The organism is Pseudoxanthomonas sp. GW835-FHT14C01, assembly GCF_058793715.1.
In genome coordinates this window covers 1,226,104-1,281,380 of the sequence record NZ_JBXAGB010000001.1, presented here as the reverse complement: position 1 = coordinate 1,281,380, position 55,277 = coordinate 1,226,104, and the positions used below count along the sequence as shown (strand labels likewise).

The 55,277-nt window shown below is 67.1% G+C and carries 54 protein-coding genes and 2 pseudogenes (2 of these 56 only partly in view); 32 read left to right on the top strand and 24 right to left on the bottom strand.

Features of this window, described 5'->3' with window-relative positions:
• The 3 genes in view from AC1Q5B_RS05635 to hemF are tightly spaced (at most 10 nt apart) and all read left to right on the top strand, a layout consistent with a single transcriptional unit that may run on beyond the window.
• Positions 1-594: the 3' end of a S9 family peptidase gene (locus tag AC1Q5B_RS05635; RefSeq protein ID WP_492630951.1), read on the top strand. 1,773 nt of this gene lie to the left of the window's left edge; 594 of the gene's 2,367 nt are visible here — the last part of the coding sequence; the start codon falls outside the window, past its left edge; it ends in the stop codon at positions 592-594.
• A 4-nt stretch (positions 595-598) separates the two neighbouring features.
• Positions 599-1,168, top strand: coding sequence for a hypothetical protein (locus tag AC1Q5B_RS05630; RefSeq protein ID WP_492630735.1), 570 nt, complete (start codon positions 599-601; stop codon positions 1,166-1,168).
• Between the two features lie 10 nt (positions 1,169-1,178).
• Positions 1,179-2,108: an oxygen-dependent coproporphyrinogen oxidase gene (hemF, locus tag AC1Q5B_RS05625; protein ID WP_492630734.1), complete on the top strand. Its 930-nt coding sequence runs from the start codon at positions 1,179-1,181 to the stop codon at positions 2,106-2,108.
• Between the two features lie 56 nt (positions 2,109-2,164).
• On the opposite strand, the gene AC1Q5B_RS05620 is transcribed toward hemF, so the two are convergent.
• A complete protein-coding gene (locus AC1Q5B_RS05620; RefSeq protein WP_492630733.1) occupies positions 2,165-2,677 on the bottom strand; it encodes a DUF421 domain-containing protein in 513 nt (170 codons plus the stop codon).
• Positions 2,678-3,041: 364 nt separating this feature from the next.
• A complete protein-coding gene (gene polA, locus AC1Q5B_RS05615) occupies positions 3,042-5,807 on the bottom strand; it encodes a DNA polymerase I (RefSeq protein WP_492630732.1) in 2,766 nt (921 codons plus the stop codon).
• A 98-nt stretch (positions 5,808-5,905) separates the two neighbouring features.
• On the opposite strand from polA, the gene AC1Q5B_RS05610 reads away from it, so the two are divergent.
• A complete protein-coding gene (locus tag AC1Q5B_RS05610; RefSeq protein ID WP_492630731.1) occupies positions 5,906-6,214 on the top strand; it encodes a DUF2782 domain-containing protein in 309 nt (102 codons plus the stop codon).
• 10 nt (positions 6,215-6,224) lie between these two features.
• On the opposite strand, the gene AC1Q5B_RS05605 is transcribed toward AC1Q5B_RS05610, so the two are convergent.
• The 4 genes from AC1Q5B_RS05605 to AC1Q5B_RS05590 all read right to left on the bottom strand — a co-directional run bounded on the left by AC1Q5B_RS05605 (position 6,225) and on the right by AC1Q5B_RS05590 (position 10,143).
• Complete coding sequence (locus AC1Q5B_RS05605; protein WP_492630730.1) at positions 6,225-6,671, bottom strand: universal stress protein; 447 nt, start codon at positions 6,669-6,671, stop codon at positions 6,225-6,227.
• Positions 6,672-6,751: 80 nt separating this feature from the next.
• A complete protein-coding gene (gene uvrD / locus AC1Q5B_RS05600) occupies positions 6,752-8,953 on the bottom strand; it encodes a DNA helicase II (protein WP_492630729.1) in 2,202 nt (733 codons plus the stop codon).
• A 49-nt stretch (positions 8,954-9,002) separates the two neighbouring features.
• Positions 9,003-9,506: a GNAT family N-acetyltransferase gene (locus AC1Q5B_RS05595; protein ID WP_492630728.1), complete on the bottom strand. Its 504-nt coding sequence runs from the start codon at positions 9,504-9,506 to the stop codon at positions 9,003-9,005.
• A gap of 7 nt (positions 9,507-9,513) precedes the next feature.
• Complete coding sequence (locus tag AC1Q5B_RS05590; RefSeq protein WP_492630727.1) at positions 9,514-10,143, bottom strand: TIGR00645 family protein; 630 nt, start codon at positions 10,141-10,143, stop codon at positions 9,514-9,516.
• A gap of 107 nt (positions 10,144-10,250) precedes the next feature.
• On the opposite strand from AC1Q5B_RS05590, the gene AC1Q5B_RS05585 reads away from it, so the two are divergent.
• From AC1Q5B_RS05585 to AC1Q5B_RS05575, 3 genes are all read left to right on the top strand, one after another.
• The gene (locus tag AC1Q5B_RS05585) at positions 10,251-10,967 is read left to right on the top strand and encodes a glutathione binding-like protein (RefSeq protein WP_492630726.1); all 717 of its coding nucleotides are present in this window, start codon (positions 10,251-10,253) and stop codon (positions 10,965-10,967) included.
• A gap of 65 nt (positions 10,968-11,032) precedes the next feature.
• Positions 11,033-13,258 (top strand): S9 family peptidase, encoded by a 2,226-nt coding sequence (locus AC1Q5B_RS05580; RefSeq protein WP_492630725.1) that lies wholly within the window; start codon positions 11,033-11,035, stop codon positions 13,256-13,258.
• A gap of 28 nt (positions 13,259-13,286) precedes the next feature.
• Positions 13,287-13,721 (top strand): cytochrome c oxidase assembly factor Coa1 family protein, encoded by a 435-nt coding sequence (locus AC1Q5B_RS05575; RefSeq protein WP_492630724.1) that lies wholly within the window; start codon positions 13,287-13,289, stop codon positions 13,719-13,721.
• Positions 13,722-13,782: 61 nt separating this feature from the next.
• Here AC1Q5B_RS05575 and AC1Q5B_RS05570 read toward each other — a convergent pair whose 3' ends face one another.
• Positions 13,783-14,244: a hypothetical protein gene (locus AC1Q5B_RS05570; protein ID WP_492630723.1), complete on the bottom strand. Its 462-nt coding sequence runs from the start codon at positions 14,242-14,244 to the stop codon at positions 13,783-13,785.
• Positions 14,245-14,376: 132 nt separating this feature from the next.
• Between AC1Q5B_RS05570 and AC1Q5B_RS05565 the strand changes: the two genes are divergently transcribed.
• The 4 genes from AC1Q5B_RS05565 (at position 14,377) to AC1Q5B_RS05550 (ending at position 17,262) form a co-directional block, all read left to right on the top strand.
• Positions 14,377-15,396, top strand: coding sequence for a chorismate transformation FkbO/Hyg5 family protein (locus tag AC1Q5B_RS05565; protein ID WP_492630722.1), 1,020 nt, complete (start codon positions 14,377-14,379; stop codon positions 15,394-15,396).
• 70 nt (positions 15,397-15,466) lie between these two features.
• The gene (locus AC1Q5B_RS05560) at positions 15,467-15,715 is read left to right on the top strand and encodes a hypothetical protein (protein WP_492630721.1); all 249 of its coding nucleotides are present in this window, start codon (positions 15,467-15,469) and stop codon (positions 15,713-15,715) included.
• 97 nt (positions 15,716-15,812) lie between these two features.
• Positions 15,813-16,802 (top strand): porphobilinogen synthase, encoded by a 990-nt coding sequence (gene hemB / locus AC1Q5B_RS05555; RefSeq protein ID WP_492630720.1) that lies wholly within the window; start codon positions 15,813-15,815, stop codon positions 16,800-16,802.
• Between the two features lies 1 nt (position 16,803).
• Positions 16,804-17,262, top strand: coding sequence for a GNAT family N-acetyltransferase (locus AC1Q5B_RS05550; RefSeq protein WP_492630719.1), 459 nt, complete (start codon positions 16,804-16,806; stop codon positions 17,260-17,262).
• 62 nt (positions 17,263-17,324) lie between these two features.
• Here AC1Q5B_RS05550 and AC1Q5B_RS05545 read toward each other — a convergent pair whose 3' ends face one another.
• The gene (locus AC1Q5B_RS05545; protein ID WP_492630718.1) at positions 17,325-18,065 is read right to left on the bottom strand and encodes a putative outer membrane beta-barrel protein; all 741 of its coding nucleotides are present in this window, start codon (positions 18,063-18,065) and stop codon (positions 17,325-17,327) included.
• Positions 18,066-18,430: 365 nt separating this feature from the next.
• Between AC1Q5B_RS05545 and aroE the strand changes: the two genes are divergently transcribed.
• Positions 18,431-19,279 (top strand): shikimate dehydrogenase, encoded by an 849-nt coding sequence (gene aroE, locus AC1Q5B_RS05540; RefSeq protein WP_492630717.1) that lies wholly within the window; start codon positions 18,431-18,433, stop codon positions 19,277-19,279.
• A gap of 102 nt (positions 19,280-19,381) precedes the next feature.
• Positions 19,382-19,732: a hypothetical protein gene (locus tag AC1Q5B_RS05535; protein WP_492630716.1), complete on the top strand. Its 351-nt coding sequence runs from the start codon at positions 19,382-19,384 to the stop codon at positions 19,730-19,732.
• 4 nt (positions 19,733-19,736) lie between these two features.
• Here the strand turns inward: AC1Q5B_RS05535 and AC1Q5B_RS05530 are convergent, their stop codons facing one another.
• The 6 genes from AC1Q5B_RS05530 to AC1Q5B_RS05505 all read right to left on the bottom strand — a co-directional run bounded on the left by AC1Q5B_RS05530 (position 19,737) and on the right by AC1Q5B_RS05505 (position 26,701).
• Complete coding sequence (locus AC1Q5B_RS05530; RefSeq protein ID WP_492630715.1) at positions 19,737-21,035, bottom strand: DUF58 domain-containing protein; 1,299 nt, start codon at positions 21,033-21,035, stop codon at positions 19,737-19,739.
• Between the two features lie 235 nt (positions 21,036-21,270).
• Positions 21,271-22,272 carry an AAA family ATPase gene (locus AC1Q5B_RS05525; protein WP_492630714.1) on the bottom strand — a complete coding sequence of 334 codons (1,002 nt, stop codon included), beginning with the start codon at positions 22,270-22,272 and terminating at the stop codon, positions 21,271-21,273.
• The gene (locus AC1Q5B_RS05520) at positions 22,269-23,468 is read right to left on the bottom strand and encodes a DUF4350 domain-containing protein (RefSeq protein ID WP_492630713.1); all 1,200 of its coding nucleotides are present in this window, start codon (positions 23,466-23,468) and stop codon (positions 22,269-22,271) included. The genes AC1Q5B_RS05525 and AC1Q5B_RS05520 overlap by 4 nt, the downstream gene beginning before the upstream one ends.
• Complete coding sequence (locus AC1Q5B_RS05515) at positions 23,465-25,036, bottom strand: DUF4129 domain-containing protein (protein WP_492630712.1); 1,572 nt, start codon at positions 25,034-25,036, stop codon at positions 23,465-23,467. The genes AC1Q5B_RS05520 and AC1Q5B_RS05515 overlap by 4 nt, the downstream gene beginning before the upstream one ends.
• Positions 25,026-26,024 carry a stage II sporulation protein M gene (locus AC1Q5B_RS05510; protein ID WP_492630711.1) on the bottom strand — a complete coding sequence of 333 codons (999 nt, stop codon included), beginning with the start codon at positions 26,022-26,024 and terminating at the stop codon, positions 25,026-25,028. Before AC1Q5B_RS05510 ends, AC1Q5B_RS05515 begins: the two co-directional genes overlap by 11 nt.
• The gene (locus AC1Q5B_RS05505) at positions 26,021-26,701 is read right to left on the bottom strand and encodes an RDD family protein (RefSeq protein WP_492630710.1); all 681 of its coding nucleotides are present in this window, start codon (positions 26,699-26,701) and stop codon (positions 26,021-26,023) included. The genes AC1Q5B_RS05510 and AC1Q5B_RS05505 overlap by 4 nt, the downstream gene beginning before the upstream one ends.
• Before the next feature lie 168 nt (positions 26,702-26,869).
• On the opposite strand from AC1Q5B_RS05505, the gene AC1Q5B_RS05500 reads away from it, so the two are divergent.
• Positions 26,870-27,154 carry a YkgJ family cysteine cluster protein gene (locus AC1Q5B_RS05500; RefSeq protein WP_492630709.1) on the top strand — a complete coding sequence of 95 codons (285 nt, stop codon included), beginning with the start codon at positions 26,870-26,872 and terminating at the stop codon, positions 27,152-27,154.
• Between the two features lie 10 nt (positions 27,155-27,164).
• A complete protein-coding gene (locus AC1Q5B_RS05495) occupies positions 27,165-27,800 on the top strand; it encodes a Pr6Pr family membrane protein (RefSeq protein WP_492630708.1) in 636 nt (211 codons plus the stop codon).
• Between the two features lie 7 nt (positions 27,801-27,807).
• Here AC1Q5B_RS05495 and AC1Q5B_RS05490 read toward each other — a convergent pair whose 3' ends face one another.
• Positions 27,808-28,185 (bottom strand): VOC family protein, encoded by a 378-nt coding sequence (locus AC1Q5B_RS05490; RefSeq protein ID WP_492630707.1) that lies wholly within the window; start codon positions 28,183-28,185, stop codon positions 27,808-27,810.
• A 38-nt stretch (positions 28,186-28,223) separates the two neighbouring features.
• Positions 28,224-28,784, bottom strand: coding sequence for a gamma carbonic anhydrase family protein (locus AC1Q5B_RS05485; protein WP_492630706.1), 561 nt, complete (start codon positions 28,782-28,784; stop codon positions 28,224-28,226).
• A gap of 49 nt (positions 28,785-28,833) precedes the next feature.
• Here AC1Q5B_RS05485 and AC1Q5B_RS05480 point away from each other — a divergent pair, with 49 nt between their 5' ends.
• The 4 genes from AC1Q5B_RS05480 (at position 28,834) to AC1Q5B_RS05465 (ending at position 33,993) form a co-directional block, all read left to right on the top strand.
• The gene (locus tag AC1Q5B_RS05480) at positions 28,834-30,360 is read left to right on the top strand and encodes a coniferyl aldehyde dehydrogenase (RefSeq protein WP_492630705.1); all 1,527 of its coding nucleotides are present in this window, start codon (positions 28,834-28,836) and stop codon (positions 30,358-30,360) included.
• Positions 30,361-30,371: 11 nt separating this feature from the next.
• Positions 30,372-30,863: a hypothetical protein gene (locus AC1Q5B_RS05475; RefSeq protein WP_492630704.1), complete on the top strand. Its 492-nt coding sequence runs from the start codon at positions 30,372-30,374 to the stop codon at positions 30,861-30,863.
• A gap of 73 nt (positions 30,864-30,936) precedes the next feature.
• Positions 30,937-32,487 carry an MFS transporter gene (locus AC1Q5B_RS05470; protein WP_492630703.1) on the top strand — a complete coding sequence of 517 codons (1,551 nt, stop codon included), beginning with the start codon at positions 30,937-30,939 and terminating at the stop codon, positions 32,485-32,487.
• A gap of 216 nt (positions 32,488-32,703) precedes the next feature.
• A complete protein-coding gene (locus AC1Q5B_RS05465) occupies positions 32,704-33,993 on the top strand; it encodes a tyrosine-type recombinase/integrase (RefSeq protein ID WP_492630702.1) in 1,290 nt (429 codons plus the stop codon).
• 130 nt (positions 33,994-34,123) lie between these two features.
• On the opposite strand, the gene AC1Q5B_RS05460 is transcribed toward AC1Q5B_RS05465, so the two are convergent.
• Positions 34,124-35,671, bottom strand: a complete 1,548-nt coding sequence (locus AC1Q5B_RS05460) for an LA2681 family HEPN domain-containing protein (RefSeq protein ID WP_492630701.1) — start codon at positions 35,669-35,671, stop codon at positions 34,124-34,126.
• Positions 35,672-35,793: 122 nt separating this feature from the next.
• Between AC1Q5B_RS05460 and AC1Q5B_RS05455 the strand changes: the two genes are divergently transcribed.
• A complete protein-coding gene (locus tag AC1Q5B_RS05455; RefSeq protein ID WP_492630700.1) occupies positions 35,794-36,465 on the top strand; it encodes a hypothetical protein in 672 nt (223 codons plus the stop codon).
• Between the two features lie 100 nt (positions 36,466-36,565).
• On the opposite strand, the gene AC1Q5B_RS05450 is transcribed toward AC1Q5B_RS05455, so the two are convergent.
• From AC1Q5B_RS05450 to AC1Q5B_RS05425, 6 genes and pseudogenes are all read right to left on the bottom strand, one after another.
• Positions 36,566-36,760, bottom strand: coding sequence for a helix-turn-helix transcriptional regulator (locus AC1Q5B_RS05450; RefSeq protein ID WP_492630699.1), 195 nt, complete (start codon positions 36,758-36,760; stop codon positions 36,566-36,568).
• Positions 36,761-36,797: 37 nt separating this feature from the next.
• Positions 36,798-37,277 (bottom strand): annotated as a pseudogene (locus AC1Q5B_RS05445) (TraB/TrbI/VirB10 family type IV secretion system protein); the annotation flags it as partial.
• Between the two features lie 247 nt (positions 37,278-37,524).
• Positions 37,525-38,955, bottom strand: a complete 1,431-nt coding sequence (locus AC1Q5B_RS05440) for a UvrD-helicase domain-containing protein (RefSeq protein ID WP_492630698.1) — start codon at positions 38,953-38,955, stop codon at positions 37,525-37,527.
• Positions 38,948-40,651: an ATP-dependent nuclease gene (locus tag AC1Q5B_RS05435; protein WP_492630697.1), complete on the bottom strand. Its 1,704-nt coding sequence runs from the start codon at positions 40,649-40,651 to the stop codon at positions 38,948-38,950. The genes AC1Q5B_RS05440 and AC1Q5B_RS05435 overlap by 8 nt, the downstream gene beginning before the upstream one ends.
• Positions 40,652-40,683: 32 nt before the next feature.
• A complete protein-coding gene (locus tag AC1Q5B_RS05430) occupies positions 40,684-41,556 on the bottom strand; it encodes a hypothetical protein (protein ID WP_492630696.1) in 873 nt (290 codons plus the stop codon).
• Positions 41,541-42,629 (bottom strand): type IV toxin-antitoxin system AbiEi family antitoxin, encoded by a 1,089-nt coding sequence (locus AC1Q5B_RS05425; RefSeq protein WP_492630695.1) that lies wholly within the window; start codon positions 42,627-42,629, stop codon positions 41,541-41,543. The genes AC1Q5B_RS05430 and AC1Q5B_RS05425 overlap by 16 nt, the downstream gene beginning before the upstream one ends.
• A gap of 203 nt (positions 42,630-42,832) precedes the next feature.
• Between AC1Q5B_RS05425 and xth the strand changes: the two genes are divergently transcribed.
• The gene (xth, locus tag AC1Q5B_RS05420; protein WP_492630694.1) at positions 42,833-43,603 is read left to right on the top strand and encodes an exodeoxyribonuclease III; all 771 of its coding nucleotides are present in this window, start codon (positions 42,833-42,835) and stop codon (positions 43,601-43,603) included.
• 115 nt (positions 43,604-43,718) lie between these two features.
• Here the strand turns inward: xth and AC1Q5B_RS05415 are convergent, their stop codons facing one another.
• The gene (locus AC1Q5B_RS05415; protein ID WP_162338966.1) at positions 43,719-43,976 is read right to left on the bottom strand and encodes a GlsB/YeaQ/YmgE family stress response membrane protein; all 258 of its coding nucleotides are present in this window, start codon (positions 43,974-43,976) and stop codon (positions 43,719-43,721) included.
• Between the two features lie 174 nt (positions 43,977-44,150).
• Between AC1Q5B_RS05415 and AC1Q5B_RS05410 the strand changes: the two genes are divergently transcribed.
• The 11 genes and pseudogenes from AC1Q5B_RS05410 to AC1Q5B_RS05360 form a co-directional block, all read left to right on the top strand.
• The gene (locus AC1Q5B_RS05410) at positions 44,151-44,780 is read left to right on the top strand and encodes a 4'-phosphopantetheinyl transferase family protein (RefSeq protein WP_492630693.1); all 630 of its coding nucleotides are present in this window, start codon (positions 44,151-44,153) and stop codon (positions 44,778-44,780) included.
• On the top strand, positions 44,777-45,442 hold the full coding sequence (gene rsmG / locus AC1Q5B_RS05405; RefSeq protein WP_492630692.1) for a 16S rRNA (guanine(527)-N(7))-methyltransferase RsmG: 666 nt from the start codon (positions 44,777-44,779) through the stop codon (positions 45,440-45,442). Before AC1Q5B_RS05410 ends, rsmG begins: the two co-directional genes overlap by 4 nt.
• Before the next feature lie 163 nt (positions 45,443-45,605).
• Positions 45,606-46,403 (top strand): ParA family protein, encoded by a 798-nt coding sequence (locus AC1Q5B_RS05400; RefSeq protein ID WP_492630691.1) that lies wholly within the window; start codon positions 45,606-45,608, stop codon positions 46,401-46,403.
• Positions 46,403-47,299 (top strand): ParB/RepB/Spo0J family partition protein, encoded by an 897-nt coding sequence (locus AC1Q5B_RS05395; protein ID WP_492630690.1) that lies wholly within the window; start codon positions 46,403-46,405, stop codon positions 47,297-47,299. Before AC1Q5B_RS05400 ends, AC1Q5B_RS05395 begins: the two co-directional genes overlap by 1 nt.
• Positions 47,300-47,477: 178 nt before the next feature.
• Entirely contained in the window at positions 47,478-49,247 is a 1,770-nt protein-coding gene (locus AC1Q5B_RS05390; protein WP_492630689.1) for a DUF885 domain-containing protein, read from the top strand.
• A 328-nt stretch (positions 49,248-49,575) separates the two neighbouring features.
• Positions 49,576-49,812: a 50S ribosomal protein L28 gene (gene rpmB, locus AC1Q5B_RS05385; protein ID WP_093489741.1), complete on the top strand. Its 237-nt coding sequence runs from the start codon at positions 49,576-49,578 to the stop codon at positions 49,810-49,812.
• A gap of 13 nt (positions 49,813-49,825) precedes the next feature.
• A complete protein-coding gene (rpmG, locus tag AC1Q5B_RS05380) occupies positions 49,826-49,990 on the top strand; it encodes a 50S ribosomal protein L33 (protein ID WP_027070918.1) in 165 nt (54 codons plus the stop codon).
• Between the two features lie 299 nt (positions 49,991-50,289).
• Positions 50,290-50,433, top strand: coding sequence for a hypothetical protein (locus AC1Q5B_RS05375; protein WP_492630688.1), 144 nt, complete (start codon positions 50,290-50,292; stop codon positions 50,431-50,433).
• A gap of 86 nt (positions 50,434-50,519) precedes the next feature.
• Positions 50,520-51,929 (top strand): cardiolipin synthase, encoded by a 1,410-nt coding sequence (cls, locus tag AC1Q5B_RS05370; protein WP_492630687.1) that lies wholly within the window; start codon positions 50,520-50,522, stop codon positions 51,927-51,929.
• Between the two features lie 49 nt (positions 51,930-51,978).
• Positions 51,979-53,373: an FAD/NAD(P)-binding protein gene (locus AC1Q5B_RS05365; protein ID WP_492630686.1), complete on the top strand. Its 1,395-nt coding sequence runs from the start codon at positions 51,979-51,981 to the stop codon at positions 53,371-53,373.
• 64 nt (positions 53,374-53,437) lie between these two features.
• Positions 53,438-55,277, top strand: a pseudogene (locus tag AC1Q5B_RS05360) (hybrid sensor histidine kinase/response regulator); it runs 1,628 nt beyond the window's last position.

Here is a 55,277-nt window from a genome sequence, read left to right as displayed (position 1 = left end):
CACCTGCTGGTGGAGCGCGGCTACATCGTGCTCGACCTGGACTACCGCGCCAGCGAAGGCTACGGCCGCGACTGGCGCACGGCGATCTACCGCAACATGGGTCATCCGGAACTCGAGGACTACCTGGACGGCCTGGACTGGCTGGTCGAGCAGAAGCAGGGCGACCGCGACCGCGCCGGCATCTACGGCGGCAGCTACGGCGGCTTCATGACCTTCATGGCGCTGTTCCGCGAACCCGGCAAGTTCAAGGCCGGTGCCGCGCTGCGCCCGGTGGTGGACTGGACGCAGTACAACCACGAGTACACCAGCAACATCCTCAATACGCCCGAACTGGATCCGGAGGCCTACCGGGCCTCGTCGCCCATCGAGTACGCCGCCGGCCTGCAGGACCATCTGCTGATCGCGCACGGCATGATCGACGACAACGTGTTCTTCAAGGACTCGGTGGTGCTGACGCAGAAGCTGATCGAACTCCGCAAGGACAACTGGGAGCTGGCGGCGTATCCGCTCGAACGCCACGGCTTCACGCGGTCGGATTCGTGGCTGGACGAGTACAAGCGCGTGCTCAAGCTGTTCGAGCAGAACCTGAAGTAAGACGATGTCGCGCGCTCCAGCCAGCGCCACCGGTTCGGCCTTCGTCACTGTCACGGCGAAGGTGTCGATCACGATCGGTATCGTCGCCACGATGTACGCCGCAGCGCAGGTCGTCGCGGCGCTGATCCTGCTGGGACAGGTGGAGACCGACGCGGTTATGGGCTTCCTGACAACGCGGTCGGTGCCCGCGCCGGTGGTGTGGGTGCTCACGCACCTGATGTCGATCGCCGTCGGGTTCCTGCTGGTCAGCGTCGCGTTCCTGGCCGTCTCGGTGGGACTGTTGCGCCGGCAGGCCTGGGGTTGGTGGGGCTTTGTGTTCTTCATGGTCGTGGGGGCAGCCGTCAACTTCGCTGGCATCGCGGTCATCGACGCTACGTTCTCCTGGATTCAGGCCCTGCCCCACCAGCCGGGACTTGCGCAGATGCAGACGGAACTCGCCGCGATGCGCATGCTGACGCTGGCCACGCTGTGGGTCAGCGCGCTCGTGTTCGCCGTCCTGCATGGCCTGGTGGTCTGGCAGTTCTGTCGACCCGCCGTGCGGGCGGAATTCGGGACGGTCCGACCGCCCCGGTAGAATGTGCGGCATGAACGACATCACGCCCGTCCGCGATTATCTGACCGACCTGCAGGACCGCATCTGCGCCGCCATCGAGGCAGCGGATGGCCGTGCGCGCTTCCGCGAGGATGCGTGGTCGCGACCGCCCGGCGATGCCTCGCCGATCCGTGGCGGCGGTCGTACGCGGATCCTGCGCGACGGCTCGGTGTTCGAGCAGGCCGGCATCGGCTTTTCGGACGTCTCCGGCGATCGGCTGCCGCCGTCCGCCTCCGCGCATCGACCCGAACTCGCGGGCGCCTCGTGGCGCGCGGTCGGCGTGTCGCTGGTGTTCCATCCCCTCAACCCGCATCTGCCGACGACGCATGCCAACGTGCGGCACTTCCGCGCCGAGCGCGATGGCGAGACCGTCGCGTGGTGGTTCGGCGGCGGTTTCGACCTGACGCCGTTCTACCCGGTCGACGAAGACGTCCGCCACTGGCACCGGACTGCGCGCGACCTGTGCGAACCGTTCGGCGGCCAGGCGCGCTACGACGCGCACAAGCGCTGGTGCGACGAGTATTTCTTCCTGAAGCACCGCAACGAAACCCGCGGCGTGGGCGGCCTGTTCTTCGACGACCTGAGCGAGGACTTCGATCGGGACTTCTCCTACCTGCAAGCCGTCGGCGACGGCTTCCTGGACGCGTACCTGCCGATCGTGGATCGGCGCAAGGACATGCCCTACGGCGAACGCGAGCGGCAGTTCCAGCTCTATCGTCGCGGGCGCTATGTCGAGTTCAACCTCGTCTACGACCGCGGCACGCTCTTCGGCCTGCAGAGCGGCGGACGCGCGGAGTCCATCCTGATGAGCCTGCCGCCGCTGGTGCGCTGGGAATACGGCTACGCGCCGGAGGACGGCAGCGATGAACAACGCCTGGCGGACTACCTGCGCCCGCGCGATTGGCTGGGCGAATCGGCCTGAGCGATGCGCGTACGGGAGCGATGTAAGTCGCGGAGGAGCGCCGGAGTCGCGATCACTTACGCCGCTCCCGCACCGGGGCTCTCCGGCGGTCGTGGCACCACCGTGATATGCCCGTTGTTCTCCAGCACGGCCAGCCGGATATCGGCCATGTCCAGGCACCCCGCTTCGCGCATCGCCTTCTCGAAGTCCTCGCGGCTGATCAGCTCGCGCCGCAGCACGTCGCGGTAGACCTGGCCCTCGCGCGCCAGCAGCACCGGTGACCCTTCCACCCAGCGCTCCACCTTCGGCGAACGGGCGGACACCAGCCCGACGATCCAGTTCAGCGCGATCAGTGTCGCCGCGAGCAGCAGGCCGCCGCCCACCGACGTGTCCTCGCCGAGCAGCGCGTTCTGCACGGCATTGCCCAGCAGGACGACCAACAGCATGTCGAACGGCGTGAACTGGCCCATGGTGCGCTTGCCCGACATGCGGATCATCGCCAGCAGGATGAAGTACACCACGCAGGCCCGCAGCACGAAGCCCCACCAGGGCATGGCCAGTTCGAACATCTCGGCAAACGTCGCGTTCATGCGTCACCCGGCGGAAGGACTGCGCGCAAGGTAGCGCAGGCGCCGGGGCAAACGACAGGCAATAAAAAGCCCCGCAGACCAGGGGGAGATCGGCGGGGCCAGGGGAGCGGGACCTGGGGAGGGGTCGTCGCTCCGGGGGAGATCGCTCCAGGGGATGGGAGAGATCAGTGACAGACGTTGCATCTGTCACGGGCTATATGACCACTCGGCACATGGATGGTTCGTGAAGATTCCGGTTAAAAAACCGTAAGATTCAGGAGGAATTCATTTTATTGAACTCGTCGGTATACAAATATACCTGACGGGATTTCCCTGAAGCCTGCGCAAGTCCATGTTCCGGAAGGGAAACCGTTTTCAGGGCTTGCTAATGGGCCTCTTCCCAGTTGTCGCCGACCCCGCTGTCGACCATCAGCGGGACGCTCAGTTGCGCCGCTGCGGCCATCCGGGCCGTCGCCTCTTCCAGCAACGTGGGCACGAAATCGGCGTCGGCTTCGAACACCAGTTCGTCATGCACCTGCAGGATCATCAGGGCCTGCTGGCGGTGATCGGCCAGCCATGCGTCCACGCCGATCATCGCGCGCTTGATGATGTCGGCCGCCGTGCCCTGCATCGGCGCGTTGATCGCCGCGCGCTCGGCACCGGCACGCTGTCCCTGCGTGCCCTTGTTGATGTATTCCAGGTACAGCCGGCGACCGAACACCGTCTCGACATAGCCATGCTCGCGCGCCTGCTGGCGTGTGCGTTCCATGTAGTCGCGTACGCCCGGGTACCGGCTGAAGTACAGCGCGATGTAGTCCTGCGCCTCGCCACGCGCAATGCCCAGCTGGCGCGCCAGACCGAACGCGCTCATGCCGTACATCAGACCGAAGTTGATCGCCTTCGCGGCGCGACGCTCGTTGCCGGTGACATCTTCCAGCTTCCTGCCGAACACTTCCGCCGCCGTCGCCTTGTGGATGTCGGCGCCCGATTCGAACGCACGCACCAGGCCGGGATCCTGCGACAGGTGCGCCATGATGCGCAGCTCGATCTGCGAGTAGTCGCAGGCGACCAGCTTGCGGCCCGGCGGCGCGACGAACGCCTTGCGGATGCGGCGGCCGTCGTCGGTGCGGATCGGGATGTTCTGCAGGTTCGGATCGGTCGACGACAGCCGCCCGGTCGCGGCACCCGCCTGGTGGTAACTGGTGTGCACGCGGCCGGTCTCCGGATTGACCATCTCCGGCAGCTTGTCGGTGTAGGTGCTGCGCAGCTTCGCCAGCCCGCGGTACTCGAGGATCACGCGGGGCAGTTCATGCTGGTCGGCGATGGCTTCCAGCGCCTCTTCGTTGGTGCTGGGCTGGCCTGTCGGCGTCTTGACCAGCACGGGCAGCTTCAGCTCATCGAACAGCAACGCCTGCAGTTGCTTGGGCGAATCGAGGTTGAAGGTGCGTCCCGCCAGTTCGGTCGCCTTCTGCTGCGCGGCCAGCATGCGCTTGGACAGGTCGGCGCTCTGTCGCCGCAGTTCGTCGCCGTCGATCATCACGCCATTGGCTTCGATGCGCGCCAGCACGGGCACCAGCGGCATTTCGATGTCGCGGTAGACGCGTGCGAGACCCGGCTCGGCCGCCAGCTTCGGACCGAGCACGCGATGCAGGCGCAGGGTGACGTCCGCATCCTCCGCGGCGTAGCGGGTGGCGTCGTCGACGGCCACCTGCGAGAACGGAATCTGCTTCGCGCCCTTGCCGGCCACGGCTTCGTACTTGACGGTGTCGTAGCCGAGGAAGCGCTTGGCCAGGCTGTCCATGTCATGACGGTTGCTTCCGGAGTTCAGCACGAAGCTCTCCAGCATCGTGTCGTCGGCATAGCCCTGGACGTCCACGCCATGGCGGCGCAGCACGTGCAGGTCGTACTTGCCGTGCTGGCCCAGCTTCCGCTTGCCGGGATCGGCCAGCACCGGCGTGAGGGCCGCCAGCACGGCGGCGCGGTCGAGCTGCGGCGGCGCGCCGGGATAGTCGTGCCCGACCGGCACGTACACGGCGTGGCCAGGGTCGGTGGAGAAACTCAGGCCGACCAGGTTGGCCTGCATCGGATCCAGGCTGTCGGTCTCGGTATCGAAGGCGAACTCGTCGGCCTGCTGCAGGCGCGCGATCAGGGCGTCGAGCTGCGCCGGTTCCGTAACCGCGGCGTATTCGCCCGCAACGCTCAGCGCCGGGTCTACCTCGCCTTCCTCCGTGGCGACCGAGGCCACCCGGCCCGTGCCGCGCGCGCGACCGGGCTCCTTTTCGGCGACGGCAGTGGCGTCGATCGCGCCGCCGTCGAGCTCCTTCAGCGCCTGGTTGAACCCGTAGCGCGCGTACAGTTCGCGCAGTTCGTCGACATGGCGATCGCGCAGCGGCAGCGTGTCGGGGCCGCCTTCCAGCGCCACATCGGTCTTGATGGTCACCAGCGTGCGGTTCAGCGGCAGGCGCGGGAGCGCCGCGCGCAGGTTGTCGCCGATCTTGCCCTTGATTTCGCCCGCCTTCTCCAGGATCGCGTCGAGCGTGCCGTACTCACCCAGCCACTTGGCGGCGGTCTTCGGCCCGCACTTCTCCACGCCGGGCACGTTGTCGATGGCGTCGCCCATCAGGGCGAGGAAGTCGACGATCTGGTCCGGACGCACACCGAACTTCTCCACCACCGCCTCCGTGGAATCCAGCCGGCTGCCACTCATCGTATTGACCAGCGCCACGCCCGGACGCACCAGCTGGGCGAAGTCCTTGTCGCTGGTGGAGATGGTGACGTCCATGCCCTGCGCCGCGCCCTGCAGCGCGAGCGTGCCGATGACATCGTCCGCCTCCACACCTTCCACGCACAACAGCGGGAAGCCCAGGGCCTGCACGATGCGGCGCATCGGCTCGACCTGCGCGCGCAGGTCGTCCGGCATCGGCGGCCGGTTGGCCTTGTAGTCGGGATAGAGTTCGTCGCGGAACGTCGGGCCGCTGGCGTCGAGCACGAAGGCCACGTAGTCGGGACGCTCCTTCAACGTCGCACGCAGCATGTTGACCACGCCGAACAACGCGCCCGTGGGCTCGCCCTGCGCGTTGGTCAGCGGGGGCAGCGCGTGGAACGCGCGGAACAGATAGCTGGAGCCGTCGATCAGTACGAGTCGTTTCATGCCCGCATTCTACGTCCCCGCCCCCGCGCGCGGCGTCACGCGCGCGTGCCCGCATTCGGCGCATAATCGGACCGTCATTCCCCCGACCGGACGCCGCGATGAACCGCATGACGACCCTTGCCCTGCCGTTGTCCTGCCTGCTGGCCATGGCCGGTTGCGCCTCGACCGGCGGAGGCGGCAATCCCGCCGGCGTGGACCTGGCCAACGCCCAGGTGGCGGTGCGCACCGAGAAGAACGGCGACACGATCGAGGAATACCGCGTGGCCGGCAACCTGCGCATGGTCAAGGTCACGCCCGCGCGCGGCGCGCCCTACTACCTGTACGATTCTGACGGCGACGGCCGCCTGGACAAGAGCAAGGACAACAGCGACATCTCGCCGGTGTACTGGAAGCTCTACGGCTGGTGAGATCCCGCGCTCAGCGGATCACCAGTACCGGCACGCCGCAGCGCGCCAGCACCTCGCTGGTCTGGCTGCCGAGCAGCAGCCGACCCAGCGCGCGCCGGCCATGCGAGGCCATGACGATCAGGTCGCAGCCCTCGCGTTCGGCGGTGTCGACGATCGCCTCCGCGGCATAGCGGTCTGCCACGTGCAACAGCCGTGGCGTGACGCCCGCCTCCTGCGCCTGCCGGGTGGCGGCATCGAGTACCTTGCGCGCGGCTTCATCGCGCGCATTCTGGAAATCCGGCAGCGAGGTCGCCACCGCGCTCCAGCCCAGCGCATCGTCGAAGCCGGTATTGATGGGTTCGCTCACCGTCAGCACGGTGGCCTTCGCCTGCAGCTGCCGGGCCAGCGCGAAGCCATGCTGCACGCCTTTGTCCGCCCGTTCCGAGCCATCGGTTGCGATCAGGATATGCCGATACATGCCGCACCTCGCGCTGATGGGATGGCGTCATTACACGCGCTGCCGGCGTAGGACGCCGTGATCTGGATCAATCGCGGCGCCTACACCGCCTGAAGGTTCGCATACGCCAGCACCAGCCACTTGCTGCCTTCGCTGTCGAAGTTGACCTGCACGCGCGCATGCGCGCCGCTGCCCTCGTAATCCGTCACCACGCCATGACCGAACTTGGCATGGGTAACCGTCTGGCCGAGCTTGAGCCCCGGCGTTTCCAGGCTGGCATGACCGGGCATGGCGCGGGTGGCGAAGCCGGAGGCCGGCCGGCTGACCTGTACGCGCGGGCGCACCTCGTTGAGCAGGTTGGCCGGGATTTCGCGCAGGAAGCGCGAGGGAATGCCGTACATGTCCTGCCCGTGCAGGCGACGCGCCTCGGCGTAGCTCAGCACCAGCTTCTGGCGGGCACGGGTGATGCCCACGTAGGCGAGCCGCCGCTCCTCTTCCAGTCGTCCGCTTTCGTCCAGCGAACGGTTGCTGGGGAACAGGCCCTCTTCGAGCCCCGCCAGGAACACCAGCGGGAACTCCAGGCCCTTGGCCGAATGCAGCGTCATCAGCTGCACGCCGTCCTCGCCCGCTTCGACCTGGCCCTCGCCGGCCTCCAGCGCCGCGTAGGACAGGAAGGCGACCAGTTCGCTCATGCCTTCCTGGCCGTCTTCTTCGGCCGCGATGTCTTCGCGGCGTACGAAACGCGAGGCCACCGACACCAGTTCGTCCAGGTTCTCGGTGCGGGATTCCGAATCCAGTCCGCCGCGGCTTTCGCGCGCCCAGTGCTCGCGCAGGCCGGAGCGGGCGAGCACGTGATCCATGCGCTCGGCGAGCGTCATGTCCGCGGTTTCCTCGGCCAGCTGGTCCACCAGCGCGGCGAACGCCGCCAGCGCGTTGCGTGCACGCCCGGCCAGCTCGCTGCCCTGTGCCGCCAGCATCGCCGCGCCCCACAGCGACACGCGCGCGCCGCGCGCCAGCCGGCGCACTTCGTCGAGCGTGCGTTCGCCGATACCCCGTGTCGGGGTGTTGACCACGCGCTCGAACGCGGCGTCGTCGGCCCGGTTGGCCATCAACCGCAGGTAGGCCAACGCGTCCTTGATTTCGGCACGCTCGAAGAAGCGCATGCCGCCGTAGACGCGGTAGGGCACCTGCTCGGACAGCAAGGCCTCTTCGAAGGCGCGCGACTGCGCGTTGCTGCGGTAGAGGATGGCCGCATCGCCGAGACTGCCGCCCTCGCGCACCCACTGGCGGATGCGTTCGACGACGAAGCGCGCTTCGTCCATCTCGTTGTAGGCCGCATACAGATCGATCGGCTCGCCGTCGCCGGTATCGGTCCACAACTGCTTGCCGATGCGGCCCGGGTTGTGCGCGATCACCGCGTTGGCGGCGCCCAGGATGTTGGCACTGGAGCGGTAGTTCTGCTCCAGCCGGATGGTCCGCGCGGACGGATAGTCGCGCAGGAACTGCTGCATGTTCTCGACCTTCGCGCCGCGCCAGCCGTAGATGCTCTGGTCGTCGTCGCCGACCACGAAGACATGCCCGGTATCGCCGGCCAGCACGCGCACGAAGGCGTACTGGATGGCGTTGGTGTCCTGGAACTCGTCCACCAGGATCTGGCGGAAGCGCGTGCGGTAGTGCGCCAGCAATGCCGGCGTATCGCGCAGCAATTCGTGCGCGCGCAGCAGCAGTTCGGCGAAGTCGACGAGGCCGGCACGATCGCAGCGCTCCTGGTAGCCGGCATAGACCTGCCGGCGCACCTCCAGCCAGTCGTCGTTCGGCGCCGGCTGGAGGTGTTCGGGCCGGCGGCCTTCGTCCTTCTGCTCGTTGATCCACCACGTGAGCTGCTTGGGCGGGTACTTGCCCTCGTCCAGTTCCATCGCCTGCACCACGCGCTTGACCAAGCGCTGCTGGTCGTCGCTGTCGAGCACCTGGAAGGTCTCGGGCAGCTTGGCTTCCTGCCAGTGCAGCCGCAGCAGGCGGTGCGCCAGGCCGTGGAAGGTGCCGATCCACATGCCGCGGCTGCCGTTGCGCAGTTGCACGTCGGCGCGCGCGCGCATCTCGCTGGCGGCCTTGTTGGTGAAGGTCACGGCCAGGATGCCGTGCGTCGGTACGCCATGGACCTCGTTGAGCCAGGCGATGCGGTGGGTCAGGACGCGGGTCTTGCCGGAACCGGCGCCGGCCAGGACCAGGTAATGCCCGGGTTCGGCGGAGACGGCGTCGCGCTGGGCGGGATTCAGGTCATCGAGCAGGTGGGAAACATCCATCCGCGCATTTTACGGCCTGCGGCGGCCCACGCCCTGAGACGCAGGCCGTTCAGGCCAGGTCGGCGACCTGCATCGAGACCTGCTTTCGTCCCTCGTCGAGCCATTGACGGCCGGCTTCGACGAAGCCGTGCCGGGCGTGGAACAGGCGCGACGGCTCGTTCGGCGGCACCACGTTGAACTCGCAGGTGATGCGCGGAATGCCGCGTTCGCGGGCGAAGGCGAACAGGTCGGCGTACAGCCGCGAGCCCAGCCGATGCCCCTGCACGGCGGCGTCCACGACAATGCGGTCCACATAGAGGAAGTCGGGATAACGGTCCGCGAACCAGGCGAAATTGTCGTTGCGGTAATCCGCGCCGGCGCGCATCGCCAGCAGGAAGGCGACCACGCGGTCGTCCCGCGTCGCCACGCGGTGGCAGGCGGACAGGGACGCCAGGTGGCGCAGCCTGTCCGCATCCATCGGGCTGGTGTGGCGGACTTCGGCTTCGTTCAGCGCGACGATGGCGGCGATATCGCCGTCGTCCGCATCCCGGATCGCCAGAGCGTCGTCCTGCATCGTCGGATCAGTGCGCCGCCTGCTTGGCCGGCGTTCCGTTGTTCATCAACCGATCGGTGTAGGCAATGCCGATGGCCGAGAGAATGAAGATGGCATGGATGATCGTCTGCCACATCACGCCGGTCGACGTGAAATCGCTGCAGGTCTTCGCCATCCATCCCGCCGCCTTGGCGGCCTCGACGGCGGCGAACGCCTCGGGCGTGCCGCAGAGCGGCAAGCCTCCCAGCGTGCTGGCGCCAATGAAGGTTTTCAGCAGGTGGATGGACGAGATGCCGATGATCGCCATGGCCAGCTTCACCTTCAGCACGCTGGCATTGACGTGGCTCAGCCATTCGGGCTGGTCGGGGTGCTTCTCCAGGCCCATGCGCGATACGAAGGTCTCGTAACCCCCCACGATGACCATCATCAACAGGTTCGAGATCATGACGACGTCGATCAGACCCAGCACCAGCAGCATGATGTCCTGCTCGCTGAGGCTGGTGGCGCCATGGACCAGATGCCACAGCTCCTTCAGGAACAGGACAACGTACACGCCCTGCGCCACGATCAAGCCCAGGTACAACGGCAACTGCAGCCAGCGCGAGCTGAAGATCAGGGCGGGCAACGGTCCCAGGCGCGTGGATTTCGGGTCGGTCATGGGGGAACAGTCATTTCCAAGGATGGCGCAGGGTACCGGCCGGATTTGACGCTGCCAAGTCGGCGCTGGCCGCTAGACTCCGAGGCACCCCATCCGCGGACTCCGTCATGATCGACCTCTACTACTGGCCCACCCCGAACGGCCACAAGATCACCCTGCTGCTGGAAGAACTGGCGGAGGCCGGCGCCAGGCTGGACTACCGCATCGTGCCGGTGAACATCGGCAAGGGCGACCAGTTCACGCCCGAGTACCTTGCCTTCTCGCCGAACAACAAGATGCCGGCGATCATCGACCACGCCCCGGCCGACGGTGGCGAGCCGATCAGCGTGTTCGAATCCGGCGCCATCCTGCTGTACCTGGCCAACAAGACCGGCCGCTTCTTCGGCACCGATACCCGCCAGAAGGTGGCGGTGAACCAGTGGTTGATGTGGCAGATGGCCGGGCTTGGCCCGATGAGCGGGCAGTACGGCCACTTCGCCGTCTACGCGCCGGAGAAGATCCCGTACGCCATCGACCGCTATACCCGCGAGGTGCAGCGTCTGCTCGGCGTGCTGGATACGCAGTTGGCGAAGCACGCCTTCGTCGCCGGCGAGGACTACAGCATCGCCGACATGGCGATCCATCCGTGGATCAACGCCTACGACAAGGCACCGCTGGACCTGTCGCCGTATCCGCATCTGCAGCGCTGGCAGGAAGCCGTCGGCGCGCGCCCAGCCGTGCAGCGCGCGTACGCGCTGAAGACGCAGGTGAATCCGGATGCCGGCAAGCCGCTGACCGACGAGGAACGGAAGCACCTGTTCGGCCAGGGCGCGCCCAAGGCATGAGGAACCGGCATCGGGCGTTCGCGGCATAATCCGGGGCTGACCGGCCCCGCCGCCCGAGTACTCCGATGCGCCTTGCCCTGTTCGCCCTGATGACCGTCGCCACCGCCCTCCCCGCCCACGCCGAGAAACTCACGCTGGAAGCCATCACGGGCAGCGCCCCGCTGTCCGGCCCCACGCTGACCAAGCCGCAGGTCGCGCCGGATGGCTCGCGGGTGACCTTCCTGCGCGGCAAGGACAGCGACCGCAACCGGCTGGACCTGTGGGAATACGACATCGCCAGCGGGCAGACGCGCCTGCTGGTCGACTCGTCGGTGGTGCTGCCGGGCGATGAAGTGCTCAGCGACGAAGAAAAAGCACGCCGCGAGCGCCAGCGCATCGCGGCGCTGTCGGGCATCGTCGACTACCAGTGGTCGCCGGATGGCAAGGCGCTGCTGTTCCCGCTCGGCGGCGAACTGTACTTCTACGATCTGTCCAGGTCCGGCAAGGACGCGGTGCGCAAGCTGACGAACGGCGGCGGCTTCGCCACCGATCCGAAGATCTCGCCGAAGGGCGGCTTCGTCAGCTTCATCCGCGACCGCAACCTCTGGGTCATCGCGCTGGCCGACGGCAAGGAAGTGCAGCTGACCCGCGACGGCAGCGACACCATCGGCAACGGCGTGGCCGAGTTCGTCGCCGACGAGGAAATGGACCGCCACACCGGCTACTGGTGGGCGCCGGATGATTCGGCCATCGCCTTCGCGCGCATCGACGAAACGCCGGTGCCGATCCAGAAGCGCTACGAGGTCTATCCCGACCGCACGGAAGTGATCGAACAGCGCTATCCGGCGGCTGGCGACCACAACGTGCTGGTGCAGTTGGGTGTGGTCGCGCCGAAGACCGGCGCCAAGCCACGGTGGATCGACCTCGGCACCGACAAGGACATCTACCTGGCCCGCGTCGATTGGCGCGATCCGCAGCGCCTGACCTTCCAGCGCCAGTCGCGCGACCAGAAGAAGCTCGAGCTGATCGAAGCCACGCTGGCGACCGGCAAGCAGCGCACGCTGGTGACCGAGACCTCGAAGACCTGGGTGCCGCTGCACAACGACCTGCGCTTCCTGAAAGACGGGCGCTTCCTGTGGTCGTCGGAACGCAGCGGGTTCGAGCATCTGTACATGGCGTCGGAAGACGGCGCGACGGTGACGCCGCTGACGCAGGGTGACTGGGTAGTCGACGGTCTGCTGGCGATCGACGAAGCCGCGGGGCTGGCCTTTGTCAGCGGCACTCGCGACAGTGCGACCGAAACGCATGCCTATGCCATTCCGCTGGCCGGTGGCGAACCACGCCGTCTGACGCAGGCGCCGGGCGTGCATGCGGCCAGCTTCGCGCGCAACGCCAGCGTCTTCGTCGACAGCTGGTCCAGCGACACCGTGCTGCCGCAGATCGAGCTGTTCAAGGCCGATGGTACGAAGCTGGCGACGCTGCTCCAGAACGATGCCGCCGACGCAGGCCATCCGTATGCGAAGTACCTCGCTGCGCACCAGCCGACGACCTTCGGCACGCTGACGGCGGCCGACGGCAGCACGCCACTGCACTACAGCCTGATCAAGCCGGCCGGCTTCGACCCGAAGAAGAAGTATCCCGTCGTGGTCTTCGTCTACGGCGGCCCCGCCGCGCAGACCGTCACCCGCGCCTGGCCCGGCCGCAGCGATGCCTTCTTCAACCAGTACCTGGCACAACAGGGCTACGTGGTCTTCTCACTGGACAACCGCGGCACGCCGCGCCGCGGCGCGGCCTTCGGCGGCGCGCTGTACGGCAAGCAGGGCACGGTGGAAGTGGACGATCAGCTGCGCGGCGTCGCGTGGCTGAAATCGCAGTCCTTCGTCGATCCGGCGCGCATCGGCGTGCACGGCTGGTCCAACGGTGGCTACATGACGCTGATGCTGCTGGCCAAGCACAGCGAAGCCTACGCCTGCGGCGTGTCGGGCGCGCCGGTCACCGACTGGGCGCTGTACGACACCCACTACACCGAACGCTACATGGACCTGCCGAAGGCGAACGAGGCCGGCTACCGCGAGGCCAGCGTGTTCACCCACGTGGACGGCCTGCGCTCCAAGCTGCTGCTGATCCACGGCATGGCCGACGACAACGTGCTGTTCACCAACTCGACCAAGCTGATGAGCGACCTGCAGAAGCGCGGCACACCGTTCGAGCTGATGACCTACCCGGGCGCCAAGCACGGCCTGCGCGGCAGCGACCTGCTGCACCGCTACCGGCTGACCGAGGATTTCTTCGCCCGCTGCCTCAAGCCCTGATTCCACCCGACCCGGGAGCGCCATCGCGATGTCGACCCATGTCCCTGCAGCGCCCGGCTGGTGGCAGCGCAACTGGAAGTGGTGCGTGCCCGTGCTGGCGGCGCTGCTGCTGGCGCTGTTCGCCGCGTTCGTCTTCGGCATCGTGGCGTTGATTTTCGGGGCCATCAAATCGTCCAGCACGTACCAGCATGCGGTCACGCGGGCGCAGAACGATCCTGCCGTGATCGCCGCGCTGGGCGAGCCGATCAACGCCGGCTGGCTCGTCCAGGGCAACATCAGTGTCGACGGTGCGAACGGCGACGCCGATCTCGCGATTCCGCTGGACGGTTCACGGGCCGACGGCACGCTTTACGTGGTGGCGGAGAAGAAGGCCGGCGAGTGGCGCTACGAAACACTTGCCGTGAACGTGGAAGGCGGCGAGCGCATCGTGCTGGAAGAGTCGGTGCCGCCGGGCACTCCCTGAGCCTTGAACGATGAAGGCCGCCCGCAGGCGGCCTTCACAAGGGAGGGGACGCGTCGCGCGCTCAGTTCCTCGGTGCCGGCGCCGGCACCACGAGCGCCGGATCCACCGGCGTACCGGGCGGGACGTAGATCGCCACACCTGCGGCCTGCTTCTGCGTGGTCGGGATACCCATGCTCAAGCCACCGCCGGAATGGCGGCCGTAACTCCCCGCCCCCACCGACATGCCGACCGGTGAGCCGCTGGAGCCCACGCCGATCAGTACCACGCCATTCGCGCCGAGGGCGGCGGCTTCGCGCTTGAGGCGCGTCACTGCCGCATCGGTCTGGCCCTGGGTACCGAATCCCACCGCGCTCTTGGATTCGAGCTGCGCGATTTCCTGCGCGCCAGCGGGCGCCGTGCGATAGACCTGGACCTGCGACGGATCGATGGCGGGGCGTGTCTGCCCCAGCATGACCTTGGAACTGCTGGCGCAGCCGGCGGCCAGCAGCGCGACGAACACGACGGGGGCGAGGCGGAACGTCATGGCGGCTTCTCCGTGGGAGTCGCGGCGATCTTCCGCCGCACGCCCTGAATGTTGGCACAGCCCGTGGCTGCCCGGCGTGACGGGGTGGGCGGGTTATCATTTCGTCCTGACCATGCCGCCGTTTCCCGCACGATGAGCTTTGCCCCCGACCCGCCATCCGCGCCGCAGCGGCTGGCCGTCGACTACATCCATGCCCCGAGCCCCCGGGCGCTGCTGGGCCTGCCGGAAACCCTGGCCGTGTTCGGCTTCGGCGCGCTGGCGCCCTCGACCGCCGCCATCGACGATCCCCGGTACCTGCGCGTGCCGCTGTCGCCGCTGCGCGAAGCCGCTGCGCCTTACGAAGTCTGGCGCGCGACGGGACCGGTGGCGACGGGCCGCGAGGGCGCCGTGCGCTACAGCCATGACGGAGCCCTGCAGTTCGGCGTGGTGGAGTGGGAAGAACCCGAGGGCGGCATCCTGCATGCCAGCGCGCAGGCCTACGCGGCGATGGCGGCGTTCTGGCGCGACAGTGGCTATCCACACCTGTTGCGCATCTGGAACTATTTCGACGCGATCACCGAAGGCGAGGGCGATGCCGAACGCTATCGGCAGTTCTGCGTCGGCCGCGTGCAGGGCCTGGGTGACGTCGATACGCGCGTGCTGCCCGCCGCCACCGCGATCGGCAGCCACGACGGGCGCCGCGTGCTGCAGGTCTACTGGCTGGCCGCGCGCGAGCCCGGCCTGCCGCTGGAGAACCCGCGCCAGGTCAGCGCTTACCGCTATCCGCGCGAATACGGCCCGCAGTCGCCGAGTTTCGCGCGCGCACTGCTGCCGCCCTCGCCAACCCTGCCGCTGCTGCTCTCAGGCACGGCCAGCATCGTCGGCCATGCATCGCAGCACGCCGATTCGCTGCGTGCGCAACTCGACGAAACCCTGACCAACCTGGACAGCCTGCTCGGCGCCGCGCGCGTGCATGCACCGTCGCTGCCGCCGCACATGGACGCCAGTTCGCGCCTGAAGGTCTACGTGAGCGATGCCGCCGATGCCGATGCCGTCGCCGCGCAGCTGGAAGCGCGGCTGGGCACCCGCGTACCGTGGCTGATGCTGCATGCGGACGTCTGCCGGCGCGAACTGCTGGTCGAGATCGAGGGCATGCACGGCGTCACGGCTTGAAGCAGCAGCCCGTCGTCCGCATAGTGACGCCATGAGGCGCCACGTCGCGCGCCGTATCGCGGAGTGTTCGATGGGACTGATCAGTCTGCTGTGGGGCGTCGTGTCCATGCTGTGGATGGTGCTGGCCCTGATTCCGCTGCTCGGGTGGGGCAACTGGTTCCTGATCCCGTTCGCCGCGGTCGGCGCGATCATCGCCGCCATCGGCATCCTGTTCACCCGCACCGAAAACCGAGGTCGCGCGAAGGCCGGGCTGGTGCTCAACGGCATCGTGATCGTGGTGGGCATCATCCGCCTGTCGCTGGGCGGCGGCTTCATCTGATCCCGCGGCGGACGCAGCGTTCCGCGCTGCGACCGCCTGTCGCAGGCCGCTCCACCGGGCACCGGCGTATCATTCGCCGCTCTGCCAGGAGCCCGTGATGGCCTATCCCCACATCCGCCCCCGCCGCATGCGCCGCGACGAGTTCTCCCGTCGCCTGATGCGCGAGCACGTGCTGACCACCAACGACCTGATCTACCCCGTGTTCGTGCACGAGGAGAAGGGGCGCGCGCCGGTGGCGTCGATGCCGGGCGTGGAGCGGCTGTCGATCGACGAGCTGCTGCGCGTCGGCGAGGAAGCGCTGGAACTCGGCGTGCCGGTACTCGACCTGTTCGGCGTGCCCGATCCCGCGGCGAAAACCGCCGACGGCCGCATCGCCTGGGACGAGGACGGCATCATCCCGCGTGCTATCCGCGCGTTGAAAACGCGCTTCCCCGAGCTCGGCGTGATGAGCGACCAGGCGCTGGACCCGTATACCACGCACGGTCAGGACGGCCTGATCGACGACACCGGCTACATCCTCAACGACGAGACCATCGAGGCGCTGGTGAAGCAGTCGCTGGCGCATGCCGCCGCCGGCGTCGACATCCTGTCGCCCAGCGACATGATGGACGGCCGCATCGGTGCGATCCGCGCCGCGCTGGAGAACGCGGGCTACATCAACACGCGCATCATGTCGTACGCGGCCAAGTACGCCAGTGCATTCTATGGCCCGTTCCGCAGCGCGGTGGGCAGCGCCGGCAACCTCGGCAAGGGCAACAAGTTCACCTACCAGATGGACCCGGCCAACTCGAACGAAGCGCTGCACGAGATCGCGCTGGATCTGGACGAAGGCGCGGACATGGTGATGGTCAAGCCGGGCCTGCCCTACCTGGACGTGATCCGCCGGGTGAAGGACGAGTTCGGCGTGCCGACGTTCGCGTACCAGGTCAGCGGCGAGTACGCGATGATCAAGGCCGCGTCGGCGAACGGCTGGCTGGACGAGAAGGCCTGCGCGCTCGAAGCACTGACCGCCTTCAAGCGGGCCGGCGCCGACGGCGTGCTGACCTACTTCGCACTGGACGCGGCACGCTGGCTGCGGGACGGCTGACATGACGGCCGTCGTCATCCGCGGTGCGCGGCATGACGATGCGGGCGAACTGGCGCGTCTGTGCACGCTGCTCGCCTATCCGGTGGACGGCGATGGCATGGCGCAGCGACTGGCCAGCCTGCTGGGTTCGCCCACGCATGCGGTGATGGTCGCCGCCTCCGTCGACGACGATGACGACCTGCTGGGCATGGTCGCTGCGGAATGGCGGCTGATGATCGAATCCGGTCATCGCGCCGAGATCACGGCGTTGATCGTCGATCCGCGGGCGCGACGCCTCGGCCTGGGTCAGCAACTGGTGGATGCCGCCTGCGACTGGATCCGTGAGCAGGGCGGCGGCGACGTCTTCGTCCGCTCCAACATCGTGCGGCCGGAATCGCATGCGTTCTATCCCTCGGCCGGCTTCGCGCTGGCCAAGACGCAGCACGTTTATGTGCGGCAACTGGCGCGTCCGGCGGACTGACCGGAGAGGTCGGCACCACAACGAGAACGGGAGCCGACAGGTTCCCGTTCTCGTTTTCTGCATCAGAAGCGGGCTTCGATGCCCAGCATCACCGTGTCGGCACGGTTGAAGTCGCAGTCGAGGTCGTAGTCGTCGCAGTCGTCATAGGCGTAGTCGTCGGCATAGACGAATGCGGTGTAGCCGAGGCTGATGTTGAAGTGACGGTTGATATCCACGCCAATCGCCACGCCTGCATAGCCGCCATCGGTCGAGAGTTCACCGTAGTATCCGTCCTGCTTGGCGTCGAAGTAACCGCCGCGCACGGTGGCGAACCACGGGCTGTTGCCGAAGTTGAAGCGGGCGTTGGCACCGATGGCCTTGTAGGTGGCCTTCGGCACCTCGACACCACGGTAATCGGTGCTGTCCAGCCGGCCACCGGACAGTTCCACGCCGACCTGCGCCCACGGGCCCGCCTGCCAGCGGTAACCGGCGCTCACGGCCACGGCGTCCTGTTCGACGTCTTCGTAGATCCAGCCCTGGCCGGCCTGCATACCGACGAAGAAGCCGCCATCTTCCTCATCTTCGGGGGCGGTGGCAGGCGCAACGTAAGGCGCCGGTGCGGCATAGGTCGGCGCGGGCGCGGGAGCCTGCGGTGCAGGGCTGACTGCAGTCGGCTGGGTCGCCGGCGTTACCGGCTGGGGGGAGGCGGGCTGCGGGGTTTCCTTCTTGCGGAAGGCCTCGTAGGCCGGCGAGATCGACTGCGCCTGCGCATGCAGGGCAAAGACCGCCAACGCGAGCGGCAGGTAACGGAGCAACGGCTTCATGATGGTTTCCCTTTCGGTGCTGATGGAATCCCCGCGTCCTTGCGGTACCGGCGGGGCGGATCGGTTCGTGCGGCGGCGATGCCGGCGGCGGCGCGTGCACGGACACGGCGTCGATCGGTTCCTGGTCGACACGCGTCCTCGCAGTGGCAGAGTTCGATGGAAGGCATCCGGACTCCCCGGTCCGTTCGCCTGTCGCCTTGCTCCCTGGCACACCCCCTTCGGCGGCGGCACAGTGCAGCGCGGCGTGCGGCCTGTCAAGCCGGCGTCGGTGCGGGGTAGACTGCGACGAAGACAGTGGCGGGCACCGCGTGTGCGGACGCATCGCTGCCGCCTCCGACTCACTCTTCCAGACGGGGTTCCGCGTCATGTCCCACCATCGCTACGCCGTCTTCGGCCACCCCGTCGCCCATTCGCTGTCGCCGCGTATCCATGCCGCGTTCGCGCAGCAGGTCGGCATCGCGCTGGAGTACACGGCCATCGATACGGCGCCGCACGATTTCGTCGGCACCCTCGACCGGTTCGCAGGCGACGGCGGCGCGGGCGCCAACATCACGCTGCCGCTCAAGGAGGCGGCGTTCGCGATCTGCGCAGGGACGAGCGACCGCGCGCGGCGTGCCGGTGCGGTGAACACGCTGACCCGCAACGATGGCCAGTGGCATGGCGACAACACCGACGGCGCCGGCCTGGTGCGCGACCTGACCGGCCGCCACGGCCTGGACCTGCGCGCGCGGCGTGCCTTGCTGCTCGGCGCCGGCGGTGCCGCGCGCGGCGTGGCGCCCGCGCTGCTGGATGCAGGCATCAGCGAACTGATCATCGTCAACCGCACCGCAGACCGCGCCGATGCGCTGGCCGATGCACTGGGCGAACCCGACCGCGCGCATTCGCGTTACTGGGACGACCTGCGCGACCTCGGCGACTTCTCGCTGATCGTCAACGCCACCTCGGCCGCGCGCCAGGACCAGGGCGCGTTCACCCTGCCCTTCACGCTCGCTACGCCACGCACGCTGGCGGTCGATCTGAACTATGGCGAAGCCGCGATCCCGTTCCTCGCCTGGGCCCGCGCCGCCGGTTGCCACGACGCGGTGGACGGCCTGGGCATGCTGGTAGAACAGGCGGCGGAAGCCTTCGAACAGTGGCATGGCGTGCGACCGGAAACCGATGCGGTCTACGCCATCTTGCGCGGCAAGGACAAGGTGCTGGTGACGGCGGATTGAGGGCCGCGGACGCCAGCCATCGCGCCGTTGCCCGCTATCGCTTCCGAAAGCATGCACGCCATCCCGACCCTTTCCCTTCCGCCTGACCTCAAGGAGTAACCCGTGGACGGATTCCTCACCCAGCTGCTGACGATGCTCGGCTACCAGCTGCCCGAACTGCTGGCCTGTACGGCAGGCGTCGCGATGCTGGCGATTTGGGTGCCGGCGGCGCCTGGCCGCAAGCTGGCCCTGGCGGGCATGGTGGTGATGCTGCTGACCACGCTGCTGCGCGGCGCGATGAGCGTCTGGCAGGCGTGGCTGATCAACAACGCGACCGATGGCTACAGCGCGTTGAGCGGGATGATGACCGTGTTCGGCGCCGTCGGCATGCTGCTGAGCGTCGTGTCCGCTACAGGCCTGGTAATGCTGGTCTGGGGCGCCTGCAAGGCGATGCAGGCCGTGCCACGCGGCTGAGCGTTTACAGCACGCCGTCGCGCTTTACCGCCAGGTAGCGCTCCACCAGCGCCGCCGGCAGTTCGTCGGCGGTGACGTCGAGCACCATCACCCGATGGCTGCGCAGCGCATCGTGCGCCGCCGTGCGCTGTTCCAGATAGCGGGCGACGGCGCCCGCATGGATCGCACCCTGAAGGTCGCGCACGTCGCCATCCAGCGCATCGTCCAGCGAGGTCTCGCGCAGGCTGGCCACGCAGACCAGGTGCCGCTTTTGCAGCAGGCGAACGGCGGCGAGCAGGTCGTCGATGTCCTCGTCGCGGACGTTGGTGACCAGCATCACCAGCGCGCGGCGGCGCTGCCGCAGGCTCAGTTCGGTGGCGGCGGCCAGATAGTCGGTGGCGACCGGGCGCGGCTGCAGGTCGTAGCTGGCGCGCAGCAGCGTCTCGATGGCGGCCATGCCACGTTGCGGCGCGATCCAGCGGCTGTCGCCGCCGGCCGCGAACAGGCCCACGCCGTCGCCCTGCCGCAGCGCCAGGTACGACACCACCAGCGATGCATTGAGCACATGGTCGAAATGGCCCAGCTCGTCCTCGCGCGCCATCATGCGGCGACCGGTGTCGATCAGCATTACCAACTGCTGGTTCTTCTCGTCCTGGTACTCGCGCGAGATCAGCTTGCGCGAGCGTGCCGTCGCTTTCCAGTCGACCTGGCGCAGGCTGTCCCCGACGCGGTACTCGCGCATCTGGTGGAAGTCGGTGCCTTCCCCGCGACGCCGTTTCAGATGCGCGCCCACCAGGCGCGACGCCTGTTCCGCGCTGAACAGCGCGAAGCGGGTCAGCGGCGCGAAGTTCGGATACACCCGCACGCGCTGCGGCGCGCCGGCGATGCGCGACTGCCGCCACAACGCCAGCGAAGAACGCAGGCGCAGTTGCACGCCATCGAAGTGCGCATCGCCACGCGCGACGGGACGCAGGCGGTAGGTGATGCGGGTCGCCGACATCGGCGCCAGCGTCAGCCGGCGCGGCAGTCCGGAAGACGCCCATCCGCCGGGATGCAGGTCGAACACCTCCAGCCGCTGCTTCACCCGCGACTCGAAGGACAGCGCGACATCGCGCTCGATGCCCAGCGGCAACGCCTCGGGCACGTCGCGCACGGTTTCCGGCGTCGGCCGGCCATGAAGTCGCCAGGCATCCAGCGCCGCGACCACGAGCATCACCGCACCCACCAGCTGCCACTGCCACAGCGGCCAACCGAGGAACGGCACGGCCAAGCCTGCCAGTCCCCAGCCTGCGATCAGGGCGATGAGCAGAGCTGCGGGCCTCATGGGTGTGGCCCTTCCCCCGCCCGCGGGGACACGCCGGCAGGATTGCCGGTGTGCACGGCGCAAGCCGCCCGCAGGGCGAGCCACAGGGATGTGGCGAGTGCAAGGCTGGGATGCGGGCAAACGAAAACCGGACATCTCGGCAAGCCATCACACTGACCGCGCGCCCCCGCCCCACCCCTCCCCCGCACGCGGGGGAGGGGGCGGATCACGAGATCGGCGGCGACAGCGCAGGCGATCATTTGCGCGGCGCGTCCACCTTGGCCAGCAGCGCACGCAATGCATCGTCCGGCGATTGCCCTTCGATCTGCAGTTCGGGCGCCAGCGTGATGCGGTGGCGCAGCGCGGGACGGGCGATGTCGCGCACGTCGTCCGGGGTGACGAAGTCGCGCCCCTGCAGCACCGCCTGCGCGCGCGCCGCGCGTACCAGCGCGATGCTGCCGCGCGGGCCCGCGCCGAGCGAGATGCCCGGCCACTTGCGCGTGGCGGCGACGATGCGCACCGCATAGTCGATGACTTCCGGATCGACGCGTACGGCGGCGGTCTCGCGCTGCATCGCGACGATGTCGGCCGCCCCCAGCACACGTTTCACCTGCGACAGGTCGAAGTCTGCGGCGGTGCGGCCGGTGGTGATCGCGTCGACCATCCGCTTCTCATCGTCCAGCGCCGGGTAATCGATCAAGACCTTGAGCAGGAACCGGTCCAGCTGCGCTTCCGGCAGCGGGTACGTGCCTTCCTGTTCCACGGGGTTCTGCGTGGCCAGGGCGATGAACGGCGGCGACAGTTCGAACGACTTGCCTTCGATGGTCACCTGGCCTTCCTGCATCACTTCCAGCAGGGCGGACTGGGTCTTGGCGGGCGCGCGGTTGATCTCGTCGGCCAGCAGGATGTGGGTGAACACCGGGCCGCGGCGGATCTGGAAGCTCTCGGTCTTCGGATCGTAGACGGCGTGGCCGCTGACGTCGCTGGGCATCAGGTCGGGCGTGAACTGCACACGCGCGTAGGTCAGCTCGAGCGCCTGTGCCAGTGCGCGCACCAGCAGCGTCTTGCCCAGTCCGGGCACGCCCTCGATCAGCACGTGGCCACCGGCGAGCAGCGCGATCAGGATCTGGTCCAGCACGTCGGGCTGGCCGATGAAGGCGCGCGACACCTCCTCGCGCACGGCCTCGACGCGGTCGGACAAGGCGTTGCGCGGCATCGGCGGGAGCGCGGGCGGCGCGGCGGCGGTCTCGTCGTTCATAGGCGGTTTCTCAGTTGGATCAGCAGGGAGATGCGGTCACGGAAGGCCTGCCGGTCGTGCGAGGCAGGAACGTTGAGGGCGGTGCGGATGCGTTCGGCGGACTGCCCCGTGCGCTCGGCGATGGCGGCGACCTGCGGTTCGCCGGTGAGGGCGGCGGCGACCGGGTCGCGGCGGCGCAGGCGCGCGAGGAACGACTGGCGGACGGCGGCGTACAGCATCACGCCGCGGCCATAGCGGTAGAGGTGCTCGCCACTGGCGCGCACGTGTTCCAGCAGCGAGCGGCGCTCGCCGGCCGGCGACGGCACCGGCGGGCCGAACCGCTGCATGCGCATCCACAGCCAGGCCGCGAGCGCGAGCAGCAGCGGCGCCCACACCATCCAGCCACGCAAGTACAGCGTGCGCCACAGCGACGGCATCTCGGCCGCGTAGACCAGATGCATGGTGCCCTGCCGGTAGTTCGGCGCCAGCACCTGCCGCGCCAGCGCGCGGTGCGGGCCATCCCGCAGGCCGCCGTCCGGCGGCGCGTCGAGCGCTTCCTGCATGAAACCGCGTGTGGCCGTGTTGGCCAGGAAGTCGAAATCCGCCAGCACGTCCACGTGGCCCTTGCCCGCCGCCACGCGGGCATAGACGTAGCCGTTCTGCAGGTCGCCCCAGGCCAGCTCGGGCACGACATCGTCGAACGCGAAACGACGACCGCGGCAGAACTCGACGTGGTGGCCTTCGCCTTCCACCTGGAAGTCCTCGCAGGACGGCGTCTCGTCCACCAGCCAGGCCGACAGCAGGTCCAGCATCTCCGACTGCGGGGCATTCGGCCCCGAGGTATCTTCGCCCGGCGAATACAGCGGCGTGCGGATCAACAGGTGGCCGCCGTCCTCCACCCATGCCAGCAGACGCTCGGCCTCGGGCGGCGACAGCGCGCGCGGATCGTTGAACAGCAACAGGGTGTCGCCGGGCGCCAGCGCGTTGTCGTCCAGCATCAGGCGCTGGCGCGCATTGACCTTCACGCCGTCGGCTTCCAGCGTCTTCGCCAGCGCATACAGCGGGTTGTAGGCGGCCTCGCCCGACGGCGGCAGGTACAGCGTCTTCTCGACGCGGTGGAAGGTATGCCGGAACCACGCCAGCAGCAGTGCCAGCACGACCAGCAGGACCAGCACGCCGGCACCCGCCAGGCGCCCGTTGCGGCGCGAGGCCGTCATGCGGCCCACCCGTAGCGTTGCTGCAACGCGCCGACCAGCGCGTCGAATTCGTCTTCGTCGGGCAGGCGTTCGGCATAGGCGGCGTACTGCCAGGTGCGCACGATGCGCGCGAACACGTTGCGGTCCTCCGCCTGCGGCAAGCGACGCGATGCGCGCAGGCACTCGGCTTCGGTAGCACCCGGGGGCAGCACGATGTCGGCGCGCCGGCTCATGCTGTCCACGCTGGCCCGGTACAGCAGGGCGAGCGCATGACGCGGGCGGCCGTCGCGCCACAGCGCACGCGCGGCCGTGGCGATGTCGTCGGGCAACACGTCCGGTAACGCCAGCGCCTCGGTCTGCGGCGCATCCGGCCTGTCCGGCGCGGCGCGCGCGATGCCGCGCATCCACGGCCACCAGTAACGCACCGTCGCCAGCAGGGCCAGCACCAGCACGCCGGCCACCAGCCACAGGCCCCATTCGCCGATGAAGGCCAGCACCGTGCCGAGGCCGGCAAGCAGGGCGCCGTCGCCGTCTCGGCGCCTGTCGGGCGTTTCCTCCGCCGGCCTGCGGCGCTCCCACTCCGACTGCACGTGCGCGCGACCGAGCAAGGGATCACGGTACGCCTCATCGGCCGCCTTGCGGAACGCGCGATCGTCCACGCGCTGGTCACCGAACACGATGGGCAGCGTCGGCGGCGTCGGCTTCTGTTCGTCCTGCTGCGGCTCCGCCGATGCGGCAGGCCGCGCCGGCGGAGCGCCATGGCGCTCCTGCGCGTCGGCGATGCCGGCCATGCCGGCCCACACCGCCACGGCCAGCAGTACCGGCGCGGCGGCGGCCAGGCGCGCACGCAGCTTGCGGAACACGATCTCCAGGTCCCAGGCCTCGATCTGCGTGCGCCGGTTGAGGTACAGGCCGAAACCGGCGCCGACGTAGAACGGCTCGATCACGCTGACCGCCGCCCAGACCAGTGCATTCCAGGCGACCTTGAACCACGCGGGCCACTCGATGGCGACCACGCGGAACGCGGCCTGCATGCTGTCCGGCAACAGATCCTGCGGCAGGTACATCACGACCGCCATCACGCCACCCAGCACCAGCACGCCCTGGAACAGCAGGCAAATCCAGGTCAGCAGGATCGCGGTGCCGTAGGCCTGCCCGCCGAGCACACGGCGCCGCTGGCCCAGCCGCTCGCCCTGCACGCCCTCCAGCAGGTCGATCGGCATGTAGAGCGAGCGCACCGGACTGAAGCGCCGCCACGTGAGCAGGTGCGGCAGCGTGCGCAGGCCCCAGCGGGCCTGCGCACGCAAGGTCTCGCGTGCGTCCGGCACGCTGCCGAACACCGCGCGCGAGATGACATACAGCGGGATACGGTCGAAGGCGGGCTTCAACCACCACATCAGCAGGGCCGCCAGCCAGAACCGGTCGATCCACCACGCACCCAGGTTCAGCAGCGCGAACACCGGCAGCGTCAGCCACAGCCACGGCCTCCAGACCGCGCCGGCATGCCGGCGCACCAGCGCCATGCCCAGCTCGATGGCTTCCCAGTCCGAGCGTGCGCGCAGCCGGACCGTCAGCTGTTCAATCCTCATCGGCCACCCCGCGTCCGCCGAGGCCCAGCCACAGCGCCACCAGCGTCCACAGCACGCCGGACACGCTGTACTTCACCACGGCGGGGATGGACTGGGTCGACGACCAGAAGGCTTCGATGAAGGCCGCCACCAGCAGCATGAACGCCACGCCGAGGCACAGCCTCGCCCCCTTGGCGCCCGCGATCGCCAGCGCGTCGATACGTCGATGCCGCCCCGGCGCCACCAGGCTCAGGCCGAGCCGCAGGCCGGCGCCACCGGCCAGCACGATGGCCGTCAGTTCGAATGGCGCGTGGCCGCAGACGAAACGCCACAGCGGGTCGCCGTAGCCGATCTGTTGCAGATGGCCGAACACCGTGCCGATGCCGATGCCGTTGACCACCAGCACGAACAGCGCGCCGACGCCGGCCACCAGTCCGCCGGCGAACGTGCGCAGGCCGATGCTGATGTTGTTCCAGATGTAGTGGCCGAACATCTGCCAGTCGGTGCCGCTCTCGCGCCCGAGCGCATGGCCGGGATCGCTGGGGTCGTACATGCGTTCGTACGTCGCCACCTGTTCGGGCGAGGCGATGCTGTACACCAGCTCCGGCCGGAACTGCAGCAGCACGAACATCAGCACCAGCGGAGCCACGAAGACCGCCGCCGCCACCCACATGCAGCCCGCTTCGCTGCGCACCAGCCGGGGAAATTCCGCCAGCAGGAAACGCACCGCACGCTGCCAGCGCGGTGGCGGCGTGCGGTACAGCACGCCATGGCCGTCCTGCATCAGGGCCTGCAGGCGATCCACCACCACCGGGCTGTAACCGCGCCGGCGCGCCAGTGCGAGGTGCTGGCAGATGCGGCGGTAGCGCGCCGGCACGTCCTCGTCGGTCAGTTCGCCGGCATTGCGCTCGCGGCGCGCACGCCGTGCGCTGTCGCCGCGCGCGTGCAGCCACGTTTCGAAGGCGATCCACTCGGCTTGGTGGCGGGCGACGAACTGCTCCTGCCTCATCGACGCCCCAACAGCCAGTTGGCCATGCCGTACAGCCGCTGTACGCCGGCCTGTCCCTGCGCCGCAGTGATGGGCTGGGCGAGATTGGCCAGTTCCTCCTGGCGCGACGCCGTCAGCTGCGGCGCGCGTTCGCCGAACGCGACGATCGCGGCCTGCTCTTCCGGCAACAACTGCGCCGGCGGCACGAACACCGTGTTGACCGGCACCGGCACGTGGCGGCGTTCGCCTCCCGCATGCACCACCAGCGTGCCCGCCACCCTGTCGCCGAGGCGGCGCGCATGCGCGTCGGTCAGGCAGGCGACCAGGCCGGTCGCGTAGCCGAACGGCAGCATGTCGACGGTCCGCAGCAGGTTGCGCGTGATCGCCGCCAGCCACCCCACCGGTGCGCCATCGGCCGCCACCACGCGCAGTCCCAACGCCTTCTTGCCGGGCGTCTGCCCGCGCCAGACCGACTCGAGCACGATCGGGTAGGCCCAGAACACCAGGAACACCACGATCAGGTACAGGCCCTGGCCCACGCTGCCCAGCAGGGCGAGCAGCGTCGCCATGACGACCACGATGCCGAGGCGGATCGCCAGGTCGATGCTCCATGCCAGCGCGCGCGGCACCGGACCCGCCGCCGGCAGGTGCAGGCCCACGCCTTCGGGCGTGACGACTTCGCGGTACGTGTCCAGCATCACGCGATTACCACGGGCAGCGCTGCCCTGGCGACACCGTGGCCGCGACCGGATCGATGTGGTGGAACCTGCGAGTCCCGCTGTCCATGCGCCTTCCCCATGCCTGGCGACTTTAGCCGCGAACGCCAGCCTTGCCCAGCCACGCGAGGGCCTACACTGCACGCCATCGTGGGCACTCCCTTCTCCTGCCGGTCGGGCTGCGCGGCCTGCTGCACCGCGCCTTCGATCACCTCGCCGATCCCCGGCATGCCGGAGGGCAAGCCGGCCGGCGTGCCGTGCGTGCAGCTGGACGACGCATTGCGCTGCCGGCTGTTCGGCCGGCCCGAGCGCCCGACGTTCTGCGGCACACTGAGGCCGGGCCCCGACATGTGCGGGGCCAGCCGGCAGGAAGCCCTGGTGCTGCTGGCCGCCCTCGAACGCGCCACCGCACCGCCCACGCTTTCCCCTCGCTAGGAGACGTCGCATGCAGCGTTTCTGGAACCTGGTCCTCGCGGTGGTCGTTGCCGCCACCGTGATCGCGCAGCTCGTGCTCCTGGTGAGCGGCGGGCAGGACGTGAACACCACCTCCACGGTCGCACCCGTCCCGCTGGCGACGAAACTGCTGCGCTTCTTCAGCTACTTCACCGTGCAGAGCAATCTGCTGGTGCTGGCCGCCGCCGTCAGCCTGGTCATCCGGCCCGATCGCGACGGCCCGGTCTGGCGGGTGTTGCGGCTCGATGCATTGCTGGGCATCGCGGTGACGGGGGTGGTGTTCGCCACCCTGCTGTCCGGGCTGGTGCAGCATAGCGGCATCGGTACCTGGATCAACGCAGGCTTCCACCAGTTCTCGCCGGTCTGGACGCTGGCGGGCTGGCTGCTGTTCGGGCCACGGCCGCGGATCGATGCCCGCACGATCCGCTGGGCGTTCGCGTGGCCGGTCGCCTGGCTGGCCTACACGATGGCGCACGGCGCGATCACCGGCTGGTACCCGTATCCGTTCCTCAATGCCGACAAGCTGGGCTACGGACGGGTAAGCGTCACGCTGGTGATCATCGTGGTCGCCGCGCTCGCCACCGCGTTCGCGTTCCGTGCGCTGGAGCGCCGGTTGCCGGCGCGCTGACCGCCGCTCACGCGACCTGCGTGGAAATCCACCACGTCGTCCCGCCCGCATCGCGGAAGCCGCCGCGACGGTCGCCGTCGCCCTTCTCTTCCGGCGGCTGCACCGGCTCGGCGCCCGCAGCCAGTGCGCGCAACCAGGTGGCGTCGACGTCAGGCATGTAGAGATGCACGTGGCTGGCGATCGGCGGCCAGCCCTCCATGCCGTCGGCCAGCATCAGCACGGTGTCGTCGATGCGGACTTCCGCATGGCCCAGCCGGTCGCCCATGGGGTGCATGCGCAGCGGTTCCGCCGCGAAGACCGCGACGAGGAAATCGATCGTGCGCTGCGCGCCGTCGACCACGAGGTACGGGGCTACCGAAGTGTAGCCCTGCGGTTTCCAGGCCATGCGGAACTCCCAGGCGGCGCGGGATGCGCCGCCGGCCATCATGCCGCAGGCGGGGTCGGCTGCAGGTAACGGTCCTTCAGCTTGACGTAGTGCCCGGCCGAGTAGTGCAGGCTCTCGATCTCCTTCTCCGTGAGCGCGCGCGCGAACCGGGCGGGATTGCCCAGCCACAGCTCGGCTTCGCCGACCACCTTGCCCGGGCCGAGTACCGCGCCGGCGCCGAGGAAGCCGTACTTCCTCACCGTCGCGCCGTCGAGGATGCAGGCGCCCATACCGATCAGGCACAGGTCCTCGATGGTGCAGGCATGGATGATGGTGCCGTGGCCGATGGTGACGTCGGCGCCGATCAGCGTCGGATAACCGGCCTTGTTGTACGGGCTGTGGTGGCTGACGTGGACGATGGTGCCGTCCTGCACGTTGGTGCGCGCACCGACCCGGATGACGTTGACGTCGCCACGCAGGATGGTGCCCGGCCAGATCGACACATCCTCCGCCAGTTCGACATCGCCGATGACGGTGGCGGCCGGATCGACGTAGACGCGCGGCCCGAGGACGGGAAAGCGGTCAAGGTAGGGGCGCAGGGCGGTCAGATTCGGATCCATGCCCGGATTGTAGTGCGACTGCCCGAAAGGGAAGGCATACACTCGGGCCATGACGACTTTCCCGCACGCCGCCACGACCGCCGCCAACGCGGCCATCACCGCCGCCAATGCCGCGATCACGGCCGCGAATGCGGGTGGGACCCCCGCTCCGGATCACGACGCACGTGCGCCCGACGGCGATACGCCGGTCGACGATCTCGCCCCATCGCTGCGCCGGCTGCGCGACGCGTGGCAGGCGCGCAAGCCGGCTTACGCGCAGCGCCGCGACGACCTGCAACGGCTGCGCGACGCGCTGAAGCGGCGGCTGCCGGAGATGGCCGACACCATCGCCGCCGATTTCGGCCACCGCTCACGGCATGAGTCGCTGATCGCCGACGGCATGACCGTGCTCAACGAGATCGACCACCTCGCCTCGCACCTGCGCCGCTGGATGAAGCCGAAGCGCGTCGGTGTGGGCTGGCGCTTCTGGCCGGCGCGCGCGGAAATCCGGCAGGAACCGGTCGGCGTGGTCGGCGTGATCGCGCCGTGGAACTATCCGGTCAACCTGGCGCTGATCCCGCTGGCGACCGCGATCGCCGCCGGCAACCATGTCTACCTCAAACCGTCCGAACACACGCCGCGCACGACCGCCTTCCTGCGCTCGCTGCTGGCGGAGGTGTTCCCGCTGGAGCGCGTCGCCGTGGCCGCCGGTGGCGCCGAGGTGGCGGGCGCGTTCGCGGCCCTGCCGTTCGACCACCTGGTCTTCACCGGCTCCACCGCGGTAGGGCGCAAGGTGATGGCCGCCGCGGCACCGAACCTGACGCCACTGACGCTGGAACTGGGCGGCAAGTCGCCCGCCATCGTCTGCGACGACTTTCCGGTGGAGCAGGCCGCGGCACGTCTGGCGACCGGCAAGTGGTTCAACGGCGGGCAGACCTGCATTGCGCCGGACTACGTGCTGCTGGTCGGCCACCAGCGCCTCGATGCGCTGGTGCAGGCGCTGCGCGACCAGGTCGCGGCGCGCTACGGCGACCTGTCCGACGCCGCCGACTTCACCCGCATCATCAACGATGGCCAGTTCGCGCGGCTGGAAGGCTATCTGGACGACGCCCGCCAGCGCGGTCACGAGGTCATTCCGCTGGCAGCCAAGCACGACCGCGCGCAGCGCCTGTTCGCGCCGACCGTGGTGATCGAGCCCGGCGACGACGCGAAGGTGATGCAGGACGAGATCTTCGGCCCCGTCCTGCCGATCCGCACCGTCGATTCGCTGGACGAGGCCATCGCCTACGTCAACGCACACGACCGGCCGCTGGCGCTGTATCCCTTCAGCCACGACCGCGCGCGCGTGGAGAAGATCCTGGGTGCGACGCTGGCCGGCGGCGTCACCGTCAACGACACCGTGCTGCATTTCGGCATCAACGCGCTGCCATTCGGCGGCATCGGCTCCAGCGGCATGGGCGCGTACCACGGCCGCGCCGGCTTCGACGCGATGAGCAAGGCATTGCCGGTGCTGTGGCAGCCACGCCGCGCCGGCAGCGACCTGCTGAAGCCGCCGTATTCGAAGGTCGCGCGGTTCATCGATTTCATCATCCGCTGACCGCGCAACGCATGCGCAAGCTCCGGCAGTCCAGCAGCAGCCGTCGCGACCTGCGCGTATACGGCATGCTGCTGGTCGGCGCGGGGTTCATCTACGCCGGCCTGACGGTGGATCCGGCCAGCAACTGCGATGCCAGTGGCCAGCAGTGCGCGCCGTGGCTGGTACCGCTGGTGTTCGTGATGGGGTTCGTATTCGCCGGCGCCGCGCTGGGGATGCTGGTGCATGCACGCTACTGGGGCAGCCGCCTGGACCTGTCCACGCGCACGCTGTGGTGGTGGGACAACGCACTCGGCCCAGGCGAACGCGCCATTGCGCTGGACGACGTCGCGCGCATCCGCGTGCAACGCCCCGAGGACAGCGAGGACCGCCTCTTCATGTACCGCCACGACGGTACATTGCTGCACTTCCCGTCCGAACGTGGCGTGCCCTATGACGCCATCCAGTGGGCGCGGGACCTGGCGGGACATTTCCCGCACCTCCATGTGGACGTGGAAGACGGCTAACGCGGCGTCTGTTCCTGGTCGAAAATCGCCAGCCCCGTTCGTCGAACGGGATGACACCCCCTGACGGACCGCCATGTCGACCACCCCCGTGCCCGCCAAAGCCACCCGCCGCGAATGGATCGGCCTAGCCATCATCGCCCTGCCCTGCATGGTTTATGCGATGGACCTGACCGTGCTGAACCTGGCGCTGCCGGCGATCAGTGCGGAACTGGATCCCACGGCCAGCCAGCTGTTGTGGATCGTGGACGTGTACGGCTTCCTGGTGGCGGGCTTCCTGATCACGATGGGCACGCTGGGCGACCGCATCGGCCGGCGCAAGCTGCTGCTGATCGGCGCGGCCGCGTTCGCGGCGGCCTCGGTGCTGGCGGCGTTCTCGCACAGTGCGGAGATGTTGATCGCGATGCGCGCCTTGCTGGGCATAGCCGGTGCCACGCTGGCGCCGTCGACGATGTCGCTGATCCGCAACATGTTCCATGACGAACACGAGCGGCAGTTCGCCATCGGTGTATGGATCGCGGCGTTCTCGGTCGGCGGCGCGATCGGCCCGCTGGTCGGCGGCCTGCTGCTGCAATGGTGGTGGTGGGGCGCCGCGTTCCTGGCCGCGGTGCCGGTGATGGTGTTGCTGCTGGTGCTGGGGCCGCGGCTGTTGCCCGAGTACCGCGATCCCGACGCCGGCAGGCTCGACCCGGCCAGCATGGCGCAGTCGCTGTTCGCAGTCCTGGCCGTGGTCTACGGGCTGAAGCGCATCGCCGAGTACGGCCTCGATCCGCGCGGCATCGTGGTGCTGCTGCTGGGCGTGGCGCTGGGTGTGCTGTTCGTGCGGCGGCAGAAACACCTCGCCTATCCGTTCCTGGACGTAACGCTGTTCCAGCGGCCGGCCTTCTCCGCCGCCATCGTCGCCTACGCGCTGGCCGGCCTGTCGATGATGGGCGTGTACATCTTCATGACCCAGTACCTGCAACTGGTGCTCGGGCTGACGCCGCTGCAGGCCGGCATCGCGACCATCCCGTGGTCGCTGTGCTTCACGGTCGGTTCGCTGCTGGCGCCGCGGCTCGCGCGCCACTGGGGCGCGCGGCGGGTGATGGTGCGCGGCCTGCTGTTCGCGGCGATGGGTTTCGGCGTCACCGCGCTGGTCACGCCGCCGCGTGGCCTGTGGATCCTGATCGCCGGCATGCTGGCGATGAGTCTGGGCATGGCGCCGGTGTTCACCGTCGGCAACGAACTGATCATCACCACCGCGCCGCCGGAACGCGCGGGTGCGGCATCCGCGCTGGCGGAAACGAGCGCCGAACTCAGCGGTGCGCTGGGCATCGCGGTGCTGGGCAGCCTGGGCATGCTGGCATATCGGCTGTGGCTGGATCCCGCATTGCCGGCGACGCTCGACAACACCGATGCCACGCGCGCGCTGTCCACGCTGGGTGGCGTGATGACGGTGGCCGGCGAGGTCGGCGGCCAGGCCGGGGCCTTGATCGCCGACACCGCACGCACTGCCTTCACCGATGCCATGCGCGCCATCGCCGTGTTCGGCATGACGATGATGCTGCTCGCCGCGTGGATGGCGGCACGCCTGATGCGCGACGGCGAAGGCGCCGGTCACGGCGCACCGGCGACCACGAACGCCTGATCCGCCTTCCTGACTTAGAATCCCCGCCATGAAGATCGCCAGCTGAAGTGGGAAACGACATTTCATGGCTTCTCGCACCGCCTCATAAATGTCAAAAAATGGCTTGTTTTCAGCAGTATTCTCTGCATCGTTTGTATCAGGAAATCTCAGAAGCGTCCTTGTAAGCGCGACAAGCTGGGGGTAGTTTTGGGGGTACGCAAATCGGACGTATCCGCGATGCTGAGCACCCTGCAAATCAAGTCCGCGAAGCCGCGAGCGAAGTCGTACAAGCTCGCCGACTCGGGCGGCCTCTTCCTGCTCGTGCAGCCTTCCGGCTCGAAGCTCTGGCGCTACAAGTTCCGTATCGGTCGCGTCGAGGGCTTGCAGGCGCTCGGTTCGTTCCCCGAGGTCAGTTTGGCCGACGTGCGCGCCGAGCACGCGAAGTCCCGCAAGCTGGTGGAGCAGGGTATTCATCCGGTCCAGGAGCGCAAGCGGCGCCGCGAGGTGCTGGCGATCGAGTATCTGAACCGCGACAAGGGTGAGTTCGGCGCCATCTGCGCGCAGTGGGACGACGCAACATCAGTCGACCTCAAGGCGGGAACCGTCAGGCAACGCCGGCGCGAGATCAAGAACGACCTGTTGCCGAAGCTCAAGACCCGCGCGATTGCCAGCATCACGCGTCTCGAATTGACGGCCATCCTGAAAGATGTCGAGAAGCGGGCGCCAGAGATTGCCCGGAACCTTCGCAACTATCTTTGGGGCATTTTCGAGTACGCCATCGATTCGGGTTTGCTCGAAATCAACCCCGTGCCGCCCTTGCGCATCTTGAAGAAGCGCAAGCAGAAGAACCATGCCGCGTTGTCGCCCCCGCAGATCGGCGAGTTCCTGGGTGCGATGGCGCTTGGCGTCAATGAGCTCGGTACGTGCACCGCCATGCGGCTGATGATGCTGGCCGCCTGTCGGAAGGTCGAAGCCACGGCCGCGGAGTGGTCGGAGTTCGACTTCAAGCACGGCGGCTGGGAGATTCCGGCCGAACGCATGAAGGCAGGCCATCCGCATTGGGTGCCTCTCCCGAGGCAGGCGATCGCGCTGCTCTCCGAATGGCGCGCGATCACACCGAAGGGACAGAAGTATCTGTTCCCGAATCGCCGCGATCCGAACCGCCCGATGGCCGGTCGCACGCTTAACGCGCTGATGGATCGCCTTGGGTTCGGTGGCAAGGGGACCCCCCACGGCATGCGCGCTGCCTTCAGCACCCATTTCAACGGTCGCCACGCCAACGCCGATGTCATCGAGCGGTGTTTGGCGCATGTTTCTGCGAACGCAGTGCGCGCTGCCTACAACCGCTATGCCTATCGCAAAGAGCGGCGGGCGATGCTCCAGCAATGGGCGGACCATTTAGACCTGCTACACAAGAAGCACGGCAAGAATGCCGTGTTGCCGCCGACGCCGCGGACCGTGCGCCGCGAGACCCGCCGCGGCTCTAAGAGACGGCAGTCTAGGCGCTCGCTGCGCAAGGTCGCATAAGTCCTCAGGATCATCGAATATCCAGATACAAGGCCCGCTGCACGGTCAATCTTCTCAAGGCCGTGGTGTCAGCAAGCGCGCCAAACCATAGCCGTCTCATTAAAGGGGCCTGCTTCAACAATTTACGAGGCTACCGCTTCCAGTCATCCCTCCAGATCCCAAAGCTCATCGGCGCGGCCAAACTCTGATCGCCTCCGAGCTTCCGCTTTCGCTCCTCGTGGTGCATTGCCAGCGACAGGTAGATCAGCGCGGATCGGGCAAGCTGCAATAGCCTTTGCGTCCGCCGCTCGAGATCGGGACGTGAAACCATGTGCGCGAGCTTGTCGCGAAACGGATCAAAGTCACGCCGAATCGACAACAGATCCTCATGCACCTTGACGTACTTGTGTTCAAGATGATTCCTTAATTCGGATAGGGCCCGCGCATCCGGATCCGTCGAATCCTTCATTCCCTCCTCGAACAGGTCCTTGCTCAGCCAGTAGAGGCCACGCAGCGGCCAGTTGCGTGAGCTTGAAATGCGTTCGCGCAGCGGACCGTGTTCCTTGTCGCGCCAGAGCGTGCGGAAATAGATGCGATTCGCCTTGATCCCCAAACGGAGATAGAAGTTCAGAAAGTAAGCGACCTTGTCGAAGATCGAGTACGCCATCCGGAACGCGATTCTGACCTTCTCGACGTTGAGCCCGTAAGACGGGTAGTCCAAGGTATTGGACAAGGTCACGCCGCGGTCGGAAAAGTGGACCGAGTCACTGCTCACTCCTTCCCACAGCAACCAGCGCGCGGAGGCAAAGGTCTGCTTGAGCTCGTTGAACATCCCCAGCACAACAGGTGGCTCGTCGATGGGCAGAGTGAAAGTTGGCAGGTTCAGTACGTCAGCTGATGCAATAGAAGCTTGTTCAACGTCGTTCAACGGGTTCAGGAACAATGTGTTTGCCAAGCACCAGCGACGGTACGTGCGTTCCTTCTCACTGCGGCCAAGACCGCCCGTATTCGGCTGATACTTCTCGGCAATGGCAGAGAGGTCGAAGCGACGCTTGATCTCAGCAGCGGACGCCACGAATATCTCTTTTAGCCGCGGGTCGCCCAAGTGCGGATGCCTGGTGATCAGTTCGACGGCCTGGGTCAGTTCCCGGTGTGCGTGATGCGCGAACACGCACTGATGCCCAGGGTCATAAAGGGCATTTGCGTAGAACATCAGCGCACGAGCCCGGTTGGCACGCGCCATCCAGAAGTCCGGATCGACCGCCAAGGCAGCATTCCAGCAGGCACGCGCCTCGATGAACCGCCCGAGCGTATCGAGCTGGTTGCCTAGGTTGGTCAGGATCTGGCACCGGCGGAGCGGAGGCAGCAGCGGAAAGCCTTCGCCATAGGCTGCACAGCGCAGCAGCAGCACCTGCTGGCGCAGCTCTGGTTGCTCGAACTCCCACAGCGCCTCATGGCCCGCATGCCGCTGGTGGTACCTACAGGCCCAAGCGTTGGCCCTGAAGTAGTCGAGCAGCGCGCTCTGGTCCGCTGCCAAACCGCGACCTTCAAGCTCATCGGCCAATGCCAAGGCGTGGTCGACGAGTTTTGGGCTAGCCTTGTCGTCGGCCAAGTCGATGAGCTGACCGATGATCTGCAAAGCATCTTCGTCGGATAGGCCAGCCAAGCTTGGCCCGCCCTTGCTGTCCCCTTGCTGCATGATGTCCTCTGGCCTTTCCCGATCGCCCGCTGGCACATTATCCCGACCCAGGTACAGCGCCGCTCGATGGATCCTCAGGCCGGTTCGGCCTACCCTATCGAGTCGAGCCGACGATCGCAGCCATGAATCCAACCCAGCCAAAAGGCATGCCGCCACTGACTCAGAACATCGAGGGCCTGCGCAGTCATTCGCTCTTGATCAGCATTTTCGTGGGCACGCCGGGGGAGACGCCGACGCAGCGGCGCTGGCGCTCCTGGCTGGTACATTCGCTGACTAAGGCCGCTCGCCACTACGAAAACGCGCGCAAGCTGACTTTAATGGATGCCAGAGAAACGAACGGCTCGCATCCAAGCGGCCAAGCATTGCCGATGCTCGACTATGCTTTCGAGCTGGAGGACTGCATCACGTCGCTGGACAAGGCCATTGCCTGCATCCAAGCCCTGCATGCCAGGGGGGAGTTTCCCGATTCTCGGGTGGTGGCATTGGCGGCGGACACGCGCCTGCTGCGAGCGTTCCGCAACAAGCAAGAGCACCTGCACACCCACTTGGCCAGCGGAGAGACGGCCAACGGCCCGATCCTGGTAGCCATAGATAGCGAGGGTGTCGGCATCAAGTTGCAGAAACTTTCAATGGCGTTCTCGACGCTCCGCGGACTGATCGATGCGGTGTACCGCGACATCGCCAGTCTGTTCCCGAAGCACGATGCGGAATCGCCTCCGCGCCCGGCAGGAATCCCGCGGCTGCAGATCACGGCAACGGTCACGACCATCCCCCGTGAGCCCGACAAGGTCTAGCGCCTACCACGACCCTATCTGGACCTGCTGCAGAAAGCGGGAAGCATGCGGTGCTCCCATTAGCGTCCTCAACAGCGTGGCGCGAGACTAGCCACGGCTCTCAGAGACGACGTTCCAAACACTCGTTGCGCAAGGCCGCATATCCTTCTGGATCGTCGATCCAAGCCTGCAACGCGGACGCGCGCCAACCGCAGGCGCGTCCGCCTAGGTGCACTGGCGGTGGAAACCGCCCTTCGTCGATGCGTCGGTACAAGGTGGCGCGGCTCAGACCCGTGATGCGAACGAGATCGGCCATCCGATAAAACGCCGGGACAGCACAATCCGTGACGCCTTCACTGTCTCTTGGGGGCATCGAGCTGGGAAACATCGCGGTCTTCCGCAAAGGGTTGCAACATCAGGTCGTGGTTGACCACCACCCGTACTGGGAACCCTGCCCGCACCGTCAGCGTCGGCTGCAGGTCGAGATTGCGGCGGGTGACCTGCTGGCCAACCTGGTTGACCGTCTCCTGCACGCTCTCGCGGGTGGCGATGACGATGCGACCATCGGCGTCCACCCGGTCGGGCGCGGCCAGTTCGGCACCGACGTCGATCAGGGTCGAGAGCGCGGCGCCGGCGAAGATCCGGTTCCAGTGCCAGTCCACGCGATCTTCCAGCCCTGACTGGCCGGCCACATCGGTCGTGGGCAGCCGGTCGAGTACCAGCGAGGAGCCGTCCGGGTGGATCAGGCGCGTCCACACCAGCAGCACCCGGCGCTGGCCGTAGGCGACCTGGCTGTCGTACTGGCCGATCAGCCGCGAGCCCTGCGGCACCAGTGCACCCAAATCGGGATGCAGCACCAGGAAGTCGATTTCTCCCGTGGGCGCAGTGCCTGCGTCATTCTGCCTCACGGCGGCGCTCAGCCATGGCAGGCTGTGGATCACGGTGAACTCGTCTGGAAGCCCGTTCGCCAGAATCGAATAGACCGTCTTCTCGCCCGCGCTTCCTGTTTCCTTCGGCCCAAAGGGCGGAATCATCTTTGCCATGGATCACTCAGGCTCCGTTTTCCGGGCGCGCCTCGCATTACCGTGGAATGGCATCTTCCACCGTCACGACGGTGATAGATTTCGCACCGCGCGTCAGCGCCACATACAAGTGCCTGGAGGACATCGCGTCCGCTTCGAGAATGATGGCATGGTCGTACTCAAGTCCTTTGACTAACAGGGTGGTCCCGATGAGCTTGTTATGTCGGATCGGCCTGCCCGCGTAACGAAACTCCCGCTGATACAAGCTGGCGGCTTCTATTAGCGTACGACTCGGGTGCTCCCCCCATGTGCGCAGCACTCCCATCATTCTGTTCAGAAGGTCCTGGCGATAGATCGTAACCTCGGGACGGTCGCGGATAAGGCTGAGCAAGATAGTCGCGTCATTGCAGGATCCCGTTGCGAGGTAACGATTCGCCGCCGCAAGAATGTCGGGGCATCTGGTTGCCTTTGTAGCTTTTCCCTCCTGTCCCTTCTTGGTTGCCGCCGTGAGGACGCCATCCACCGCGTTGCAGCAGGTCTTGCAGAAATCGACCACGCATCGAAGGCGATCGTTCGATGACTTGGCACCATCGATCTTTTTGATGAAACGATGCAGGTCCTTTCCTTCAACTTCCTCGATACTGGAGAATTTTCCAGCCAATCCTTGCGCCAGCTTGTGTGTCTTGTTCTTGGATTTCTGGTCACCGGAATGAATGGCAATGACTGAGTCCGTGTTCTTCAAGTGCTCGTAGAACACGCTCAATCGTTTCGTATTCTTGAAGTCATTGAGATCAACCGATTTCCTGTACACGCCATTCGGTAGCTCTCCGGCAAGCGGGATCTTTTTGTCTTGCGCCAGAAGCGCTCTCGCCTCACCCAGCCATTGCCCGAGCTCATCCGCGCCCGCCTGCTTCCACCGCCAAGGCGTCACAAGCTCGCCCAGCAATTGATAGTTCGGGTAAACGGCGGTATCCCAATCGACCGGCTGCTCGCCGAAATCGAAGATGGCCTGCATAGGGTCGCCGAGCAGACGGCACGGAAGCAGCTTTGCCAGAGCCTCGACCAGATCATGCTGCTGTTGTGAGCAATCCTGATACTCGTCGACGTAGACGCCACCGTAGGAGCACTTGATCATGTGCTGTAAGAACGGCCTGTCCAGCATTGCAGTGCAAATCGAATAGAGTTTCCCCCAATCCTTCCCGGTAGGGTGGTCCTTTTTCCACTTCGACGTCTTCGGGAAGTAGAGGCAGGTGCGCAGCGCCCAGCTTGCGATGGTGTCGATCTGGTACTGTGCCGGCGGAATCCGCAGCAGTTGCATCTTCCGCCGGATCGCGTTTACACCGGCGTAGGTATGCGTCAGTACCAACTGGCGGCGGGTGGCCGCCTGCACGGCCCTCGCGATCAGATGGGTCTTTCCGTAACCAGCCGGGGCGATGACATAGCCCTTGCCGTTGAACTCCGCCAAGACCTTGGGCAGGCCATCATCCATTGTCCACCCATGTGCGGAACTGATTTAGCTTTGTTGCGAATTCCTTCTGCTGGAACGCGGCATCCTTGAACGCGTTGGCAATGGTCTGCGCCCATTGCTCGCCGTGCGCGACGCTCTTGAACCAGTTGGACGATTTCGCGGCAGCGCCGATGGCCTTGCGCAGATCTTCTGACTCCTGCCATTCGCCGATGTCGTCATCGAGCTGTACGTTGAGTTTCGACCTGACTTGGTCATGGACTGGGAACCCGAGCTCTTTGGCAAGCTTGGTGCTCGCCAGCACCTGCACCCAAGGCAGGTCCACCATCGCCCTTTGCTCGATCGACAGCTTGTCTGTCCACATGACGACGGCGACCCCTTTCCCGTCCAGGTCCACTGCATCCTGATCGGAGAACCGAGCCTGGGCGTCTCCATCGGCGAGCACTAAGACGTCGTAGTGCAGGGCCTTGAAACCTGTTGCAAGCCCTTTGACCTTGCTCGCGCCATGCGCATCGAGCGGAACCACCCCCAGATATGAAAACGGTAGCCGCTCTGCGGCCGACCACAGATTGTCCATGCCGCGGAGGAATCCCACCTCGGTCGCTCCTTCGCAGACGACCACCTTGCGGGACAGGAATGCTTCCGCGCTCGAGCGGATATGGCCCTGGATGTTCAGTCCCTCCAGTTCCTTATCTGCGGCGGCAACCACGCGGATAGCATCTTCTTCTTTGTGCAGCACGTATAGCTGCCCTACTGTCAATTCGCGCAGCACGGTCGGCGAGTGCGTCGTCAGGAAATACTGCCCTTTTTTATCCTCGCGGATGTGCTTGATCAGACGCGCTATCCGATGCGGCTCCAGCCCGTATTCGACTTCGTCGAATAGTGTGATGTGCTGGTCCTCCAGGCTTTCCTGTTGGATGCCACACAACAGCATGCGTTTCGAGCCAAGGCCTAGCTGCCGCAAAGGGATGTCGCCATCGTGCAGGGTCAGGCCGCCGATCCGGATACTGATCGCGTTGAGATCAAGGTGTGCCTTGTATTCGTGTCCGATTGGAACACCAAGGTCCTTCGCCACCTGCTCCGATTTGGCCGCTGCGGCATCGAACTTCTTCAGAACCAATGCCCTTTGCCCATCGAGCGAGCTTCTTGCTGCACGCGTCGCCTCGACGAGCGATTCGTTCAGATTGTCGGATTCGGTGATTTTCGCGAGCGCAGTCCCTGCGGCCCAGGTGAGTTGCTTTTCGCTGTAGGTTCCGATCAGGCCGACACCGACCTTGGCACGGTCGGCCGCCTTGAAGTCGACGCCTTCGGGGTTGCGGTCGGTAACGACCTTCCACTTCGGTTCCAAGTCTTTGGAGACGGCGAGTCGGATGCTAAGAACCGGTTCGTCATCGTCTTCCGGCTCGTCGTTCAGCTTGACCTGCCCCTTGTTCCAGCCGCGCAGGTGTGCGCCATACTTCTGCTCCGCGCAGAACTCGGGCAGCAAATCTCCGATGACGACCTCGATCTGAATCGGATTGTCGGTGTTGCACTGGTAGAAGTCGGAATCGTTGAACGCGTGATTCCATTGCGGGCTGAAAGCACAGCGGATCGCTTCCAACACCGTCGTCTTCGTCGAATCGCCCTTGCCGATCAAGCAGAAGGTTTTCTCGTCGGGGAGATCCCAATCGAGCCGATGGATTCCCCTGAAGTTCCGGATACTCAGCTTTCTGATCTTCATCGCCCCCCCATGCTTGCTGCACCGTTAACGCGTCAGTCCCTCAAGCCCAGCGCACGCAACCAGGCATCCACCTGACCAAACGCGTCCTGCTGCCATTGCTCCGGCGTACGGTCTCCGAGCACGGCCGTTTCCTCCACGAACAAGCGGACACTGGTCGGGCCGTAGCTTTCCGGGGTATCGAACTTCCCCGCGATCAAGTGGTATCCCGTTTCACCGCTCTTCCGTTCCAGTACCGGCCGGCAGGCTTCCGCCAACGCCCCGACGCCACCCGGATAGTTCCGGATGCAGTAGTAGATGTCGTAGGCGTCCTTCTGCTTGTGCCGCCCTTCGATGGCATATCCCTTCATCGCCAGCAAAGCCGGAATCGAGCAGACCGCGATCTCCACGCGATTGGTGCCGCCGGCCGGCATGGAACCGGTCACCGCCACCATCTCGTAGAAATGGGTTGCCAGGTCCGCACCGTCCGCTCGCTGCACGGCGAAGTTATCGATCAGCGGCGGCTTGTTCTTCACGATGTCGGCATCACGCGGCATCAGGAAATCGACGATGACATCGATCGGGGCGCCGCCATCGGCGGCGGGCACCTGCCGCACCAGTTGGAACCGGCGAAGCTCTTCGCGTTGCTGGTAGCCATGTCCCATCAGCGACGCCACCAACGTCGCATACTCCCCGTCGCCCAGCGCTTCCGCATCGAGGCCGAGATCCAGGTCGAGCGTGCCGACGTGCGGCATGTCCTCGTTGGCGAGCAGCAGCCATGGCACTGCGCCGCCGACCACGGCGAACTTTCCCTTGAAGCTGCCGAGGATCTGGCCGATCTCGACCAACACGGTCTTCACCGCGGCTGTCGTGCGGTCATCGTAGTCGGCAGCGGATTGAGGTTCCTGCGGGATCAATTTTTCTGCCACGCCAGCTTTTCCTTGCGCAGATGGTCAGCCGCTTCCACACCACGCTCGCCAGACACAACCAAGTCCAGATAGGTCTGCACAGGGCTGGTACAGACCACGCCGGATGCCGGCTCGACCGCATCGCGGAACAGGCCGTCATCCTTGGGCACCGTCACAACAACGTTCTGACCTTTCACGACTGCAGAGAGTCCCAAGGCCGCACGAAGTCGTTCAAGGCCCTTGGCGTCTGCGTAGAAATAATGGGTGCCGGTACGCGCGTAGGGCGCCAGCCATTGCGCTGCAGAGTAGGAAGCGAACACAGCTTGGGCCTCATCGTCGCCACCCGCATGCAGCACCTGTCGGGCTGCCTCGTCCAATGCGCCGCCGTGCAACGTCGTATAGAAGCCCATGCGCTTTCCGGCGGGAGGCCGATAAGCGGCCGCCCATTCGTCGAGCAGGGCATCGGGCTTGGACAGGCGCAGTCCCTCCTCTGATACCTCAGCCCACTCCCGGTCCAGCAAACTGCTGCGCACGTTGCTGACATGGCCCACGCTGACGGCGGTCGCTTCGGCAAGCTCGACCACCCGCCAGGTCCGGCTTGGATCGCGGAGCAGGACGCGCAACACCTGCGCCGACTTCGGCGTGAACAAGGATTTGAGTTCGCGGCGTTCGCTGTCTGGCTTGTTCGCAACTTGACGCTCGATGTAGATACCATCGAAGGACAGATGGACATTGCCTTCGAGGTCGACAAAGCCGACACCTTCCTCACGACACAATGCTTGTGCATTCGGCGATAGATAAGGGGCGATGAAGACCGGAATGGCACCTTGCGCTTTCCGTGCCACGTAGTTCCGCAACTGAAGAAGTGCTGCCCGCACGTACCGTGGCTGGCCGTTGGACTTCACTTCACAAACCAGCAACCGGGGCTGGCCGGCCGCTTCGAGGTATACGAGGAAGTCGACCGCTTCGTCGGCTGCGGCGACCTGCGGTTCGATGCTCAGCTCCGTGATGGCAGGCACCTGCCCGAGCAAGCCTTGGAGCGCCTCAGCAGCACGGGATTCGACGCCTTTCACTGATTCGGCCTGTTTCAGCATTTGCTGAAAATAGCAGTGCTAGTGAAACAGTCAAGGGGTGTTCAGTAAAACGACAGGTTTCAGCAAACGCTGAAAGGGGGCTATAGTCTGAAAGCACAGTCGGTCGCAGGCGCCAGCGAGCCAGGGGAATTGGGGGTATCGCTGGGGGTATCGCGAAGATACAAAATGATAAAATCAAATAAATTCAATAGGTTATATCGCCTATGAAAATCGCCAGCTGGAACGTCAATTCGCTCAACGTGCGCCTGCCGCACCTCACGCAGTGGCTGGGTGCGTTCGCACCGGATGTCGTGGGCCTGCAGGAAACCAAGCTGGAGGACCACCGCTTCCCCGACACCGCGCTGGCCGAAGCGGGTTACCGCAGCGTGTTCGCCGGGCAGAAGACCTACAACGGCGTCGCGCTGCTGTCGCGCGAACCGATCGGCGACGTGCAGGTGGGCATTCCCGGTTTCGAGGACGAGCAGAAGCGCGTGATCGCCGCGACCGTCGGCGACGTGCGCATCGTCAACCTGTATGTGGTCAATGGCCAAGACGTGGGCACGGACAAGTACGCCTACAAGCTGCGCTGGCTGGACGCGGTGCACGACTGGATCGCCGCCGAACTGCAGTCGCATCCCAAGCTGGTGGTGATGGGCGATTTCAACATCGCGCCGGACGATCGCGACGTGTTCGATCCGAAGGTGTGGAACGACGACCACATCCTGACCTCCACCGCCGAGCGCGCCGCACTGCAGCGGCTGTACGGGCTGGGCCTGCACGATGCGTTCCGCCTGCACAGCGACGAGGCCAACGTCTACAGCTGGTGGGACTACCGGATGGGCGGCCTGCGCCGCAACCTGGGCCTGCGCATCGATCTGACGCTGGTGTCCGATGCGCTGCGCGCCAGTGCGGTGGAGTCCGGCATCGACCGCGAACCGCGCACCTGGGACCGTCCCAGCGACCACGCGCCCGCCTGGGTGCGGCTGGGCGGTTGATCCCGGCGCGCAGACAGCCGCTCCGGAATGAGCAAAGGCCCGGCAAATGCCGGGCCTTTGCGTTGCCACGGGCCTTGGGTGCGTCTCGGACGCGCACGCGGCCGCAGCGGAACCGCTACCTCGCGCGGCCGCGGGTGAGCAGGTTGACGATCAGCAGCAGCACCACCGCACCGATGAAGGCGGTGAGCAGGAAACCGACCCAGCCGCCCCCCAGGCCCAGGCCCAGGGTCGGCAACAACCAGCCGCCCAGGAAACCGCCGATGATGCCGACCACGACATTCAGGATGATGCCCTGGGAACCGTCGCGCTTCATGACGATGCTCGCCAGCCAACCGGCGATGCCACCCACGATCAGATAGATGAGAAAATTCATTGCGTCGCTTCTCCCTCGATGGACAGGACCCCTACGCGCGGGGCACGCTTCAATCTCCAACGCACTGCGTGAAACCGTCGTTAACCCTGTGGGGGAAGCCTCCGTGCAGCTGTTTGATAGCGCCATCGCCGCAGGCTTGCACGCTGTGCCGCACCAAGAAGCCGGGGCGATGATGTGAGCTGGCGCGACGTACCGGCGGATTGGCGGCTGGACGGCATCGCGCTGTGGCTGCTGCCGCATGCACCGCGGCAACGCGGCGAACCGGCGGCCCGCGAGCACCTGGCGCGCGCGCTCGGCCTGCTGCCGCACGCACTGCCGATCACCCGCGATACGCAGGGCCGTCCGCACTTCATCGCCCCGCTGCACCACCTGGAGACCGGCTGGAGCCACAGCGGCGAGGCGCTGCTGCTGGCGCTGGGCGAGGAGGTGGAACTGGGCGTCGACGTGGAGCGGGTGCGCCCGCGTCCGCGCGCGATGGAACTGGCGCAGCGTTTCTACCATCCCGAAGAAACCGCCTGGCTCGATGCATTCGACGACGAAGACGCGCGCACGCTGGCCTTCCTGCGTCTGTGGTGCGCCAAGGAAGCGATCCTGAAGGCACATGGCCAGGGCATTTCGTTCGGCCTGCACCGCTTCCATGTGCTGCTCGCCGACGATGGCGTGCGGCTGGCCGCCTGCGATCCCGCGTTGGGCCGTGCCGCCGACTGGCGCCTGCACGAATGGGCGCCTGCTCCCGGCTATCGGGCCGCCCTGGCCTGGCATCCGCGCGGCGCCGCGTGGCGCCCTGCGATAATGCCGCGATGACCGACACTGCCTTTTCCGCCGACCTGCGCAATGAACTGCACCGCGGCCTCGCCGCGCTGGGACTGGACGCCGATGCGCTGGCACCGCCCCTGCTCGCCTACCTGGCCCTGCTCGACCGCTGGAACAAGACCTACAACCTCACCGCCATCCGCGATCCGCGCGAGATGGTCACCCGCCACCTGCTGGACTCGCTGGCCATGCATCCGTTCGTCGACGACCTGGCCGCGAACGGGGGCGCGCTGGCCGACCTCGGCACGGGTCCCGGCCTGCCCGGCATTCCGTTGGCCATCGCCAAGCCCGGCCTGCGCGTGACGCTGGTCGAAAGCAATGGCAAGAAGGCGCGCTTCCTGCGCGAAGCGGTGCGCACGCTGAAGCTGGAGAATGCGCGCGTCGCCGAATCGCGCGCCGAAGCGCTGGACGAACCGCAGGCCCACGACGCGCTGACCGCGCGCGCGCTCGACGTGCTGGCCGGCATCATCGCCGTCGGCGGCCACCTGCTGAAGCCCGGCGGTGCGCTGCTGGCGATGAAGGGCATGCGCCCCGACGAGGAGATCGCCGCCCTGCCCGCCGGCTGGTCGGTAGAGACGATCCAGCCGCTGGCAGTGCCGGGCCTCGTCGGCGAGCGCCACATGGTCGTCGTACGCCGCGACCGGGGCGCGTGAGCGGGTACCGACGGCACGTAAGCCGTTGAAAAGACAGGCCGGGCCTGCGCACGCAAGGGATCGTGACCGGACGTGGCCGCTGGCGCCGTAGCTTTGATTTCGCACGGCCCCGCCCGAGCCCGCATAATCCCCCCTCACCCCGGACTGACCAAGGCGCCCTCGCATGGCCCGCATCATCGCCGTCGCCAACCAGAAAGGCGGAGTCGGCAAGACCACCACCGCCGTGAACCTGGCCGCCGCGCTCGCGCGCGCGCCGCAGCGGGTGCTGCTGGTCGACCTGGATGCGCAGGGCAACGCGACGATGGGCAGCGGCGTGGACAAGCGCGAGGTGGAAGCGTCCACCTGCGACGTGCTGCTGGGCGAGGTGGAGGCGAAGGCGGCGGTGGTGACCACGGCCGAGGGCTTCGACCTGATGCCGGGCAACATCGACCTGACCGCGGCGGAGATCCAGCTGATGGAATCCGACGGTCGCGAGCAACGCCTGAAGAGCGCGCTGCAGCCGATCCGCGGCGACTACGACTTCATCATCATCGATTGCCCACCGGCGCTGTCGCTGCTGACGCTCAATGCGCTGACCGCCGCCGATTCCGTGCTGGTGCCGATGCAGTGCGAGTACTACGCGCTGGAAGGCCTGTCCGCACTGATGGAAACCATCGATGCGCTGCGCGCGCGCCTGAATCCGGGTCTGGAGATCGAAGGCGTGCTGCGCACGATGTTCGACATCCGCAACAACCTGGCCAACGCCGTCTCCGGCGAACTGACCACGCATTTCGGCGACAAGGTGTTCCGCACCATCGTGCCGCGCAACGTGCGCGTGGCCGAAGCGCCCAGCCACGGCCAGAGCATCGTCGGCTACGACCGCGCCTCGCGCGGCGGCGTCGCCTACCTGGGCCTGGCCGGCGAGATCCTGCGCCGCGCCGCCGACCGCAAGAAGCAACAGAAGCACATGGAGCACGCGTGATGAGCGTCCCGAAGAAGCGCGGCCTGGGTCGCGGACTGGAAGCCCTGCTCGGCCCGAAGGCCGCCGAGACGCCGCCGCCGGAAGCGCAGCCGGGCGAAGCCTTGCGCACGCTGCCCGTGCAGCAGCTGCAGCCGGGCAAGTACCAGCCGCGCATGCAGATGGATGCCTCCAAGCTCACCGAGCTGGCGGAATCGATCAAGGCGCAGGGCGTCATCCAGCCGATCGTCGTGCGCGAAATTTCGGCGGGCAAGTTCGAGATCGTCGCCGGCGAACGCCGCTGGCGCGCCTCGCAGGAAGCCGGCCTGGCCGAAGTGCCGGTGGTCGTGCGCGAACTGGACGACCGCACCGTCATCGCGATGGCGCTGATCGAGAACATCCAGCGTGAAGACCTCAATCCGCTGGAAGAAGCGCAGTCGCTGCAGCGGCTGATCAACGAGTTCTCGCTGACCCACGCCGAAGCCGCCGAAGCCGTCGGCCGTTCGCGCGCCGCGGTCTCCAACCTGTTGCGCCTGCTGGAACTGCCGCCGGCGATCCGTGCGCTGCTGGAAGCGCGCCGTCTGGAAATGGGCCATGCGCGTGCGCTGCTCACGCTGTCGCCGGACCTGGCCAGCAAGCTGGCGTCCGATGCCGCCGAACAGGGCTGGTCGGTGCGCGAAGTCGAACACCGCGCGCAGCAGTTCGCCGCCGGCAAGGTACCCGTCACCGGCAAGAAGGCCAAGCCGGCCAAAGCCGCGCCGCAGCCCGATATCGCCTCGCTGGAGACCGAACTGTCCGAGAGCCTCGGCACCCGCGTCACCATCGCCCATGGCCGCGGCGGCAAGGGCAAGCTGATCATCCAGTACACCGACCTCGACACGCTGGACGGCGTGCTCGAGCGCCTGCGCCCGAAAGCCTGACCCGCTCAGGCTGTTGCGGGGATGTGGGATGTGGGAGCGACGTAAGTCGCGATAGCGGTGAAGCAGGTCCACCGACGAGCAAAAAACTCGCGACTTACGTCGCTCCCACAAAGACCAGCGTTGCCGCCCGGACGGGCACAGTGCCCCTGCATTACCATCCGGATTCCGCTTCCACCGGATGTCCGCCTTGAACCTCCGCACCGCCCTCCTGCTCGCCTGCGCCCCGCTGCACGCACTCGCGTTCGCTCCTTCCGACGCCGACAAGCGCTTCCAGGCCTTGTATGAGAAGGAATGGAAGTGGCGACAGGAGCAGACCGGCCAGGCAGACGAGGACGCCGACACCAGCGGCGACAAGCGCCGCCTGCCGGATGTCGGCGCCGACGCGCAGCAGGCGCGGTTGAAGGTGTGGGAGCAGGTACTGAAGGACCTCGACGGCATCGACGCCAAGGCGCTGTCGCCGGAGAACCGCATCAACCTGGCGATCTACCGCCCGCAGGTGGAGAACCTGGCCGATGAAGTGCGCCTGGGCGCCTACGAGATGCCGTTCAATTCGGACTCCTCGTTCTGGTCGAACCTGTCGTTCATGGCGCGCCGCCAGATGAAGACGGCGAACGACTATCGCGCCTACGCCGCGCGCCTGCGCGACGTGCCGCGCTACTTCGACCAGCACATCGCCAACATGCGCAGCGGTTTGAAGCGCGGCTTCACCGTGCCACGCGCTGTGCTGGACGGGCGCGACGTGTCGATCGCCGCCGTGGCCGATCTGAAGGACCCGGAACAGTCCACCTTCTACGCGCCCTACAAGAAGATGCCGGCCAGCATCCCCGCGGCCGAGCAGGAGGCGCTGCGCAAGGACGTGCGCGAGGCGATCAGCCAGCAGGTGGTGCCGGCGTTCGGTACGCTGCTGACGTTCTTCCGCAGCGAGTACGTGCCGCAGGCGCGCACCACGCTGTCCGCCGAGGCGATGCCGGGCGGCAAGGATTTCTATGCGCAGCAGATCCGCGAGTACACCACGCTGGACCTCAGCGCCGAGCAGATCCACCAGATCGGCCTGAAGGAAGTCGCGCGCATCCAGGCCGAGATGCAGGAGGTCATCAAGCAGACCGGCTTCAAGGGGTCGTTCGCCGACTTCCTGACCTTCCTGCGCACCGACCCGCAGTTCTACGCCAGGACGCCGCAGCAACTGCTCGATCGCGCCGCGTGGATCTCCAAGCGCGTCGACGGCGAAGTCGGCAAATACATCGGCACGCTGCCGCGCGGACGCTTCACCATCGTCGAGGTCCCGGCCGACATCGCCCCGTTCTGGACCGCCGGCCGGGGCGGTCTGGGCACGTACTGGCTGAACACCTACGACCTGCCGTCGCGCCCGCTGTACAACCTGCCGGCGCTGACGCTGCACGAGTCCTCGCCGGGCCATTCGCTGCAGGCCGCGCTGGCGCAGGAGCAGGGCGAGCAACCCGCCTTCCGCCGCGACAACTACATCTCGGCCTACGGCGAGGGCTGGGCGCTGTATACCGAGAAGCTGGGCAAGGAGATGGGCATCTACGAGACGCCCTACGAGGACTTCGGCCGGCTGACCTACGAGATGTGGCGCGCCGCGCGCCTGGCCATCGACACCGGCGTGCACCACAAGGGCTGGACCCGCGACCAGGCGCTGGCCTACCTGCGCGACCACACCGCCCTGTCCGAACACGAGGTCACCACCGAGGTCGACCGCTACATCTCCTGGCCGGCGCAGGCGCTGAGCTACAAGCTGGGCGAGATCGCCATCGTCCGCCTGCGCGGCGAGGCCGAGCAGGCGCTGGGACCGAAATTCGACATCAAGGCCTTCCACGATGCCGTGCTGAAGCAGGGCTCGGTGACCCTGCCGGTGCTGGAAAGCCAGATCCGCGCCTTCATCGCCGAGAGCAAGGCCGGTCCGGCCAGGCCGGCGGCGGCCGCGCCCTGATCTCACAAGCAAGCGAGATCAATCCGTAGAGCCGAGCTTGCTCGGGTCCGTACCCCCACCGGCACCGGACACGGACCGTAAAGCAGCGGAGCAAGCTCCGCTCTACGGGAGCTGGGGCGCTAAGTGGTTGCGGCACAAGGGAAACGCCGGCATAATGCGCGGCTCGCTGCGTCCGGCATTGCCGGATCTGCGGCCGGAAACGCGATTCCGGCTTGTGTCCGCAGCGGTTTTCCTACCGTATCGCGTGGTGTCCGTCCTGCCCTGCAGGCCGTCCGCCGGGCCGCCGTCTCCCGGGCTATGGGCGACACAATCATCCATCGAGGTGCGTATGTCCCGCGTATGCCAAGTCACCGGCAAGCGTGTGCAGACCGGTAACAACGTCTCGCACGCCAACAACAAGACCCGTCGTCGTTTCCTGCCCAACCTGCACGAGCGCCGCTTCTGGGTCGCCAGCGAAAACCGCTGGGTCAAGCTGAAAGTGTCCGCGCACGCGCTGCGCACCATCGACAAGAACGGCATCGATTCCGTTCTGGCCGAGCTGCGCGCGCGCGGCGAAAAGGTCTGAGGAGTAACTACACATGGCATCCAAGCGCGACAAGATCCGTCTGATCTCCTCGGCCAACACCGGCCACTTCTACACGACGGACAAGAACAAGAAGAACACCCCGGGCAAGATGGAAATCAAGAAGTACGACCCGGTCGTGCGCAAGCACGTGATCTACAAGGAAGGCAAGATCAAGTGAGCTAGTGGCGCGTTCGCGACGCGAACGCCTTTGCCACTAGCTCATCCCGGCGAAAGCCGGGATCCAGCGCCTAAGAAAACCCCGCTCCGGCGGGGTTTTCTGTTTTCCGGGCCTCCAAACAGTTTAGTTAAGACAGGCCTGCGAGCGATGTCAGCCCGAATGGGTGGTTAGACCGAGATGCGAGTGACCTGCCTACTGCACCTTCCATCGAGCACTAACGCGCGTTAGTCACCAATCGGCGGGATTTCGCCATACCTTCAGGCGCAGGGTGCTTGTACCCGAAGCCAAGGCGCCAGGCGATGTCGCGCAACAACAACCCGTATGCCGCGTTCAAGAGCGACTACTACCGATACAAGGCCCTTCTTTCACGTGATCGGCGCTATTTCCTGATCGCCATTGTCGTAGTGGCGGCCGATTGCTGGGAGTTCTGCTCCAAGGTCTGACCCGCGCATCACCCGCAAGGTGGGTTTCCTTTTGCCCGCTCCCGACGCCAGAATCACCGCATCCCCTTGTTGGACGGATGCGCCCCATGGACTGGTCCTACGGCACCGCGCTACTGATCGTCGACTGGCTCATCCGCCTGGCCGCACTGTGGTGGATTCCCAGCCGCACCACGCCGGCCGCCGCACGCAGCTGGCTGCTGCTGGTCGGCTTCGTGCCGTTGCTCGGGCTGCCGCTGTACCTGCTGCTGGGCCATCCGTGGCTGTCGCGCGAACGCATCGAGCGGCAGGCACGCGCGTCGGACGTGATCCGCGAGGAGCAGCGCCCGCTCAGCGCGCTGCGCTGGGCGCCGCGCGACGGCGCCGCCGCCGAAATGGCTCCGCTGATCGAGCGCCAGGGCGCCTTCATGCCCACGCACGGCAATGCGGTGGCGCTGCTGGACGACTACGATGCGTCGCTGCGCGCGCTGATCGACGACATCGACGCCGCCTCGCAGCAGGTGCACCTGCTGTACTACCTGATGTTCGACGACGCCGTGGGCGAAGCCGCCGCCGCCGCGCTGTGCCGCGCTGCCGCGCGCGGCGTGACCTGCCGCCTGCTGCTGGACGCCGTCGGCGCCAAGCGCGGGCTGCGCGCCTACGCGCCACGCCTGCGCGCGGCCCGCGTGCAGGTGCACGCGATGCTGCCCGGCGGCCTGCAATGGCGGCGCAGCGGGCGCATGGACCTGCGCAACCACCGCAAGGTGGCGGTGATCGACAACCGCATCGGCTACGTGGGCTCGCAGAACCTGGCGGACGCCGTGTTCGTGCCCGGACATCCGAATCGCGAACTGGTCGCCCGCGTGCAGGGTCCGGTGGTGTCGCACCTGGAAGGCGTATTCGCCAGCGACTGGTACATCGAAACCGGGGAGCGCCTCGACGTGCAGCCCGACCTCGGCGTGCAGGCACAGGACGTCGCCGCGCAGCTGCTGCCCAGTGGCCCTGCCTATCCGTTCGAGAACGCGCGCGATACCGTCAACGCGCTGATCCACCTCGCACGGCACAAGGTGGTGCTCACCACGCCGTACTTCGTGCCCGACGACGCCACCCTCAGCGCACTGCGCATCGCGGCGCTGTCGGGCGTGGAGGTGCAGCTGGTGCTGTCGGCCACCAACAACCAGCCGCTGACCGCCTGGGCGCAGCAGTCGTACTACGAGGAGCTGCTGGTCTGCGGGGTGAAGATCGCGCTGTACCGGCCGCACTTCCTGCACGCCAAGCATATGACGGTGGACGACGACATCGCCCTGGTCGGATCGATCAACCTGGATATCCGTTCGTTCGCGCTCAACGCAGAGATCGGCCTGGTCTGTTATGACGCCGGCATCGTGGCGCGCATCCGCGCGATCGAAGCCGATTACCTGGCGCACGCCGACCATGTCGACCGCGAGGCCTGGCGGCGGCGTCCCGGCTGGCAGCGCAGCCGCGAAGGCGTCGCCCGGCTGGCCGATTCGCTGATGTAGCGTCATCGCGCCGCAGGGGCGCCGAGGCCCGTTCGCCTACAATGGCGGCATGACCGAAGCGACCCCGACGCCCCTGCCGCCCTGCGACCTCGCGATCATCGGCGGCGGCGCCGGTGGCGTGCTGGCGGCGATGCAGGCGCTGCGCCTGGCCACCACGCCACTGCGCATCGTGATGATCGAACCGCGCGAGGTGCTGGCGCAGGGCGTGGCCTATGCGACCACCTACGGCGAGCACGTCCTCAACGTCCCCGCCGCGCGCATGAGCGCGTTCGACGACCGCCCTGCGGATTTCCTCGATTATGTCGTCGCCACCACGCCGCCCGGTGGCCCGGACCGCGAGGCCTTGGCGCACGCCTTCATCGCGCGCCGTCGCTATGGCGACTATCTGCGCACCCGCCTGCAGGAAACCATCGCCGCCAGCCCCGCCTCGCTGCAGATCGTGCAGGACAGCGTGTCCGAACTCGATGCGCGCGACGATGGTGCGACGCTGCATCTGGCCGCACACGGTGCGCTGGACGCACGCGGCGTGGTACTCGCCGTCGGCAACACGCCGAAGCCGCTGCCGGCGCGCGGCGCGCCCCAGCTGCCCGAGGGCCGTTCGCTGGCAGCGTGGGATTTCGATGCGGTGAAGGGCATGCCGGCCGATGCCGAAATCTGCATCGTCGGTTCCGGCCTGAGCATGGTCGACACCGTGCTCAGCCTGGCCGACAACGGCCACACCGGCACGATCCACGTGCTGTCGCGGCACGCGCTGCTGCCTTTGCCTCACTGCCACGGCGCCGCCGCCACGTTCGACCCGACCCTGTTGCAGGCGATGGACCTGCGCGCGCGCATGCGCTTCCTGCGCGAGGCGGCGAAGCAGGCGGTCGCCGACGGCCTGCCGTGGCAGGCGGCGATGGAGCGCATCCGTCCGTATGGACAGGCGCTGTGGCAATCGCTGTCGATCGCCGACCAGCGCCGCTTCCTGCGCCATGTCGTGCGCCAGTGGGACGTGCACCGACACCGGATCGCGCCGGAAGTGCACGCCACGCTGCAGGCCCTGCTCGACCGCGGCCAGCTGCGCCTGCATCGCGGCCGGCTGGACACGGTGATGAACGAGGGCCGCGGCCTGCGCGTGACCACGCACACCCGCGACGGACGTACCGACGAGTTCGATGTCGACTATGTGGTCAACGCCACCGGCGTGGAAATGCGCGCGCAGACCATGCGCAACCCGCTGCTGCACGACGTGCTGGGCAAGGGCCATGCGCAACCGGGACCGCACGGCATCGGCCTGAAGGCGGCCCGTGACGGCCGCATGGTCGATGCGGACGGCGACGCGCAGCCGCGCGTGTTCATCCTCGGCAGCCTGCGCATCGGCTGCGTGTGGGAGAGCATCGCCATCCCCGAACTGCGCGGCCAGGCGGAAACGGCCGTACGCGAGCTGCTGTTCCCGAGCCCCTGATCCGCCGCCGCGACGCGCGGCAGCCGGTACACTCGACCACTCGTCGAGCGCCGGGGAGAGGGCGTTGGTTTCCAGCTGGATCCTGCTGTTGGTGTCGGTCGGCTATGCCGCGCTGCTGTTCGGCGTGGCGTGGTGGGGCGACCGTCGCCCGATGTATCCCAACCGCCCCTGGCTGCGTCCGGTCGTCTACAGCCTGGCGCTGGCGGTGTACTGCTCGTCGTGGACCTTCTACGGCGCGGTCGGCAGTGCGGTGCGCAACGGCCTGGGCTACCTGCCGATCTACCTGGGACCGGTCCTGTTGCTGCTGTTCGGCTGGCGCATCATCGAGCGGCTGGCGCTGATCGCGCGCAGCGAGAACACCGTCTCCATCGCCGACTTCATTTCTTCGCGCTACGGCCGCTCGCGCCGGCTGGCCGCGCTGGTCACGGTGATCGCACTGATCGGCGTAGTGCCCTACCTGGCGCTGCAGTACAAGGCCGTGGCGATGAGCCTGAGCGTGCTGAGCGGCGATGGCGGCGACAGCACGCACGGCTTCTTCACCGATCCCGCGCTGTATGTGGCGCTGCTGATGGCGCTGTTCGCGGCGCTGTTCGGCACCCGTCAGGTCGATGCCACCGAACACCACCACGGCATGATGCTGGCGATTTCGCTGGAATCAGTGGTCAAGCTGGTGGCGATGATCGCGGTGGGCGTGTTCGCCTACCTGTGGCTGGACGACAATGCCTTCCGCGTGACCGATTCGGCGCGCACGCTGTTCGAGAACGCGCCGCCGGTCGGCTTCATCGCGCAGACGCTGCTCGGCTTCCTCGCCATCGTCTGCCTGCCGCGCCAGTTCCATGTGGCGGTGGTGGAATGCAGCGACGTGGGCGACATCCGCAAGGCGCGCTGGCTCTTCGGCGGCTACCTCGCGCTGTTCTCGCTGATGGTCGTACCGGTCGCGGCCGCGGGCGCGTCGCTGTTCGGGGGCACCAGCGTGGCCGACGACAGCTACGTGCTGGCGCTGCCGCTGGCGGAAGGACGCACCGCGCTGGCGATCATCGCCTACGTGGGCGGGTTCTCCGCCGCCACCGGCATGGTGATCGTGGCGAGCATCGCGCTGGCCACGATGGTCAGCAACGACCTGATCATGCCGCTGCTGCTGCGGCGCGGCTGGGCACAGCACCATGCGGAAGCGGACGTCGCCTCGCGCGTGCTGTGGATCCGCCGCGTGGCCATCCTGCTGCTGGCGCTGACGGCGTATTCCTACTACCGCAGCAGCAGCAACGACAGCACGCTGGCCTCGTACGGCCTGATGGCGTTCGCCGCCGTCGCGCAGTTCGCGCCCGGCCTGATCGGCGGCCTGTACTGGCGCGGCGCAAGCCGGCGCGGCGTGGAAGCCGGCATGGTGCTCGGCTTCGCCACCTGGATCTACACGCTGCTGCTGCCGACGATGACGCAGGCCGGCTGGTTCGGCCTGACCTGGCTGCACGACGGTCCGTTCGGCCTCCACTGGCTGCGCCCGCAGCAGCTGTTCGGCCTGAGCGGGTGGGACACGCTGACGCACGGCACGTTCTGGTCGCTGCTGGTCAACACCGGCACGATGATGATCGTCTCCGCCCGTTCGCGCCCCGGCGTGGACGAACGCCTGCGCGCCGCGCCGTTCCTTGATCCGTACGCGCAGCGGCCTGCGCTGGTCGCCGGCGAATGGCCAGGCAGCGTCCGCGTCGGCGACCTGCGCACGCTGGCCGAGCGCGTGGTCGGCGAACGCCATGCACGCCGTGCGTTCGCGGAACAGGCGCAGGTACTGGAGCGCGAGATGCAACCGAACGCGCCGGCCGACCGCGCGTGGGTGCAGTTCACCGAGCGCCTGCTCGCCGCCGCGATCGGCGCCGCCTCCGCACGCATCGTGCTGACCAGTGTGCTGC

Bases quoted from the DNA above. Each gene is read 5' to 3' on its own strand.
- cls (WP_492630687.1), top strand. From the start codon at position 50,520: ATGGACTGGTCCTACGGCACCGCGCTACTGATCGTCGACTGGCTCATC.
- AC1Q5B_RS05400 (WP_492630691.1), top strand. From the start codon at position 45,606: ATGGCCCGCATCATCGCCGTCGCCAACCAGAAAGGCGGAGTCGGCAAG.
- AC1Q5B_RS05590 (WP_492630727.1), bottom strand. From the start codon at position 10,143: ATGACCGACCCGAAATCCACGCGCCTGGGACCGTTGCCCGCCCTGATC.
- AC1Q5B_RS05510 (WP_492630711.1), bottom strand. From the start codon at position 26,024: ATGAGGCAGGAGCAGTTCGTCGCCCGCCACCAAGCCGAGTGGATCGCC.
- AC1Q5B_RS05395 (WP_492630690.1), top strand. From the start codon at position 46,403: ATGAGCGTCCCGAAGAAGCGCGGCCTGGGTCGCGGACTGGAAGCCCTG.
- AC1Q5B_RS05455 (WP_492630700.1), top strand. From the start codon at position 35,794: ATGAATCCAACCCAGCCAAAAGGCATGCCGCCACTGACTCAGAACATC.
- AC1Q5B_RS05525 (WP_492630714.1), bottom strand. From the start codon at position 22,272: ATGAACGACGAGACCGCCGCCGCGCCGCCCGCGCTCCCGCCGATGCCG.
- AC1Q5B_RS05465 (WP_492630702.1), top strand. From the start codon at position 32,704: ATGCTGAGCACCCTGCAAATCAAGTCCGCGAAGCCGCGAGCGAAGTCG.
- AC1Q5B_RS05415 (WP_162338966.1), bottom strand. From the start codon at position 43,976: ATGAATTTTCTCATCTATCTGATCGTGGGTGGCATCGCCGGTTGGCTG.
- rpmB (WP_093489741.1), top strand. From the start codon at position 49,576: ATGTCCCGCGTATGCCAAGTCACCGGCAAGCGTGTGCAGACCGGTAAC.
- AC1Q5B_RS05490 (WP_492630707.1), bottom strand. From the start codon at position 28,185: ATGGCCTGGAAACCGCAGGGCTACACTTCGGTAGCCCCGTACCTCGTG.
- AC1Q5B_RS05450 (WP_492630699.1), bottom strand. From the start codon at position 36,760: ATGGCCGATCTCGTTCGCATCACGGGTCTGAGCCGCGCCACCTTGTAC.
- AC1Q5B_RS05475 (WP_492630704.1), top strand. From the start codon at position 30,372: ATGCGCAAGCTCCGGCAGTCCAGCAGCAGCCGTCGCGACCTGCGCGTA.
- AC1Q5B_RS05470 (WP_492630703.1), top strand. From the start codon at position 30,937: ATGTCGACCACCCCCGTGCCCGCCAAAGCCACCCGCCGCGAATGGATC.
- AC1Q5B_RS05440 (WP_492630698.1), bottom strand. From the start codon at position 38,955: ATGGATGATGGCCTGCCCAAGGTCTTGGCGGAGTTCAACGGCAAGGGC.
- AC1Q5B_RS05435 (WP_492630697.1), bottom strand. From the start codon at position 40,651: ATGAAGATCAGAAAGCTGAGTATCCGGAACTTCAGGGGAATCCATCGG.
- hemB (WP_492630720.1), top strand. From the start codon at position 15,813: ATGGCCTATCCCCACATCCGCCCCCGCCGCATGCGCCGCGACGAGTTC.
- polA (WP_492630732.1), bottom strand. From the start codon at position 5,807: ATGAAACGACTCGTACTGATCGACGGCTCCAGCTATCTGTTCCGCGCG.
- AC1Q5B_RS05375 (WP_492630688.1), top strand. From the start codon at position 50,290: ATGTCGCGCAACAACAACCCGTATGCCGCGTTCAAGAGCGACTACTAC.
- AC1Q5B_RS05480 (WP_492630705.1), top strand. From the start codon at position 28,834: ATGACGACTTTCCCGCACGCCGCCACGACCGCCGCCAACGCGGCCATC.
- AC1Q5B_RS05560 (WP_492630721.1), top strand. From the start codon at position 15,467: ATGGGACTGATCAGTCTGCTGTGGGGCGTCGTGTCCATGCTGTGGATG.
- AC1Q5B_RS05630 (WP_492630735.1), top strand. From the start codon at position 599: ATGTCGCGCGCTCCAGCCAGCGCCACCGGTTCGGCCTTCGTCACTGTC.
- AC1Q5B_RS05550 (WP_492630719.1), top strand. From the start codon at position 16,804: ATGACGGCCGTCGTCATCCGCGGTGCGCGGCATGACGATGCGGGCGAA.
- aroE (WP_492630717.1), top strand. From the start codon at position 18,431: ATGTCCCACCATCGCTACGCCGTCTTCGGCCACCCCGTCGCCCATTCG.
- AC1Q5B_RS05460 (WP_492630701.1), bottom strand. From the start codon at position 35,671: ATGCAGCAAGGGGACAGCAAGGGCGGGCCAAGCTTGGCTGGCCTATCC.
- AC1Q5B_RS05595 (WP_492630728.1), bottom strand. From the start codon at position 9,506: ATGCAGGACGACGCTCTGGCGATCCGGGATGCGGACGACGGCGATATC.
- AC1Q5B_RS05485 (WP_492630706.1), bottom strand. From the start codon at position 28,784: ATGGATCCGAATCTGACCGCCCTGCGCCCCTACCTTGACCGCTTTCCC.
- xth (WP_492630694.1), top strand. From the start codon at position 42,833: ATGAAAATCGCCAGCTGGAACGTCAATTCGCTCAACGTGCGCCTGCCG.
- hemF (WP_492630734.1), top strand. From the start codon at position 1,179: ATGAACGACATCACGCCCGTCCGCGATTATCTGACCGACCTGCAGGAC.
- AC1Q5B_RS05425 (WP_492630695.1), bottom strand. From the start codon at position 42,629: ATGCTGAAACAGGCCGAATCAGTGAAAGGCGTCGAATCCCGTGCTGCT.
- AC1Q5B_RS05585 (WP_492630726.1), top strand. From the start codon at position 10,251: ATGATCGACCTCTACTACTGGCCCACCCCGAACGGCCACAAGATCACC.
- AC1Q5B_RS05605 (WP_492630730.1), bottom strand. From the start codon at position 6,671: ATGTATCGGCATATCCTGATCGCAACCGATGGCTCGGAACGGGCGGAC.
- uvrD (WP_492630729.1), bottom strand. From the start codon at position 8,953: ATGGATGTTTCCCACCTGCTCGATGACCTGAATCCCGCCCAGCGCGAC.
- AC1Q5B_RS05365 (WP_492630686.1), top strand. From the start codon at position 51,979: ATGACCGAAGCGACCCCGACGCCCCTGCCGCCCTGCGACCTCGCGATC.
- AC1Q5B_RS05580 (WP_492630725.1), top strand. From the start codon at position 11,033: ATGCGCCTTGCCCTGTTCGCCCTGATGACCGTCGCCACCGCCCTCCCC.
- AC1Q5B_RS05620 (WP_492630733.1), bottom strand. From the start codon at position 2,677: ATGAACGCGACGTTTGCCGAGATGTTCGAACTGGCCATGCCCTGGTGG.
- AC1Q5B_RS05575 (WP_492630724.1), top strand. From the start codon at position 13,287: ATGTCGACCCATGTCCCTGCAGCGCCCGGCTGGTGGCAGCGCAACTGG.
- AC1Q5B_RS05515 (WP_492630712.1), bottom strand. From the start codon at position 25,036: ATGAGGATTGAACAGCTGACGGTCCGGCTGCGCGCACGCTCGGACTGG.
- AC1Q5B_RS05565 (WP_492630722.1), top strand. From the start codon at position 14,377: ATGAGCTTTGCCCCCGACCCGCCATCCGCGCCGCAGCGGCTGGCCGTC.
- AC1Q5B_RS05545 (WP_492630718.1), bottom strand. From the start codon at position 18,065: ATGAAGCCGTTGCTCCGTTACCTGCCGCTCGCGTTGGCGGTCTTTGCC.
- rsmG (WP_492630692.1), top strand. From the start codon at position 44,777: ATGACCGACACTGCCTTTTCCGCCGACCTGCGCAATGAACTGCACCGC.
- AC1Q5B_RS05610 (WP_492630731.1), top strand. From the start codon at position 5,906: ATGAACCGCATGACGACCCTTGCCCTGCCGTTGTCCTGCCTGCTGGCC.
- AC1Q5B_RS05530 (WP_492630715.1), bottom strand. From the start codon at position 21,035: ATGAGGCCCGCAGCTCTGCTCATCGCCCTGATCGCAGGCTGGGGACTG.
- AC1Q5B_RS05390 (WP_492630689.1), top strand. From the start codon at position 47,478: ATGTCCGCCTTGAACCTCCGCACCGCCCTCCTGCTCGCCTGCGCCCCG.
- AC1Q5B_RS05570 (WP_492630723.1), bottom strand. From the start codon at position 14,244: ATGACGTTCCGCCTCGCCCCCGTCGTGTTCGTCGCGCTGCTGGCCGCC.
- AC1Q5B_RS05505 (WP_492630710.1), bottom strand. From the start codon at position 26,701: ATGCTGGACACGTACCGCGAAGTCGTCACGCCCGAAGGCGTGGGCCTG.
- rpmG (WP_027070918.1), top strand. From the start codon at position 49,826: ATGGCATCCAAGCGCGACAAGATCCGTCTGATCTCCTCGGCCAACACC.
- AC1Q5B_RS05520 (WP_492630713.1), bottom strand. From the start codon at position 23,468: ATGACGGCCTCGCGCCGCAACGGGCGCCTGGCGGGTGCCGGCGTGCTG.
- AC1Q5B_RS05495 (WP_492630708.1), top strand. From the start codon at position 27,165: ATGCAGCGTTTCTGGAACCTGGTCCTCGCGGTGGTCGTTGCCGCCACC.